The sequence below is a fragment of the Nannocystis sp. RBIL2 genome (assembly GCF_026626745.1).
In the GTDB taxonomy this organism is placed as follows: domain Bacteria; phylum Myxococcota_A; class Polyangia; order Nannocystales; family Nannocystaceae; genus Nannocystis.
Window position 1 is genome coordinate 2,190,586 of sequence record NZ_JAPNJW010000002.1, and the last position, 57,671, is coordinate 2,248,256.

Here is a 57,671-nt window from a genome sequence, read left to right on the forward strand (position 1 = left end):
CGACGATCGTCGGGGTCCAGACGGTGCTCTGGCCCGGGACGCCGACGGCGCCGTGGCCGTTGCTGCCCCAGCACTGCAGCTCCCCGGTCGCCAGCAGGGCGCAGCCCGACAGGGCGGCGAACGAGATGGCCGTCGCCGGCCCGGCGAGCGGGACCAGCGGAGGCGGCATGTCGCCCGGCATCTTGCCGATGTCACCGACGGGTCCGAGGCCGAGCGAACCGCTCTGGCTGTCGCCCCAGCAGAGCACCGCCCCGTCGGTCCGCAGGGCGCACGTGACGTCGAAGTCCGTCGAGATGGCGACCTGCGCGACCGGACCGCCGACGTCGACCGGCGGTGGCGGCATCTCGCCCGGCTCGTCGCCGCGGTTTTCGGTGTCACCGTAGCCGAGCTGACCCGAGTAGTTGCCGCCCCAGCAGCGGAGCGTGCCGTCCTTCAGCACCGCGCACGCGTGGTTGCTGCCGGCCGCGATCTGCGCGACCGGGCCGCCGAGCTCGAGGTCGGGCACCGGCAGCTCGCCGGGCTGATCGCCGAGGTTGTCGGTGTGCCCGTAGCCGAGCTGTCCGCTGAAGTTGTAGCCCCAGCAGCGCACGTCGTCGGCCTCGGTGATCACGCAGGTGAACCCGCTGGCGGCCTCGACGTCGCGGACCGACGCGCCGACGTCGATGACGGGCGGCGGCACCTCGTTCGGGTTGTTGCCGAACGCCCCGCTCCCGGTCCCGTTGCCGAGCCCTCCCCCGAAGGCGTTGCCCCAGCAGCGGACCTCGCCGCCGTCGAGCACCGCGCAGGTGTGCATGCCGCTCGAGCTCGCGCGCAGCACGTCGCCGCCGACCGGCACCGACGGCGTCGGCAGCTCGTCGGGATCGTCGCCGCGATCGAGTCCGTCGCCGTAGCCGAGCTGGCCGGAGGTTCCAGCGCCCCAGCACCGCATCGTCCCGTCCTCGAGCACCACGCAGGTGTGGTAGACCCCGCACGCGAGCTGCACGATCTTCGGGTTGTGCGCGCACGCGGGCGTGCAGGCGTCGCCGCCGAGGTTGTTGCCGTCGTCGCACGCCTCGCCGCGATCGACGAAGCCGTCGCCGCAGATCGCCGGCGCGTCGGTGGTCGAGTCGTCCGTCGTCGACTCGTCCGTCGTCGAATCGCTCGTCGTCGAGTCGCCCGACGTCGAGGTCGTCTCCCCGTCGCTCGTCGTCGAGGTCGTCGTCCCGTCGCTCGTCGATTCGCCCGTCATCACCCCCTCGGTGGTCGAGCCGTCGCTCGTCGAGCTCGTCGTCATTACCGCGGTGGTCGAGTCGTCGCCCGTCGAGACGTCGCTCGTCGAGCTCGTCGACGCCTCGTCTGTCGAGCTCGTCGAGCCGGTCGTCGGCTCGCCGCTCGTCGTCGAGGTCGCCTCGGTCGATTCCATCGTCGCCTCGGTCGTCGAGGACGAGGGGTCGCTCTCGGTCGACGGACCGCCGTCGGCCGGCAAGCCCGGGCACCCGCTCAGGAGCAGCGAACCGCCGATCCAGGCGAACATCTTCTGTTGAGCGTGGCGCATGGATGGCAACTGAACCGTCGTCGACTTCATCGTCTCGTTCCTCGAATTGGCGACGCGCCGGCCGACCTTCTCCCACCCCACGCGGGGACACGGGCCGGCCGACGGCGTCTGCCGGGACAGTGACGGCCGGTGGCGGATCAATTGCGGCGATCGGGCCCGCCACCTCCGCGGTCGACTGCCGGCGGAACCTCCGCGGCGCCACGGCCGACGTCTTTCGACCCGCACGTGAGCCGTCGTCGCCGGCACCGCCCCGCGCCTCTCCGCGCCCCGGGTACACTGCCGCGCATGTCGAACGCACCGCTCGCGCTCATCACCGGGGCCGGCCGCGGGATCGGGCGCGCCGTCGCCGAGGCGCTCGCGCCGGGCCACACCCTCCTGCTCGCCGGCCGCGACCGCGACGCCCTCGAACGCGTGCGGGCCGAGCTCCAGGCCCCGCACGGCGCCCACGTCCTCGCCGTCGACCTCGGCGACCCCGACTCTCGTCGCTCGTTCCTGTCTGAAGTGACAGGTCTCGAAGGCCAGCTCGGGGCCCGCGTCCAGGTCCTGGTCAACAACGCCGGCGCCGCCCTCTCGGCCCCGCTCGCGCGCACCGGCGACGACGCCTGGGCGCGCCTGCTCGAGCTCAACTGCACCGCCCCGTTCGTGCTCACCCGCGCGCTCGTCCCGGGCATGCTCGCGGCCGGCTGGGGCCGCGTCGTCAACGTCGCCTCCACGGCGGCCGTCAAGGGCTACGCGTACACGGCCGCCTACTCGGCCAGCAAGGCCGGCCTGCTCGGCTGGACCCGGGCCCTCGCCGTCGAGCTGGCCAGCAAGGACGTCACCGTCAACGCGGTCTGCCCCGGCTTCACCGACACCGACATCGTCGCCGACGCCGCGCGCAACATCCAGGCGACCACCGGCCGCAGCGAGGACGAGGCCCGCAAGGCCCTGGCCCGCTTCTCGCCGCAGGGCCGGCTGCGCAGCCCGGCCGAGGTCGCCGACCTGGTCGCCTGGCTGGCGCGAAGGGGCGCCGGCGGCGTCACCGGCCAGGCGCTGGCGATCGACGGCGGCGAGACTGCCTGACTTTCAGCGCATAGACGAAGGGGCAGGTCCCGAAGCACCTGCCCCTTGCGTCATGCCTGGAGAAACATGTCCACCAGGACATGCCCTCGCGGTCAGCCGGTCAGCCGACCTTGTCCCAGCCCTTCTTGATGTTCTCGCCGATCATCTCGTCGCCGATCTTCAGCGCCTCGCCGAGCGTCGGCGCCAGCCGGACCTCGCGCTCGAGCGGCGTCTTGCGGCCGGCGGAGAAGTCGGTCCAGTGGACCACGAAGGCCGGGTAGTTGGGGTCGGTCTTCTCCTTGTTGGTGCGCCAGATGACGAGCTTGCGCACCGCCTGCTGGCCCTTGGCGCTCTTGGCGTAGACCTCGCGGCGGATCACCTCGGAGGCCGGCAGGACCAGGCGCTCGGCCTTCTTGTTGAGGCTGTCGATCTGGACCCGCTCGAGCACCTGGGCCACGCGGATGTCGACCGGGTTGACGGTCTTGTCGCTGCGGATCCGCGAGAACACCGGGTGGAGGATCGACACGCCGGGCATCTCCCGGATCGTGCGCCAGCCGGTCTGCGAGTGCTCGAGCACCATGCGCAGGATCGGGTCGCCGCTCGAGTCCTCGCCCTGGATGTCGGTGACCTTGACCTCGATGACCGTCTCCGGCGGGACGAAGCGGTACAGCGCGCCCTTGCTGTTGGCGTAGCGGTAGTTCGACGCCACGCTCTTGCCCGACAGCTGCTGGTAGAACGACTTGCGCTGCTCGGTCGGCATGTTGCCGCAGGCGCCGATGACCTGGAACTGGCCGTCGTCGCGCATCATCGCCAGCAGCAGCGAGCCGACCGCCTCGGGCTCGTCGGAGCTGTCGGTGTAGCCGATGATCGCCGCGTCGATGTCGATCGTCGGCTTGAGCTTGAAGACCAGGTTGTCGGCGGTGCGGACGACCAGGCCCTCGCCCTTGCCGCCCTCGACCCACTCGTTCCAGCGCTGCATCACCTGCTCGGCGCTGCTCGCCGCCTCGGTCTTGATCGCCTGCAGCCGCTTGCCGCCGGCGAGCAGCCGCTGGCACAGCGCCAGGCGGTCGACGTACAGCGGCGGCCGCTGCGGCGTCTCGGCATCGCCGCCGTGGAGCACGTCGAACGCGAAGTAGGCCATGCGCTCGACCTGCGCCTGCGCCTCGCCGCCCATCGCCGACCCGAGGTCGCCGACGCGCGGCCGGCCCTGGCCCGGCGCCTTGGCGGCGAACAGCTCCCCGGCCAGCACCGTGCGGCCCTGCTTGCGCCCGAGCGCCGCCTTGGCCTCGAGCAGCACCGGCACGTCGCCCGAGACCACGCGGCCGGTCGGCGAGCACAGGATCGCCTGCTGCTCGTCGAGCACCAGGAACCACAGCTCGCCGTCGACCTTCGGCGACACCTGCAGCACGCCCGACGGGACCGCCCCGCGGGCCAGGTCCTCGAAGGGCAGCGCGCGGTAGCTGCCGGCCACGGCGCGCTTGTAGTTGCGGAACATGGCCGCCAGCTCGGTATCGAGCAGGCTGCCGGCCGGGCTCTGCTTGCCCTTGCCGAGCGGACGGGCGCTGTCGGTGGAGAACAGGCTCATGACAATCTCCAGTCTGTCCGAAAGGTCAGGTCGCCGCCGCGCCCGGGGCGCGCAGCTCGAGGTTCGAGAGGTGGAGCAGCAGCTTGTACTTCTGGCCGTCGACGCGGCCCTCGAGGAAGCCGCGGTACGGCGAGCCGTTCTCCTGGAAGATCAGCGGGTCGCGGCCCTTGCTGCCGGCGCCGAGCAGCGCCAGCTCGTTCTTGTCGTGCAGCTCCTTCGCCATCTTGAACAAGAAGTCGAACGACAGGCCGTCGACGTGCTTGATCTGGATGGTGCGGCGGAACGCGAACTTGGTCACCACCTCGGCCTTGGGCATGCGCCGCGGGGTGAACCGCACCGGCGACTCCTTCTCGTTGGTGTTGGCCGGGATGTCGGCCGCCGGCTTGCGCTCGCGCTCGGCCCCGTCGGGCCCGAACAGCACGTCGACCAGCTTCGGCGAGGCGTGCAGCACCTCGCCCTTGCTCGACAAGAACACCGTCTGAGTGTCGCCGACCTGCTTGCCGACCTGCTCGATGTCGATCTCGGGGTCGCCGTCGATCAGCGCCTGCGCCAGGTCGCCCGGCTGCGCGCTGAGCTTGGCGTGCGTCCCCGCCTCGGTCGTGGCCAGGTAGCGGCGGAACTCGAGCTTCTTGCCGGGCACGCCGGACACCGGCCCCTGCTTCTCCTTGACCGACTCGAGCGCGAGCGTCGCGTCGCGCTTCTCCTCGTTCATCAGCTGGATCTTGCGCATGGCTGTCTCCCTGACCTGTCCCTCAGAACATCTCGAAGTCGAGCTCGTCGCCGTCGTCGTCGCCGCCCGGATCGTCGGCCACGGTGGTCTGCAGCTCGCACCAGTCGCTGACCGCCGGCGAGCCGACCAGCGCGAAGTAGGCGCCGCCGTTGCACACCAGGTAGGCCAGCTCGGTGTCGTAGCCGCCGCGGTAGCAGAACACGAAGCGGAACACCTTGCCGCCGCGCAGCTCGCCCTCGAGCTTGGGGTCGAGCCCGTTGGGGTCGAGCGTGTAGACCGAGCGCACCGCCAGGTCGAGCAGCTCGCCCGGATCGACCGGACCCTCGAGCTTCTGCGCCTCGCCGAGCGTGCTCGGGATGTGCGGCAGCGGCTTGCCGTCGGCGTCGAGCCCGACCAGCTTGCCGTTCGGGATCCACGCGTTGCCCTCGTCGAAGTAGCCCTGCGCGGTCATGCCGGAGCGGATCAGCAGGGTGCCGTCCCGCGACAGCTCGGCCCGCTCGCAGCGCTGCTCGTGGGGGTCGAGGATCTGCCGCTGCCGTTTGCCGTACAGCTTGGCGCGGTCGAGCTTCTCGTGATCGAAGGTCGACTGCACGCCGCCCCAGGTGACGATGATCGGTTTCGCCATAAGTGCGAGGGCCGCCAAAGGCCGCCAAGCCTTATCCGACCGGCCGCGCAGCCGTGTCAAGCCGAGCCGATTCGCAGCGCGCATTCGCGCTGCGCACTACTGCACATCGACATCGCTACGCAGGCCGCTGCGAAGCGAATCGCCATCCTTGTACGCGCAATCGAGCCATGCCCTATAGCGTGGTGAGGATCTGGATCTCGAGCAGATCAGGCGCGCCCGCGACGATCTCCATCCGACCGTCGCCGTCGACGTCGCCGGCCGCCAGCAGCTCGCGGGGCGCCGGCGCGAGCAGCTCGAAGGTGTTCGAGCACAAGAACCCGCCGTCGGCGTCGCCGCGCAGCACCGAGACCGACGACGCGTCGCTGACGGCCACCAGGTCGAGCACACCGTCGCCGTCGAAGTCGGCCAGCAGCCCGCCGGTGAACACCGCCGGCGCCCGCGTCAGCCGCGGCAGCTCGGCCCAGTCGCCGGGCTGATTGGCGCGCCACACCGCCACCAGCCCGCCCTCGTCGTCCTGCGTCAAGCCGACGATCTCGTGGCCGACCGCGCTGTCGAGCTCTCCCGCGAGCGCCTGCGAGATCGGCGAACCGCCGGCCGGGAGCGCGACCGACTCGGCGAAGCCGCCGCCCGACATCCCGGTGAACACGCGCGCAGTCGTGAACCCGTCGAGGCTCGTCGGTCCGACCAGATCGGAGAGCGCGTCGCCGGACACCTCGAGGACGCTGACTGCGAGCGACACCGGCACGTCGGCCGGCGTGCCCTGGGCGAAGTTGCCGAAGCCGTCGCCGAGCCACGTGCCGATCGTCGGGCTGGTCTCGCTGATCGTCAGCAAGTCGCCGCCGGCGCTGCCGTTGTCGTCGACGTCGCCGAAGTGCACGCGCCGCGTCCCGCTCGTGGCCTCGAGCTTCGGCTTCACCATCCACTGCCCGGCCTGCCCGACCAGCACGTTCACGTCGCTCGCCACCTGCTGCGCCGCCGCGAGGTCGGTGTCGCCGTCGACGTCGAGGTCGCCCGCGGCCAGGTGCAGCGCGCCGGTCGCCGAGATCAGCGCGATCACCTCCCCGGGCAAGAAGTCGCCGGATCCCGAGTTGACCTGCACCTCGATCACCGAGACCTGCGGCGCGCCCGTGGCGATGTCGAGGTCGCCGTCGCCGTCGAGGTCGGCCACCACGAGCGACGTCGGCGCGTGGACCAGCGGGAAGATCGAAGTCACCTCCGAGAACACCCCGCAGCTCGGCAGCTCCTGCACGCCGACGCACGCCCCGGCGACGCACACCAGCTCGGAAGGACAGTCGGCGCTGTCCCTGCAGTCGTCGGCCGACGTCGTCGCGTCGGTGGTGGCCGAGGTCGGCGTCGTCGGCGACGACGTCTCCGTGACGCCGGTGGTCGTCGGTTCGATGTCGGTCGTCACCGCGCCGGTCGTCGGCAGCGGAGCCGTGGTGATCGTCGGGTCGGTGCTCGGCTGCGGAAAGGTCGGTCCGCCGCTCGTCATCGGCGCGCCGGAGGTCGATCCACCGCCGGAGCTGCCCGAGCTGCCGCCCTCGGTGTCGCTCTCCGGCGGCGGGCTCGGGCCACAAGCCACGACACCGACCACGACCCCCACGCCAAACAAACGCATCATTCGCCCAGGCTACCCGCACCGGCCTCCGGCCATCAACTGCGGACGCTCGCCGGGCGCAGCGCGGCTGCGCGCATCGGCGACAACCTCCCGGGCGTCCGCTCCGACATGTCCCTGGAGACATGTCGTTCCCGCGCGCGGGCGGGCGGCCGCGTCGCCGCGTTTGCCAGATCCGCTACGATACGACCATGCTCCGTCGCCTCGCGCTGGTGTGCACCCTCCCCCTCGCGTGTGCGAGCCCCGTCGCGGCGACCGACAGCAGCAGCGAGCCGACCGCCGGCGAGACCGGCGCCTCCACGCACCACGCCTCGAGCACCGGTGTCGGCTCCACCGACGCGCCGACCACCGACACCTCGACCACCGGCACCTCGACCACCGCCGCACCGACCACCGGCGAGTCGCCCGACGGTTTGCACCCCATCCCCGCCGACCCGCAGCGCGACGGCGATCCGGACGCGGGTTATCACGCCCTCGTCAACAATGGCTATGTCAGCTGCGGGATCCCCTGGACCGCCTATTCGCAGGTATTCGCCGACGCTCCCGAGGCGCTGCGCCTGCCCGGGCGCGACGGCAAGAACGCGGCCCTGCCCTACGACAAGACCGCCTTCGTGAGCGCCAGCGGGGTCGAGCTCGTCAGCGCCAACTGCTTACAATGTCACGCTGGCGAGATCGACGGCAAGCTCGTCATCGGCCTCGGCAACGCCAGCGCCGACTTCACGGTCAAGGTCGGGGGCAGCGCGGCGCTGGCCGACCTTTTCCTCGACGACCCGGCCGAGAAGGCCGAGCTGCAGCGCTTCGTCGCCCGCCTGAACGCCGTCGAGCCCTACACGCAGACGCTCACGCTCGGCGCCAACCCGGCCGACAACATCGCCGCGGTGCTGTTCTCGCACCGCGATCCGTGGACCATGGAATGGTTCGACGAGCCGCTGCTCGACCTGCCGCCGGTCGTCGTCACGCCGGTCGACGTCCCGCCGTGGTGGCACATGAAGAAGAAGCACGCGATGTTCTACGTCGGCGCCGGTCGGGGCGACCACGCGCGGACGATGATGGCCGCGTCGACCCTGTGCACCGACGACATCGACGAGGCGCGCGCGATCGACGGGTACTTCCCGGACATCCGCGCCTACCTCCTCACCATCGAGCCGCCCGCGTATCCGTTCGCAGTCGACGCCGCGCTCGCGGCCGCCGGCGAGCAGGTGTTCGCCGCCACCTGCGCCGGCTGCCACGGCACCTACGGCGCCGAAGCCACCTACCCCAACGTGCTCGTCGATCTCGACGTCATCGGCACTGACGCCGCGCTCGCCACCGACGCCTCGCAGTTCGCCGGCCGCTACGTCGACTGGTTTAATAAGGGGTTCTACGGCGAGGTCTCGCGGCTCGAGCCGCAGGTCGGATACGTCGCGCCGCCGCTCGACGGCATCTGGGCGACCGCGCCGTACCTCCACAACGGCTCGGTGCCCACGGTCGCCGCGCTGCTCGACAGCGCCTCGCGCCCGCAGTACTGGACGCGCAGCCACCAGTCGACCGACCTCGATCCCGCCGCGCTCGGCTGGCACCACGAGGCGCTCGACCACGGCCAGGAAGGCGAGCCCTCGGCCGACTTGCGCAAGCGGATCTACGACACCACCCAGCCCGGCTACGGCAACGGCGGCCACACCTTCGGCGACGCCCTCGGCGCGAGCGATCGCGCCGCAGTGATCGAGTACCTGAAGACGCTGTGAGCGCTGGCCCGGGCGAGTCGTCGCGCGTAAGCTCGCCGCATTACTCGGATGCCTCACTCGCTTCATTCTCTCTCGCTCATGGTGTTCGCGCTGCTCGCCTGCGGTCCCGACAAACACAGCAGCACCGACGCCTCCACCGGCGGCTCCAGCACCTCGGGCACGAGCCAGCCCGTCACCTCCGGCAGCACCACGACCTCGGACGCGCCCACCACCTCGTCGTCCACGAGCTCCGATGCTACGACGGACACCGAGGCGACCTCGACCACCGGAACCACCGGCACCACCACCACCGACGACACCACCAGCACCAACACATCCGGAGCGCTGCCCGTCGAGGATTGCGAGGAGCAGCTCGACCAGGTCGACTGCGAGGCCATCCTCAGCCGGGGCGGCCATTCGGACTGCGTATGGCTCGAGACCGTCGCGCAGTGGACCCGGGACGGCGGCTGCGCCGTCTTCGCCGGCCCCTCACGCTGCGTTCAGGGACGCTACGTCGGCGACGGCTGCTTCGGCAGCGACTGCCCCGATCTCGAGCGCGTGTACATCCGCGACCTCGGCGACGGCACCTTCGACATCGTGAACAACCCCGGCGGCACCTGCGGCGTCGAGCCCGACGGCTGGAAGCAATGCAGCACCGAGTTTCCCGAACCGCTGTCGCCGTGCAGCTGCGTCTGCTGATGCGCTCCCGCATCGTGCCGCGATCTTGCGCTAAGCTCGCGGCATGCCCGGCGCCGCTCCCGACATCCACGTGATCCTCATGACCTGTCCTCCCGACCAGGCCGAGAAGATCCTCCTCGCGCTGCTCGAGCGGCGCCTCGTCGGCTGCGGCAACATCATCCCGCTGGTGCGCTCGCGCTACTGGTGGGAGGGCCAGATCTGCAGCGACGACGAGGCCCTCGTCGTCATGGAGACCACCCCCGACCGCCTCGACGCCCTCTACGCCGCGATCCCCGAGGTCCACCCGTACTCGGTCCCCAAGGTCGTCGCCCTCCAGCCGAGCGCCTGCGGCGAGCCCTATTTGCAGTGGCTGCGCGCCGTCACGCGACCGGCTTGAGCGAAGCGTGAACGATGGTGGGCTCGATGCGGAAGGGCGTGCAGGGCTTCGTCGCGCTGCTCCGCGCTCTGTCCGAGCAGGAGGCCAGGTTCATGGTCGTCGGCGCCCATGCCGTCGCTCATCACGGCCATCTGCGCGCGACCGAGGACCTCGACCTGTGGATCGACAACTCTCCGGGCAACGCGTCGCGCGTGTACGAAGCGCTGGCCGAGGCCGGCGCCCTCACCCGCGACATCTCGGTCGACGCTCTGACCGAGCCCGGCGTCGCCTACCCGCTCGGTGAAGAGCCGTTTCGCATCGACATCCTGACCGAGATCCGCGGGGTCGCCTTCGACGACGCCTGGCCGCGACGGGTCACCGGACGGGTGCACGGCGAGCCCTGCCCCGTCCTCGGCCTCGACGATCTGCTCGCCAACAAGCGGGCGACCGGGCGGCTCAAGGACCTCCTCGACGCCGAATCCCTCGAGCGCGTGCACAGGCGACGCGGCTGAGCCTGCCTCGCCTTCGTCACCCGCCTGCGCGCACGAGCTTGCGCGCGCAGGCGACGAGCGCCAGGTAGCAGGCCGCGCCGACGGCCATGGTCGTCGAGATCCCCCACGTCATGGATGTCCCGAGGGCCAGGCCGCTCGCGCACACCCCGAAGGCCCCGTTGATGCCCCACAGCCACGGCGTGACCGCGTGGCCGCCTGCCCTTTCGACCAGGCGGAGGCCGAGCGGGAAGCAGATGCCCATCCCGATCGCGGGCGGGGCGATGAGCGCGATCGACAGCAGCACGCGCACGGTCGTCTCGGCGCCGGCGAAGCTCTCGGTCACCGGGCCGGTCGCCAAACGGACCGCCACCACCATCAACGCCGGGATCAGCGGGAACAGCCACGCGATCGCCCCGCCGCGCTCGACCGCCAGCTTGCCGCTGATCAGGCTGCCCACGCCCGCCGAGAGGATGATGCCGCCGAGCACCACCGCCAGCGACAGCGTCGGGTGGCCGACGAACACCCCGACCTGCGACAGCAGCGCGATCTCGACGAACATGAAGCCGAGGCCGATCAGCGCGAAGTAGGCCAGCGCCGCCGCCAAGGTCGCCGGGGCCAGGCCGCGGCTCGCCGGCTCCGGGCGCGGCGCCTCGGTCGTCGCCGGCGGCCTCGCCACCAGCGGCCCGAGCAGAGCCCCCAGAGTCAGCAGCAGGCTGACCAGGGTCGCATAGACCAGCGTCTGGGTCGCCTGCAGGTTGCCGAGGAAGCCGAGGTCGAGCTGGCTGACGTCCTCCTGGCCTTCGAGCCAGGTGCCGGGCTTCAGCATGTTGAAGAAGAACGGGCGGTCGTCGGTCGGCGGGGTCAGGTCCAGCGTCTGCTGCGACGCCCACTGCCACAGCGCCGCGCGGTCCTCGATCGCGCCGAGCTCGGCGAGCAGCGGCTGGGCCGGCAGGCGGCGCGGCGTGAGCACCATGTTGACGCCGATCCGCACCGCCTCGCGCTGCATCAGGTCGAGGTCCTCCTTGCTGAATGGCGTCGGCGACACCAGCAGTGTCGCCACGCTCTCGATCTGCAGCAGCAGCAGGTGCGCGCGCGGCTGCTCCACTCCGAGCTGCCACAGCGCCTCCATCGCCAGCGCCACCATGCGCGCGGTCTCGCCGGGCGACTCCTTCTTGTACCAGCGCGACACCGTGAACACCCCGGTGGGCGCCAGGCGGCGCAGGAACACCAGCCAGCCCTCGACCGTGTACAGCCCGTTCTCCGACAGGCTGTAGGCCCCGGCCCCGGTCGAGGCCCAGGTGTCGATCAGCGACATCGTGATGACGTCGTAGTGCCGGCGGTCGCGCGAGAAGAAGCTGCGCGCCTCGTCGGTGTGCAGCTCCACGCCCGGGCGCGACGCGATGGTCGAGAAGTCGGCCATCGAGCGCCGGTGCAGGTCGACGATCGCCGCGTTGAGCTCGACACCGACCACCGGCGCGTGGCCGCTGCGCAGCGCCGCCAGCACGTCACGACCGCCGCCCACGCCGATCACCGCAGCCGGCCCGTGCGGGCGCAGCCGGTGGGCGAACGTGCTGAGGTCCCAGTCGAGGTAGGCGTGGTCCGAACCTGACCCTTCGGCCATCATCGTCGCGGCCGCCCCGTCGATCTTCAGCACCCGCTGCTGGATCGGCGCTCGCGCCTCCAGCGGCATGTTGCGCCCGGGCGCCCACAGGTACGGCGGCAGCGCGATCTCGGCGCCGACCGTCACCCGCGAGTGCGTGTTCCAGGCCACGTGCATGAACTCGCGCGGGTCCTCGCGCAGGCCCTTGACCCACGCCGGGCGCAGCGGCGGCGCCTCGGCGGCCGCGTTGAAGCCGGCGAACGCCAGCAGCGCCAGCGCCAGCCCGGCACATGTCCCGAGGGACCTGCGCCTTTCGCCAGGTTCTTCGTCACATGTCGCAAAGGCCAGGGCACCCAGCGCCGCGACCGCCCCGACCACCAGCACCGCGCTGGCGGCGTCGACCGCGTCGAGCAGCGGGATCACCAGGCCGCAGCCGGCCGCCGCGCCGAGCAGGTCACAGCCGTAGGCGCGGCCCGGCGGCAGGCCGGTGCGCGTCAGCGCCAGCGTCAGCGCCACCCCGGCCGCCGCGAACGGGACCGCGAGCGCGGCGCCGAAGCCGAGCAGGGCGAAGAAGCCCATCAGGTCGGTGACCGGCAGGAGCGGCCCGGACATCGTCCACGCGACCGCCAGCGGCGCCAGCGCGGCGAACAGCGCCGAGCTGCGGGCGAGCCGGCGGACCACCACCGACTGGCCGAAGCGACCTGGCCGCATGAACACGTAGATCGAGCCCGCGGTCATGCCGAGCATCGCCAGGGCGATGACGAAGAACGACAGGTGGTACCACGCGATCACGCTGGTGATCCGCGTCAGCAAGATCTCGAGCGCGAGCGTCGAGCCCGCGACGAGGGCGATCCCGGCGTAGAGGAAGAACGCGCGCATCGGCCTCACCCGCCCTCGACCACGGTCTCGTGCAGGTTGGGGTCGGCGGCGATGTCGGCCTCGCGGAACAGCAGCGGGCGCCACTGCTTGCGCGAGAACAGCTCGGTCTGGTCGCGGAAGTGGGGCGAGCGCGGGTCCTCCGACTGCGAGTAGGTCAGGAACGCCTCGCCGCGCGGCCCGTCGGGCCCGAGCTCGACCGCCATCACGAACGACGAGCCGTAGTTGATCACGTAGCCGCGCTCGGTCAGGCCCGCGGTGCCGTCGATCGGCGCCGGCCGGTACACCTTGGGCAGCAGCGTCGAGTTGAGGCCGGCGTTGTAACCGACCACGTTGGCGATGCCCTCCTTGGCGAACCCGCCGTGGACCCCGATCTCGACGCCCCCGCGCGGCGCTCGCTGCAGCTGCTTGAGCGGGGCCGACAGCGGCACCCCGGCGGTCTTCAGGTTGATCACCGCCTCGCCGAGCGCGACCAAGGCCCCGTCGACCTTGCCCTCGGCCGGGGCGATCAGCGTGTGCGGGGTGTGGATCGGGTCGTCGACATTGAACGGCACGCTGAACAGCGAGCCGCGGTCGAGCACCGAGTCGGCCCCGTAGGCCGCGAGGTACTCGCGGAACAGCACCGCGCCGACGCTGTCCGGGTCGAAGCGCCGGTCCCACGCGCCGAGCAGCTGGCAGATCGTGCGCAGGTCGACGACGCTGCCGGCGACCTCGACCAGGTGCTGGGCGTCGCAGCGCGTGAGCAGATCGGCGAGCACCAGCTCGGCGGTCAGCGAGTGGTTACCCTGGATCGCCGCCTGGATCTCCGCCAGCGAGAACGTCCCGTCCTCGCCGGCCGCCACGAACGGCGGCTCGTTCTGCAGCAGCATCGCGTTGACCCGCGTGCGCGGCGACTGCGGCGCGCGCTCCGACCCGTGCAGCGGCGAGAAGCCCTCGAGCGGCGCGGCCGGGTTGGCCAGCCAGTACGAGTCGTTGGCGTTGAACACGAAGTCGCGGCGATCGAGCTGCGGCATGCCCGAGAACGGCACCAGCCCCGGCGCGCGCGCGTCGCCGCTGTCCTGCCATTCATACGTCGAGTCGCTGCCGTCGAGCACCACCAGGCCGCCCTGTTGGTACAGCAGACCGGTGAGGAAGTCGTCCTCGACGGCCGCGCGCCAGCCGGCGATCGCGGCCTCGGAGATCTGGGCGGTCGCGGACGCGTCGGCGTACCAGGCGTTGCCGTGCTTGTCGGCCGCCATCGTGTTGACCCACGGGATGCCCTGCACCGTCTGATAGACCTGCTTGAACTCGTCGAGGCTCTTGGCCTTGTCCATGCCGAGGAACTGCTCGATGATCCGCGGGTTCTCGATGTTGGCGTCGCGGTAGGTCAGGGCGATGTCGGTCGACCAGCCGATCGGGTCGACGTTGAGCATCGGCCCGTAATGGCTGTACCACAGCGTGCGCGACACCTTCTCGCCGCCGGCGACCTCGACCTCGAAGGTCTTCGCGGTCATCGGCCGGGATGTCCCATCGTACAGGTACGCGGTCGGGTCGTCCGGATCGAGCGTCAGCTTGTAGAACGTGAACCGCGTGCCCGCCGAGAACGTGTGAGTCCACCCGAGCTCGTCGTTGAAGCCGATCAGCACCCCGGGCACGCCCATCAGGCCGACGCCGTAGATGTCGATCTCGCCCGGCACCGTCACGTGGCTCTCCCACAGCTTGAGCTCGCCGGTCCACGGGAAGTGCGGGTTGGCCACGACCATGCCGCCGCCGCCGGTGGTCTTGTCGCCGCCGAGGGCCCAGCCGTTGCTGCCGAAGCCGCCGCTCGTCAGCGTGCCGAGGCCTTCGAGCGGCCCGCCCGGCACCGTCAGCGGCGCCCCCGGCGGCTGCGCAGTGCCGATGTAGCCCGCCAATTGATTGCTGCTGCCGAGCAGCCCGAGGTCGACGTAATAGCGGACCAGGTCGAGCGCCTCGATCTCCCGCACCCACGGCGCCCCCGCGCAATCGGGCGGCAGATCGCCGGGCGGCGTGTCGCGCAGGTATTGATTGTACCCGGCCGCGTAGCCCTCGATCGCCTCCTTGACGTCGGCCGGCGCGGCGTCCCACATCCGCTGCGCCCGCAGCCCGACCTCGAGCGAGAGATAGGCGAAGTCGCTGGTCAGGTGAGCGTCGCCGTTGCCGCGGCCGAAGTACTTGGCCCGCTCCGAGCGAACCTTGACGATCTGGTCGGCCAGAGTGCACGCGTGGTCCTGCGCGAACGCGTAGGCCTGACCGAACAGCGCGCTGCCGAGGTCGTCGGCCTGCACGTGCGCGACCCCGAAGCTGGTGCGCCGGATCGTCGCGCGGTAGGCCGGCGCCCCCGTGGTCCCCGCGGTGTCGCTGTCCCCGGTCGAGCTCGCTCCGTCCGTCTCGGTCGTGGTGGTATTGGAGGAACCACAGGCGAACAGCGGGGCCAGCGCGAGGACGGCGAGCTTGCGCATCATCGCCCGTCAGGCTAACGCGCCGCCGCAGAGCCGCGCAAGCGCGCCGCCCTCGCCGGACCTCGCAGCGCCCTCCCTGCGCGACCTCCCGCCCCCGATCGCCGCGAGGCCCCGAGCCCACTGCGCGGGCGATCCCGTGCCTTTGCTCGTGGGCCTCGTCCGATAGCCACGAGCGGGCCGACCCGCGGCCCCGCTTTGCGTCGGTTCCTCACGCGGGGTCTGGCCGGCCGCGACGGCCTCGACGGGCCCCCGTCGACGCCGACTTCGTCGGACCCGCGGCGCCCACTGGCCCGCGCCCATCCTCCGCGAGCTGCGCGGACGCCCAGCGGGACATGTCTCATGAGACATGTACAGCCTTCACCGGCCAACCAATCGGATGGCCCGTGAAACATGTCTCACGAGACATGCCCCATCAAACAGATGACTTGTTCGCGGCCGCGAGCGCCGCGGCGAACAGCTCGGCGAGCGCGGGCTCGCCTGGGAGCTGCTGCTCGATCGCGGCGCGGATCGCCTCGAGGCGCCGGACCAGCCGGGCCCGCGGGACGCCGCGGCGGTCGAGGTAGCCTGCGAGCCAGGCCACGTGACCGGCCAGCGCCTGCGGCGAGGTCAGCGCCAGCGCGTCGGCGCAGTACGACACCAGAGTGGCGAGCTCCGCGACCTGCAGCGGCTCCTCCTCGCCAGCCTCGGCGAGCTCCACCGCGGCGACGAGGACGATGGTATCGGCGCGGCCCTGCACCTCGCCGGCCAGGCCGTTCGGGTACGCCAGCGCCGCCTTGGCCGCTCGCAGCAGGTCGACCGCGGCCTGCCCGTCGGGCCACCGCTCGTCGGCCACGGCCACGGCCAGGCGCTCGAAGTTCTCGGCGAGGTGCAGCGTGCACATGCCGCGGGCGGTCAGCAGCTGCTGCAGCCAGCGCGCGTAGTTCTCCAGCACCGCCGGCTCGTCGTCGGCCAGCGCCTGCTGCAGGTACTGCACGTGGAAGCGGCCGTCCTGGCGGCCGTGCTTGTCGGCGCGCGCGCCGAAGCGCTCGCGCCAGAACGGGTCTGCGTACATCTCGCCGAGCACGCGCTCCGTGAGGCGGTCGCAGGCCGCTCCGAGCTGGCCGATCAGCGCCTCGTGATGGATCACGGCTCCACCCCCACCAGGCGGCGCGCAGACGCCACCAGCTCGCTCGCGCTGTCGCCCGCCTGCGTCACTCCAAGCTCGCCCGCGAGGCTCGGCGACCAGCGCGTCGCGTGCCCGCCGATGAAGATGGGTCGGTCGCTGACCTCGCGCACGCCGGCCACCGCGGACCGCAGCGCCGGCAGGTTGAAGCTCATCGTCACCGACAGGCCAATCAGGTCCGGATGCCCCTCGTGGACCGCCGTGACGAGGTTGTCGGTCGGCACGTTGGCGCCGAGGTAGCACACGTCGAAACCCTCGAGCTCGAGCGCGTCGGCGACCAGGCGCGCCGGCAGCTCGTGCATCTCGCCCTCGACGCACGCCAGCAGCACGGACTTGCCGAGCGGCGCCTTCGGCGTCGCGCGCTCGAACAGCGCTGCCAGCGACAAGTGCGAGATGGCCGTCGCCATGTGCTCCTGGGCGATGCTCACGCGGTTGAGCTGCCACAGCCGGCCGATCTCGTTTTGGGCGGCGCGGATCACATGGACCTGCAGATCGTCGATCCGCACCCCCGCCCCCAGGCCGTCTTCGAGCAGCAAGCGCACGGCCTCGCGGCGGTCGCCCGCCAGCTGGGCCCGCAGGTAACAGTCGCGCAGCTCCGCCAGCGCCGGGGTCATGACGCCTCTCGCAGCGACCCGCCGGCGGCGCGGGTGCGCGGCGCCAGCCAGTCGATGAGGCGGACGAACGTCTCGCGGGCGCCGGCCACTGCCTCGTCCTCGGCGGCCCGGGTGGTCAGCTCGCGCGCCACGATCGCCGCGAAGGCTCGCCAGTGGGACCCCGTCTCGGGGCCGTAGCCGACCAGAAAAGCGGTCGCGTGGCCGCGCAGCCGCTCCAGCGGCGGCGGCAGCTTGGCGAGGATGTAGCGCCCGCCCAGCGTCGAGCCCTCGAGCACGTAGGCGACCCCGAGCGCGCGCGCCAGCGAGGTTACCGGGGGTAACGAAGTACATTGGGGGACACCCCTCGGGTCGTCGCCCAGGGCGAGGAGATCGGTCGCCAGCATGGGCGCCCTGCGCCGGCGTGGGGCGTCGAAGCCGGCGGCGCCGAGCCCGGCGTGCGCTTGCAGCAGATCTTCGAGCGGCGCGTGATAACCGAGCATCGCCGCCAGGTAATGGCGGTAATCGGTCAATGTCGCGTCGGCGTCGAGGATCCGCACGTGGAGCTCCGCCTGTTGGTGGAGGTCCGCAGTGTCGCCCTTGAGCCGGCGAAGCGGTTCGCGGGCCGCAGTCACGATCCCACCGTGCCCCGCTCTCGCCGCCGGGTCAAGCGAGGGGTGACTTAGCTAACATTTTTTTATCACGGGTCGACGCGAGCTTGTGTATGAGCCACACAGGGGAGAGCCTCCGCGCTCAGCCGTATGCAGGTCACCACCGACTCATTCGCAGCCACGATCGAAGCGCTCAGCCGCGAGCTCGCGCTGGTCGTCGCGCCCGACGGCCGGATCGAGTGGGCGGACTCGCGAGCCCAACAGCACGGGCTCCAGGTCGGCGCCGACCTGCGCGCGGCCGTGGTGCCCGGCTGCGAATCCAAGCTCGAGGAGCTGCTGCGCAAGGCGGCCGCGGAGCCGGTGGCCGCGTGGGAGCTCTCGCTGGTGCTCGCGGGCAAGCCGATGACGCTGTCGCTCTCGGCCCGGCCGGCCGACGGGCGCGTCGCCCTGGTCGGCAGCTTCCTGCCGCAGGACTACGCCGACTCGGTCCACGAGGCCGCCCGCGCCGTCACCGAGATCGTCAACCTCAACCGCCAGCTCGCGCGGCAGAAGACCCGGCTGGAGGAGTCGAACAAGGCGATCCGGGCGCTGCACGACGAGCTCGAGCAGCACGCCGACCGCCTGCGCACCGCGGCCGAGATCAAGAGCCGCCTGGTCGCCGGCGTCAGCCACGAGTTCCGCACCCCGCTGCACTCGATCCTCGGCCTCTCGCGCCTGCTGCTGTCGGGCTCCGACGGCCCGCTCAACGACGAGCAGCAGACCCAGGTCGCGTTCATCCGCGACTCGGCCGAGGAGCTGTCGCGGATGATCAACGACATGCTCGACCTGTCGCGGCTCGACGCGGGCAACGTCCCGATCCGGGCCGCCCGCTTCGCCCTGCGCGACTTCTGGGGCGCGCTGCGCGGGACGATGCGCCCGCTGGTCCGCGAGGACCACAGCGTCGAGCTGGTGTTCGAGCCGGCGCCCGAGGTCGAGCTCGAGACCGACCAGGGCAAGCTGGGCCAGATCCTGCGCAACCTGATCGCCAACGCGCTCAAGTTCACCGAGCGCGGCGTGGTCCGCGTGTCCGCCGTCATCATCGACGACGAGCTCCGGGTCGTCGTCGAGGACACCGGCATCGGCATCGCCCCCGAGGACCAGGCGCGGGTGTTCGAGGAGTTCGTGCAGATCGACGGCGCCCTCCAGCGCGCGGCGAACGGCACCGGCCTCGGTCTGCCGCTGGCCAAGAAGCTGACCGAGGCGCTCGGCGGCCGTATCGAGCTCGAGAGCACCCCCGGGACCGGCTCGTGCTTCACGGTCACCGTCCCGCTCGAGCACGCCGAGATCGACGCCTACCGCCAGCTCGAGCAGGCCGCGAAGAAGCCCGACCCGACGCGCGCGCCGGTCCTGGTCGTCGAGGACGATCGCAGCGCCGTGTTCGTCTACGAGCGCTACCTGGCGATGGCCGGCTTCCAGGTCCTGCCCGCGCGCACCACCGAGGACGCGCGCAAGATCCTCAAGCAGGTCCGGCCCTCGGCGATCCTGCTCGACGTCATGCTCGAGCGCGAGGACACCTGGAACTTCCTCGCCGACGTCAAGCGCGACCCGCAGACGAACGACATCCCGGTGCTCGTGTGCACGGTGATGAACCGCGAGTCGCGGGCGCGGGCCCTCGGCGCCGACGAGTTCTGGCTCAAGCCGGTCGACGAGGACAAGCTGATCCGCAAGCTGCAGGCGCTCGCCTCCGGCCGCGGCGCCAAGGTCCTGGTCGTCGACGACGAGCCAGCCGCGCGCTACCTGATCAAGAAGTTCCTCGAGAGCACCCCGTATCAGCTGCTCGAGGCGGCCGACGGCGACAACGGCGTGCGCCTGGCGCGGAGCGAGCGCCCCGACGTCATCCTGCTCGACTTTTTGCTCGAGAACATGACCGCGTTCGACGTGATCGACCAGCTCAAGGCCGACCCGCGCACGCGGCCGATCCCGGTCATCATCGTCACCTCGCACGCGCTCCCGATGGAGGAGCGCCAGCGGCTGGCGGCGAGCACCGAGGCCATCCTATCCAAAGAGCACCTGTCGCGCGAGCTTGCGATCAACCGCATCCGCGACGCGCTCCGGCACGCCGGCATCCGCGAACGGCCGCCGGGCAGCGAACGAGGTGGAGCTTGAGGGAGACCCGCAAACCCCTGATCCTCAACGTCAACGACCACGTGGCCAACCGCTACATGGTCTCGAAGATGCTCAAGAACGCGGGCATGCAAGCCATCGAGGCCTCGACCGGCCACGAGGCGATCGCGCTCGCCCAGGACCCGCGCAACAAGCCCGACCTCGTCGTGCTCGACGTGCGCCTGCCCGACATCGACGGCCTCGAGGTGTGCCGCCGGCTCAAGTCCGACCCGCGGACGAAGGACATCAAGATCCTCCACACCTCGGCCACCTTCGTCACCTCGGACAACCGCGTCGAGGGCGTCGAGGCCGGCGCCGACGGCTACCTCACCCAGCCGTTCGAACCCCAGGACCTGATCGCCACCGTGCGCGCGCTGCTCCGCCTCCACGAGGCCGAGGCCAACCTGGTCGCGCGCAATGGCCAGCTCGTCGAGGCCGACCGCCGCAAGGACGAGTTCTTGGCCATGCTGGCGCACGAGCTGCGCAACCCGCTGGCCGCGCTGCACATGGGCCTGCCGGTGCTCGACCGCTTCCCGCCGCACGACGAGCTCGAGCAGCAGACGCGCGAGATCATGCAGCGCCAGCTCACCCTCCTCACGCGGCTCGTCGACGACCTGCTCGACGTCTCGCGCGTCACTCGCGGCCGCATCGAGCTGCACCGCGAGCCGATGGACCTCGCCGCAGTGGTCGCGCGCGTGGTCGACGTCATGCGCCAGCGGGTCGCCGAGCCGCGCCGGCAGACGATCCGCGTCGAGCTGCCCGCCGGGCCGGTGCCGGTGTCCGCCGACAGCGGGCGCATCGAGCAGGTGCTGACGAACCTGCTCGACAACGCCAGCAAGTACTCCGACTCCGGCACCACGATCGACGTCCGCCTCGCAGTCGCCGGCGGCCAGGCCGAGTTGGTCGTGCGCGACCACGGCATCGGCATCGACGCCGCCACCCTGCCCGCGATCTTCGACCTGTTCGCCCAGGCGACCCGCTCGCTCGACCGCTCGCACGGCGGGCTCGGGATCGGGCTGACGCTGGCGAAGGGCCTCGTCGACCTCCACGGCGGCACCATCGCCGCCGCCTCCGACGGCCTCGGCCTCGGCACCGAGCTCAAGATCCGCCTGCCGCTGCACGCCGGGGTGCAGCTCGTCGCCGCCCCCGCGAGCGAGCCTCCGCCGGCCCCGAGCCGCCGCCGGATCCTCGTCGTCGACGACAACGAGGACGGCCGCAAGATGCTGCGCAAGCTGTGCGAGCTGCAGGGGCACGAGGTCTCCGAGGCCGCCGACGGCCTCGAGGGGGTCCGCACCGCCCTCGCCGAGCGGCCCGACGTCGCCTTCGTCGACATCGGCCTGCCGGGCATCGACGGCTACGAGGTCGCCCGCCGCGTCCGCGCCCAGCTCGACGGCCACTCCCCGGTGCTGATCGCCCTGTCCGGCTACGGCTCGCCCGAGCACCGCGAGCGCGCCCACGAGGCCGGCTTCGACGAGCACGTCGTCAAGCCGATCAAGCTCGCCAACCTGCGCAGGATCGTCGCCGGCGTCCAGCCCAAGGCGTGAGCCCTTCGGGGCAGGTCCGTTCGGACATGCCCCACCGAACATGTCCCAAGGGGCATGTCCCCGGGGCCCTGTCCCTCAGCCTCGCAGCGCCTGGTCGAGGTCGGCGATCAGGTCCTCGACGTCCTCGACGCCCACGGCCAGGCGGATCAGGTTGTCGCGGATCCCGACTGCCTCGCGCTCGGCCGTCGACAGCTCGTAGAACGACATCAGCGCCGGCTGCTCGATCAGGCTCTCGACCCCGCCGAGCGACGGGGCGATCCGCGGCACCCGGCAGCGGTCGATGAAGCGCGAGGTGCGGTCGAGGTCGCCGCGCACGAGGAAGCTGACCACCCCGCCGAAGCCTCGCATCTGCGCCTGCGCGACCGCGTGGTCGGGGTGCGACGCGAGGCCGGGGTAGAACACGCGCTCGACCTCCGGGTGGGCCTCGAGGAAGCCGGCGATCCGCAGCGCGCTGGCGTTCTGGCGCTCGACGCGGAGCGAGAGGGTCTTGAGCCCGCGGTGCAGCAGGTAGGCGCTGTGGCCGTCGAGCACCCCGCCGAGCATGCCGCGGAGGTCCCGGACCGCACCGACCAGCCCGGCGTCGCCGCACACGGCCCCGGCCAGCAGGTCGTTGTGGCCGCCGAGGTACTTGGTGCCGGCGTGGAGCACCAGGTCGGCGCCGCGCCGCAGCGGCTGCAGGTTGACCGGCGTGGCGAAGGTCGCGTCGATCACGATCTTCAGGCCCGAGCCGCGGTGCTGGGCCTTGATCGCCGCCAGGCGGTCGAGGTCGGCCACCCGCAAGTACGGGTTGGTCGGCGACTCCCCGAGCAGCACCCGCGTCTTGCCGGGCACGATCGCCGCCGCCAGCGCCTCGTAGTCGCCGGGCTCGACCAGAGTCGACTCGACCCCGAACTTGCGCAGGAACCCGGTCACGAATTGCCGCGTGCGCCGGTAGCCGTCGGCCGTCAGCACCACGTGCTGCCCGCTGCGCACCAGGGCGAACAGCGTCGTCGAGATGGCCGCCATCCCGCTGCCGAACAGCGCGCAGTCCTCGGCCCCTTCGAGCGCCGCCAGCTTGCGCTCGACCGCCGCCACCGACGGGTTGCCGTAACGCCCGTACTCCTCACGCTGGACCCGGCCCTCGAAGTGATCCCGCACCTCCGCGGTGTCGCGGAACGTGTAGGTCGCTGTGCACGCGATCGGTGGCACGATCGCGTCGTCGGGGTTCGGGTGGCGCTCCCCGGCGTGGACGGCGAGCGTGGACAGACGAGACGGCCCGGTCACGAGCGCACCGTCGCGCATCAGGCCGCCCCTTGCAACGCGCGGAACCGCGCCGCTCGGGCGAAATTAACCGAGCCGGACACGGTGGATCCATGGGAGCCTGGGCACCGGGAACTTCCCGAGGTCTCATGGCCCCAAGCTCCTTCGATCGCGTCTCCACCGCCACCCCAGCCCTCGATGCCGCCCTGGCGCAAGTCTTCACCGGCCTCACCCGAGCCGGCAGCGAAGCCGAACTGCTGACCGCGTGCGGCCCCATCTTCCACGCCCTCGCGTCGCGCGGCGTCGAGTTGCTCGACGACGGCGGCGGTCGTCTGGCCCGCTGGGCTCCCGAGGGGCCCGCCCCCCTGGAGCCGAGGGCGGCGATCGACACGCAGGAACTGCGCTGGCGCCAGGGCCCCGTGTTCGTCGCCGACGTCGCTACCGACCCGCGCTGCGGCGCCACCCGGGTCGCGCTGCAGGCCGCCGGGGTCGCGGCCACCGCGATCCTGCCGCTGCACTGTGACGCCCTCGACGTCGTCGGCGCGGTGCGCCTCGACTTCGCCGAGCCGCGCGAGCTCGTCGCCGACGAGCGCGACATCCTCGGCGTCCTCGCCCACGGCCTCGCCGCCTTCCTGGTCGCCCGGCGCCACCTCTTGCGCCAGCGCGAGGCCCTCCGCGCCCTCGAGCGCGAGCGCAGCACCCTCAACACCATCCTCGATCACTTGCCGGTCGGCGTCTTCCTCGCCGAGGCCGGCACCGGCAAGGTCCTGCTGGTCAACAACCTCGGCGCCGAGATGCTCGGCCGCGGCGTCGACCCCAACGCGCACCAGGACAACTACCAGGACGTGTATCAGTGCATGCGCGTCGGCCTCGACGAGGTCATGCCGGCCGAGGACCTGCCGCTGGTGCAGACGCTCACCACCGGTCAGCCGCGCCAGGGCGCGATGGACATCGTGCGCCCCAGCGGCGATCGGATCACCATCGAGGTCAACGCGGCGCCGATCCACGACGGCGACGGATCCATGTTCGCGGCCGTCGTCGCCTTCAGCGACGTCACCGAGCGCAACCGTCTCGAGACCGAGCGGGCCACTTACCGCGACGAGCTGATCCGGGCCCAGGCGCAGGCCCTGGCCGAGCGCTCCACCCCGCTCGTGCCGCTCGGCGACGGCGTCGTCGCCATGCCGATCGTCGGCACCCTCGACCGCGAGCGCGCCGACCAGATCGTCCAGACCCTGCTGGACGGCTGCGCCGCGCGCAAGGCCCGGGTCGCGATCCTCGACGTCACCGGCGTCCCGCACGCCGACACCGCCGTCGCCGCCGCCCTCCTGCGCGCTGCCGCGGCCGTGCGGCTCCTCGGCGTCGAGCCGATCCTCACCGGCATCCGCCCCGACGTCGCCCGCGCCCTGGTCGGCCTCGACGTCGACCTCAAGGGCCTCGTCACCCTCTCGACCTTGCAAGACGGCATCCTCCACGCCGCCCGCGGTCGCCGCCACTGAGCGCCGGCAGAGCCGCTGCGAGCGGCCTCGCGGGTCCTCCGCCGCCGACCACCTCGCACCCAGGTCGCTCGTCGCCGTGACGACACGCCGAGGCGGCACCGCGCGCACGCGCGCAAAGTGTACGCGCGTGGACCTGTGAACGCCGTTGCGAGCCGGGCTACCCTCGCCGCCGAGCTCGTATGTCCCACGCCGAAGCCGCCCCGGTCGAGCTGTCCGCCTCGACCGCGCAGATCCTCGCCACAGTCTTCACCGGCCTCGCCGAGGCACGCAGCGAGGTCGACCTGCTCGAGGCGGCGCTCGTCTACCTGCGCCCGCTCGGCCCGTTCGCCATCAACCTCCACCTCACCACCGTGTTCGAGGACGGCGTCCCGATCCAGGCCCGCCCGGTCGGCCAGTGGTTCGAGGGCACCGGCCCCGCCACCGCTCCCGCGGACGCCGACATCGACCTCCGCTCGCACCTCTCGATCTCGCAGCTCTGGTACGACCAGAACGCGCCGGTGCTGCTCGAGGACATCGCCACCGACCCGCGCTGCGACGCCGTCTACCGCGACTTCATCATCAGCCACGGCATCCACGCCCAGGCCATGCTGCCGCTGCACAGCGAGGCCGTCGGCCGGGTGATCGGCGTCGTCGTGCTCCACTTCCGCGCCCCGCGGGTGTTCACCGGCGAGGAACGATCTGTCCTCAAGACCCTGTCCTACGGGCTAGCCTCGTTCCTCGCCAGCCGCCGCCTGCTGGCCGAGCGCGAGGAGTCGCTGCGGCAGGCCGAGCGCCAGCGGCGGATGCTGACCGCCGTGCTCGAGAACCTGCCGATCGGCGTCTACCTGGCCGAGGCCGGCACCCACAAGCCGCTGCTGGCCAACCAGATCGGCGTCGATACCATGGGCAAGCAGCGGATCGAGGACGACGGCCGGGTCTACTACGAGGCCTTCACCATCTACCGGCCCGGCACGCGCGACCCGATCCCGTATCAGGAGCTGCCGCTCTTCCGCACCCTCGCCACCGGGGAGCCGCACGCCGGCGTCGTCGACGTCATCAGCCAGGGCGAGGGCGGCGGCATCGTCACCCTCGAGCTGCAAGCCGCCCCGGTGCGCGACGACGGCGGCCAGATGTTCGCCGCGGTGGTCGTCTACCTCGACATCACCGAGCGCAACCGGGCCGAGGCCGAGCGCGCGCAGATCCGCGACGAGCTGATCCGGACGCAGGCGCAGGCGCTGGCCGAGCGCTCGACCCCGCTGATCCCCCTCGGCGCCGACGTGGTCGCCATGCCGATCGTCGGCAGCCTCGACGGCGCCCGCGCCGACCAGGTCATCGAGGTCCTGCTGGAGGGCTGCACCGCCCGCAAGGCTCGCCACGCCATCCTCGACGTCACCGGCGTCCCACACGCCGACACGACCGTCGCCGCCGCCCTCCTGCGCGCCGCAGCGGCCGTCCGCCTCCTCGGCGTCGAACCAATCCTCACCGGCATCCGCCCCGAAGTCGCCCGCACCCTCGTCGACCTCGACATCGACCTCCGCGGCGTCGTCACGCTGCCCACCTTGCAAGAAGGCATCGCCCACGCGACCCGCAAGGCGCAACGCCGCTGATCCTCGCGCTCAAGCCCGAGAATCGCGCGCGGCCTCGAAGATCGCCATCGCCTCGAGGCGCACTGCCTCGAGCGTCTCCAGGTACCGCATGAGAGCGGGGTAAGCCCCGGCGTGGGCGTCGCAGAACTCGCGGAGGATGGGGTCCTCGAAGACGGCCATCCGGCGCAAGTGCTCGAGCGCCGCCACGATCGATTCGAACTGCCCCCCGCGGAGGATCTTGCTGACGTAGCCGCCGATGTCGGCGGTGAGCACCTCGACGACGTCGAGCGGATGAGGGTCGTCTCGTTCGCGCCAGATCTGCGAGATGCGCCCCTGCTCTGCCGTGCTCGCCCGGTACGCGGCCCCGGCCGCCGCATCGAGCGCCGCCAAGGACCTCCGCCGCTCTTCGTCGCTCATATCGATCTCCCGCTGACGCTCAGGCTCGAGAGGCCCGCGCGACCACGAGGATCGCCAGCGCCTCGAGGCGGACCGCCTCCAACATCTGCAAGTAAGCCATGATGTCCGGGTATTCGCCGGCGTGCTCCCGGCTGAATCGCTGGAGCGTGGGGTCGTCGAGGACGACCATCCGTCGCAAGTGCGGGATCGCCTCCTCGAGATCGTCGAACTCCAGGCGGTCGACGATCCTCGACACATAGCCGCCAATGTCCGTGGCGAGAAGCTCCATCACTCCCAGCGGATCGTCGTCGTCGTCCCTCCGCTCCCACCAGACCGCGTGAGCCCGGCCACGATCGGGCCCGCTGGCCCGGTAAAGCTTGAACGAGACCTCGTAGAGCACTTCCAGAAGCTTGCGCTTGTCCTCGGGGATCATGTCGAGCGTTCCTCGAGGAGGACGATGACGGTCCGCACGGTCGACACGAGCCTGAGCATGTTGTCCTTCTGGTCAGGCTCGTGAGGCCCGCGCAGCCTCGAGGATGGCGATGGCCTCGCAGCGGATCGTCTCCAGGATCTGCAGGTAACGCATGAGGTCCGGATATTCGCCGGCGTGCTCCCGGCCGAATCGCTGAAGCGTGGGGTCGTCGAGCACGACCATCCGTCGCAAGTGCGGGATCGCCTCCTCGAGATCGTCGAACTTTCGGCGGTCGACGAGCCTCGACACATAGCCGCCGATATCCGTGGCGAGAAGCTCCATCACTCCCAGCGGATCGTCGTCGTCGTCTCGCTCCCACCAGATCGCGTGAACCCGGCCACGATCGGGCCCGCTGGCCTGGTAGAGCGCAAACGAAGTCTCATAGAGTTCTTCCAGTTGCTTCCGCTTGTCCTCGGGGACCATGTCTAGCCTCTCTGCCGTACTTTGGCGCAGTCGCGGGCCGTTCTCAAGCGCTCGCCCTCAGCGCGGATTGAATCCGTACGTGACGATCTTGCCCGTCGAGGCCTCGACCTCCAGGAACTCGCCATCGGGCCTTTCGTATTTGACCACATCCCCGCCCTCCTTGGGCCCCGTCTTATGAGCGCCCTTGCGCTTGAACTCGGCGGCCTTGCGGAGGTATTTGAGCGGGTCGAACCGCTTTCGGCCGGCGTGGTCCCGCACGCTATGGGCTGGGGAGTCGTAGGTCCGTTTGGCCCACGTGCCGATCAGCCTCACCATCTCCTCGATTTCTCGGACCTTCCGTCCCTTGAAGAGCGCGGCCTCGTCAGCGTCCGGCGCACGCCTGAGGATACGCTCGATGTCCGCGCTCTCGGCGACCTTGTTCGCAGCGGCCTCCGCCTCTGCTCGCTTCTTGGCCGCCGCCGCCTCCGCCTCCGCCTTCGCGCTCGACTTGCCGCCGCCGCTCCCGATCGCCGACATGAGCGTCGGGCGCGTCATCACGGGACCGGTCGTCGTGAGGCTGCCGGGGATGAGCACCGGTCCTCCGAGGCCGATCGTGCCACCCGCGCTCACGCTCTCGGCCATCGCCAGCCGGGGCAGCCGCACCGTGATCGCACTGTCGATCTTCGCCGCGCGGCCGAGGTTGCCGCGGACACCGGTGACCGCGAGCGCCGCCATGGCGATCGTCACCAGCATCTTGAGGAATTCCTTGCTGGCCGCCTCGATCTGCTTCGCGTCGCCGCCGGCAGTCCACGCCGTGGTCAGCCATTTCTCCGCGTGCTGCAGGGCCTGCACACCGGCCTCCACGGCTGCCGCCGCGCCCAACGTGGCCAAGATCAGCTGGATGAGGAGCGCTGCCAACTGGCCGACGCCGGTCGGAGTCGCGGCCAGGAACGCCGAGGCCGCCTCGGCGAAGATGAATGCGGCTGTGACGCCGATGATCTCGGGCAAGTGGGCCGTGATCGCCTCGGCGTATTCGCCGGCGACGACGCCCAGGTACCGCGGCGAATCAGTGACGCTCTGCAGGATGTCCTGCATGTGGCCGAGGGCACGCCGACCCTTGGCGACCAGACCGTTCGTCAGCGAGCCGTCGGGCACCTCCGACTTGAGGGCCAGCGCGTGCGCCGGACTGACGAGCCAGATCCGCCGGCCTGCTTCGAGCTGGATGTTGTTCGCGCCCCCGCCGAGGATGTTCGGCGCTTGAAAGCTGCCTCGCAGACCGGCGCGGTTCTTGTCGCGGTTGACCGCCAGCAGGACGTTCTCGTAGTAGCGAAGATCGTGCCCGTCGGTGACGTGAGCGGAGAACTCGCGCCGGGCCAGACCCTCCACGGTGTCTCCCTCCGCGATCTGGTACAGCCTGGCACCGGGCTCCGGCACGTCGGTATTGATGCGGAAATCTTGCACGTACCCGCGCAGGAACGTCGACGCGAGCCTGGTGGTGACGTACCACCACTCCGGCGCCTCCGGGTGCCGCCCGCTGACGAATACACGGGTGGCCGGAGGGAGCGGAGTCCTCGTCAGCTTGGTGCCTCCGAGCTCCGCCGGACGCGAACGAATGTTGGCACCGTCGTCGTTGTCGATGAACCCGGGCTTGTTGATTCCCGGGAGCGGCGGGTCCACTTCGGCCGCGGGATCGAGCACCGCAGGATCGGGCGTTCGCTGAATCGGCGCACTCGGCGATACCCTGGCCGCGAACGGGCGGAGGACCGGAACCCACGGAGACGCAGGCGTGGGCGGCATGGCAGCCAGGGCCCGCGCTGCGCGCTCTCCCATGGCGTCCGCCTCGCGCTCGAGCCGCGGCTCGTCGTTGAGTCCGAACCCCAGGCGCGAAGAATTGCAGCGCACCCGCCCCTCGCGCTGTTGCATCACGTGCCCGAGCTCGTGCCCGAGCAACCGCCGTCCGCTCGCCGTATGCGGCGTCCACCGACCCGGAGCGACGTGGATGTCGTGCCCCTGAGTGAATGCGAGCGCGCCGAACTCGGTAGCCCGCGGTGAACCGACGTGAATTTGTACGGCGGAGAAATCGGCCCCCAGCGCCCGCTCCAGGGCCTCTCGCAGGGGCGGCACCGAGCCTGCGCCGTGGGACCCCCCGCGCGCCGGGAACCAGCGCGACGAGCCGCCATCACCGAGCTTAGGCAGCATCGGCGACGCAGACGCGAAATCGTACGAGCCGCCGGACGACTCGGAAAAAGGCTCGCTCAGGACCGCCCCCCCGGAGAGCGGAGACGACCGCGGGGAACGGAGCGCTCCTTCGCGGCCCAGCCGGCCGTCCGGCGGCCCCGGCAGCGTCGGCGTTCGTTCCGGTGAGAGTCCGACCAATGCATCGAGCGCCTGGGTCGTCTCCCGATTGTGCAACGAGGCCGAAGGGTCCGCGGACCGCTCTGACCCTGGCGGCTCCGCGCTGGCCTTCAGAGGGCTTGGGATACGCAGGGCCGACGGCCTCGAACGGGAGGTCGCAGCAGCCGGGCGACGGCTGAGCGGGGACATATGAGACATCGAGCAGCTCCTCGATCACCTCGCAGCATGCCCTGCGAGACGCCTCGAGAGCGTGCGAAGGCAACACCGCATTGTAGCGCCCTCGACGCCTCGGATCCCGCGACGAAGGCGCACGGTTCGTGTACGATCCATTTTCAGGCTATCTGCGCCGAGGTACCCGGTCAAGGCCCGTGTTCGCGCGTCAAACAGGCCCGCCGGCCTTCTCGGGCGAGAGTGGAGCACTCTTACCACCGCACTGACTCGCTGCTCCGCCCCCCAGAGAATACGCTGACCCAATGCCCACAGAATGCTCCTCGTGACTCGCTCGATTCACCGGAGCGAGCCCCGAGCTGCTGTCCCTGCACCACGGCCTGACCGGGCGCGACACACAGCGGTCGCCCCGGCCGACATGACAATGGCTGCGAATCAGGTCTCGTACCACGCCTCGCAGCTGAGGGCGCCCAGCGACCCGGGGTGCGACAACGGGATCGCTCGAGTCATCCCAACGGGATCGGCGCAGTCACCCCGGTGAACGGCGCCGGGCTGCCCTGCCCCGTCGATTCACCGCACCGTACTATCATCATTCACATCCGCGCGCGAAATCGACTGAGGCTTCACGACCTCGGCGTCCGCACACGCGCTGAGGGACTCGCCGAGCGCCCTCAAACCCTCCCGCTTTGCTTGCGTAGATCGCCGATATGGCCCGCCGGTCGTCCACGGGCGACAGCTCCGGCGTTTTGTGTTTGGATCGGCCCATGCGACGTTCAGCATGGCTTTGGGGGGCGCCGGTGGCTTGCATGCTCGCGTGCAACGGCGGCGGCGGCGGCGACGACACTGACACGACCGACGGCACCGGCTCGGCGAACACGATGAGCAGCGCGCCGTCGACCGGCAACACGCCGGGCACCACCACCGACGAGCCGCCGACCACCGGCGGACCGACGACGCCGACCGGCACCGACGGCACCAGCGAGTCGAGCGACACCACCCCGCCGGTGACCACCACCGACGGCACCACCGGCGACCCGCCCGACCCGAACGAGCTCGGCGGCCCGTTCCGCCGCGGGATCAACATCGGCGTGCGCAACCCCAGCTTCCCCGATCCGGACGGCGCCTGGCTCGCGGGACAGGTCGGCTGCAACAGCATCCGCGTCTCGCTGCCGGAGCGGCACCTCGTCACCTGGGGCTACGACATCGAGGTCTCCGACATCGCCGCCTACGCCGAGATGGGCCTCGACCATCACATCGCCTTCTTGACCTCGCCGATCGCCGAGCACTCGACCGCGCCGAACGGCACCCCCGAGTGGGAGCTCGCGCATTACATCCCCGCCAACCTGTACGAGCCGGCGGTCGTGAACGGCGCGATCAACCCCGACAACTACTGGGCCGAATACGTGTACAAGACCGTCAGCACGTACAAGGACCACGTCGATATGTGGGAGATCTGGAACGAGCCCGACTGGGTCGCCGACTGGAATTACACCGAGACGTGGGACACCGATCCGCCGACCAAGGAGCAGCTCGTGCGCTTCGGCGGCTCGATCTTCGACTACGTGCGCATGCTGCGGGTCAGCAAGGAGGCGGCGCTGCTCGCCGATCCGGACGCCAAGATCGCCCTCGGCGGGATCGGTTACCCCAACTTCCTCGACGCCCTCTTGCGCTACACCGACAACCCCGACGGCGGCGCGGTCTCGGCCGACTTCCCCGAGACCGGCGCGGCCTACTTCGACATCCTCAACTACCACTATTACCCGCTGTGGACCCCCGGCAATTCGGACGCCGGCGCCGACGGCTTCTTCGCCTCGCGCGACGCCTTCGCCGCCAAGATGGCGGCCGCCGGCGTGCCCGAGCGGCCCTACAACGTCACCGAGGTCGGCGCGCCGAAGACCGCCCTGAACGGGCAGCCCGGCGGCGTCGAGTACGCGCGCAACTTCTACGTCAAGGTGTTCGCGCGCGCCCAGGCCGAGAAGTTCATCGGCGCCGACTGGTTCATCCTCAGCGACGGCGACCCCGGCGAGCCGTTCGGCGAGATGGGCCTTTATCAGGACATCAAGGACCTCGGCGCCAAGGAGGACGCCGTGCCCTCAGTCACCGGCGTCGCCGCCAGGACGCTCAACACCTTGCTGGCCGACTCGCGCGCCGACCCGCCCGCGACCGCCGCCCTGGGCGCCCCCGCCGACGTGCGCGCCTACGCGTTCCGCCTGCCCGACGACCGCCAGGCGATCGTCGCCTGGGCCTACGCGCTGGGCACCGACGAGTCGGCGCAGGCCCACTTCGACCTGCCGACCGACAAGAGCTTCGACCTGCACGCGTGGGACTCCAGCCAGACCGGCACCTCTACCCCGCTGGCCCCCGAGGGCGGCCTCCTCGGCCTCGACCTCACCGCCTCGCCGGTGATCCTCGTCGAGCAGTGACGGCATGGCTCTCGGGACATGCACTGATGGGCATGTCCCGACGAGCATGTCCCGGGGTACACAGCCACGCCGACGACCCGGATGGACATGCACCGAAGAGCATGTCCCTTCGGGCATGTCATCCAGCGCGATCGCCGACGGCCGCCGCGGTTCGAGCAGGGGCAGCGCTCCAGCCTATCGTGTTGCGCCGCTCGCCAAGGCCGGTCGCGGGCCGACGGCGGCATCCTCGTTGACAGGCCTGGCGGGCGTGTTACTGGAAGCCGCCCCCATGCCCGACCTGACGCTGCACGCTCACCCCCTCTCCTCCTACTGCTGGAAGGTCCTGACCGCCCTCTACGAGGCCGGCATCGCTTTCACCTACCAGCACCTCGACCTCGCCGACCCGCGGGCGCGCGCCGAATTCTACGCGCTGTGGCCGATGGGCAAGATGCCCGTCCTCGTCGACGCCACGGCGGGCCGCAGCGTCCCCGAGACCAGCGTCATCATCGAATACCTCGACCGCTACGCCGCGCCGGCGCACCGCATGCTCCCGGGCGACGCCGAGGCCGCGCTCGAGGTCCGCGCCTGGGACCGCTTCTTCGACCTCTACGCCATGGCGCCGATGCAGAAGATCGTGGGCGACCGGATCCGCCCCGCCGACGGCCGTGACCCGTTCGGCGTGGCCGAGGCCCGGCGCACCCTGGACGCCGCCTACGGCGTGCTGGAGGCCCGCATGCAGGCCCGCGAGTGGGCGGCCGGCGACTTCGGCCTGGCCGACTGCGCCGCCGCCCCGGCCCTCTACTACGCCGACAAGGTGACCCCCCTGCGCGGCCGCCTCCCCGCGCTGACCGCCTACCTCGAGCGGCTCGAGGCGCGCCCGTCGTTCGCCCGCGTGCTGGTCGAGGCGCAGCCGTACGCGCACTTCTTCCCGCGCGAGAACGTGGGCTGAAGCGAGACCGACGCGACGCGCCTCCGCGCGCATGACCTATCGGACATGCCCCATTCGGCATGTCCGTTTCGACATGTCCGCGGGTACGCAGCCGCACCGCGCCCGCGCCGCCCAGCGGCGAGCTCGACTTGAGCGCCACACCTTCCGAGCCGCGGAACCGCTCGGAGCGGCCCCCAGCGCGCGACCCGATCACCTCGTTCGACGTCGGCCGCAACCCTGCGCGTGCGTGTCGGTCGGAGCCCCCACCGTTCGACCGCCAGGATGGTTCCGCCGGCGGATGGGACGGTGTAGCGTCGAAGGTCGCGGCAGGACGCGAATCATGCGAACTTCACAGAGCTCCCTCTCATCCCTGGGTTTCACGCTCGCGCTCGCGGCGGCACCGGCCTGCGGCGGCCCGGCCGGGCAGACCGACTCCGACGGCTCGGCCGGCACGACGTCGACGAGCGACGCGACGACGACGAGCGAACCCGGGTCGACCACGACCGTCGAGCCAACCGGCCCGACGAGCACGGGCACCACCGCGGAGACGAGCACGGGCACCACCGCGGAGGCGAGCACGGGCACCACCGCGGAGGTGACTACAGGCACCACCACGGAGACGAGCACGAGCACCACGACCGCGGGTACGACCACGGAGACGAGCACGACGAGCACGCAGGGGACGAGCACCGGGGACACCGAATCGGGGCTGTGCGAGCCGACCTGGGTCGTGCCCGACGTCGCTGCTGACGCGCTCGCCGAGCACGACCTGCTCTGGATCGAGTGCGAGCTGCTGAGCTGCGGCGCCGACGAGCAGCCGGGTCCGGGCGAGACGAGCCTCCTGTGCGACGAGTTCACGCTCGACGGCGTCCCGCTCGAGTACCTCGGCTATCTGCACCCGAACGCCACCGGGGCGTTCACCACCGACGACGTGATCACGCCGTCGAACATCGCCTGGCTCGACGGCGAGCGGCACGTCTACCGCTATGGCGAATCGATCTACGTCATGACCGAGCAGGACGAGGCGCGCGATCAGCTCGAGGTCTTTTTCACGGTGCGCGCGCTCGAGCTGCTGCGCGTCGATCACCCTGCGACCTACCAGGCGCTGCTCGTCGACACGGCGGAATTCCCGGCGGAGTCGCCGATCGACGGCCTCGGGTGGAAGAACCGGAGACGCAGCGTGGTGATCTCGTTCGACACCACGCCGCTCTACATCGCCGCGGGCATCACCGTGCTCGACGCGGCGCCGACCCAGGACCAGGGCCTCGACCTCTACAGCAACGTGCCTGCGATCTCGATCGACCGCGAGACGATCCTCGGCTCGTCGGACCAGATCGGCAGCCGGCCGATCTACCAAAAGCCCGGCGACGACGAGAACTTCCTCCGCTACATGCGCGAGGGTGTGGCCGAGACTCTGGTGCACGAGCTGCTGCACCGCTACGTCGACCGGCTCAACAGCGTCGACGCGGCGATGAACGACCTGTACTTCCGCCGCGGCGACATGCAGGCGTGCGCGCGCTTCGAGCTCGAGGAGGCGCTGGTCGCCGCGGCGTCGCTGCTGCACTTCCGCGCCGCCGGCGGGGTCGGCCAGACCTACCTCGACTACTACGACGTCGTGCTCGACGCGAACCTCGAGGTGGTGATGCAGTGCCCCGAATTCGCGACGTGGGAGGCGCAGTTCTCGGCGCCCTCGGGCGTCGACCCGCGCTACGACCTACGCCTCCTCGACCTCGAGTGACGCAGAGGGCATGTCCCTTGGAACATGTCCAATGAGCAAGCTCACCCGTGCCGCGCCCGCAGCGCGTGGGCGACGCCCGCCTTGAGGTCCGCGAGCGCGACGACCCCCTCGAGCGGGATCCCGAGCGCCGCGATCGCCTGGGCCACGGCCGGACGGATCCCGGTGATCACGGCCTCGGCCCCGAGCAGGCGGACCCCGCGGGCCGCGCGGACGATGCCCTCGATCACGTGGGTGTCGATCTCGCGCACCCCGGTGACGTCGAGGATCGCGGTGTGGGCGCGGTGCTCGGCCACGCCGGCCAGCAGGATCTGGGTCGCCTGCGTGCCGCGGGTTTCGTCGAGGGTGCCCACCAGCGGCATCACCACCACCCCGTCGGCGACCGGCAGGAGCGGCGTGGCGAGCTCCTGCAGGGCCTCCTGGTGGGCGCGCGCGGCCACCTCGTCGGCCAGCTTGCGCGCGGTGACGTCGTGGAACCACCCGACCACGCCGAGCAGCGTCCCCGCGCGGTCGCGCAGCGGGAGCTTGTGCGTCTCGACCCACCGGTCCTCGCCGTCGACGCGCAGCACCTCGAGGATGTTGAGCTTGGCGCTCCCGGTGGTGAGCACCTCGTGGTCGTCGTCGCGGAACTTCTCCGCCTGCGCGCGCGGCCACGGCATGTCGAAGTCGTCGCGCCCGGCGATCTCGGCCGGCGTCGCCAGCCCCGCCAGCGCCGCGAACGAGGCGTTGCAGCCGTAGTAACGCAGCGACGAGTCCTTCCAGAACATGCTGTACGGCAAGGCGTCCATGGCCGCCTGCAGGACCACGAACGCGCGTCCGAGCGCCTCCGCCGAAGGGTCGATCATCGGGGCCTCAGCGTACGCGACCCCGACCGTCGGCGCCCGCGGCTGCGCAATCATTGCATCACGAATTCGTCGTGACGCTGTTCGCCCGGAGGACGTCCTTCGGGGCGAATCCTAGGACCGTGAATGCGCCGATGGCCCGACCGCGGCGACTGCGTGCACTGCCATGATTGCCGGCGTCGTCGGTGGGATGCCGGCGACGAACCGCGTGAGGTACCAGACCGCGTCGTCGACTGCACCACCACTCGTACGTGGGCCTGCTCGAACGGTCGGGTTTCCATCACCCGGGCCAGCACCGGGTTGATGCCGACGCCTTGCCATGGATCGACGGGGAACAGCCGCGCGAGCGAACTATCGGGCCCGACGACGATCACGTCGCTGGGCCGCCCCAGGCCGTCCGCGCAGAAGTCGCGGGCGGCCGCCGCTCACCGCCAGCAGCCCGCGCACGAGGTGCGACCTTCGCTCCGACGACCGACATTTCATGCGCCTCGGCGATGACGCGCGAGAGCCGCTCGATTCGCACCATCCCGCGCCGGCTCCAATGTTCGCAGGGGACGGTCACGGCATGCCAGCCGATGTGTTGCCCGCCTGACAAGAAAGCGGGCTTGCGGCCGCGGACGATTCTCACGAGGAGGCGCTTGCATCCCGAGCGCGCGACGGCGCGACTGCCCACGGCCTCGCGCCCTCCCGAGAGCGCGCGACCCCGGATCGACGCGCGGCCTTCACGGCTGTCCGCGGCTGGACGCCGCCCAGCGACGGCGGACGAGCATGCCTCGAAGAACATGTTTTTAATGACATGCCCTTTATAACATGTCCTTTTCGACGCTTTTTAAATTGAGCCTCGGCGGCGCTCGACCGCCCCGTCGCTTGCGACGCGGGGGGCCGGGGCCATGGTTTCGCGGCCATGCCCGAAGTCCTGACCCGGCACCCCGACACGGTCATTCAAGTCCTCGAGAGCGCCGGCGCCAGGTGCGGCGAGGGAGCGCCACCGAAGATCTTGAAGAGCTGCCCCGCCGAGTCGTTCTGCGCCCTTCCGGGCGGCGAGACCTGCGTCTACGACGTCGCCGACGTCGCCGACATGACCCAGGTCTCCGCCGCCGACCTGGCCCCGTACGTGTGCGCTCAGGAGCGCGGGTGTTCGGCCGTTCACCAGCCCGGCGACGGCCTCTTGCTGGTCGGGTTGCTCGCCGGCCTCGCGCTCGGCCGCTGGTCGCGGCGCGGGCCCGCGAGCTCGCAGGCGCCGCGGTGACGAAGGCGGGCCGCGGCGCCCGGAGGCGGCGACACCTCGCCTGTAGTGATGCGCGCGCGTCCGTACTACTCGCCGTAGCACGAATCGACGTAGTCGAGGTTGTACCGGTGGCAGTACTTCTTCGCCTTGCTGCGACACCAGCCGTCCGGCTTGTCGACCGGATCGACCGGATACCGCCACGCCTTGCGGTAGTCGTAGAAGCCCTCGCAGTAGGCCAGGCAGTAGATATTGACCTCGCCGCCGCTCGGCCAATAGGATCCGCCGATCTCGTCGGGGACCACGCATTCATAGGTGGCCGACGGGTGGGTCTCCTCGGTGAACTCGTCGCCGGGCGCGGCCGATTCGTCGGGCTGCGCGGCGAACTCGTGGTCGCCGGGCGCGGGAAGCGCGGTCAAGAACGCACTCACGAGCATCTCGAACATCATGGTCGTCTCATCCTCGCCGCCGCCTCCATGGCGTCGGCCCCGGGAATATGTCCGGGCGGCGATCGCCGTCCAGCGGGCGGCCACGAGATTTCGTCGCCGTCCGCCGCGGCCTCGCGGGGCTGCACCTCTCCGTTGTGGAGGCCGCCGAGACGCGCGGCTGCACGGTCGCAGGGCCCGCTCGCGCGCCGGCCAAGCCGGCGGCCTCGAGCCCGACGTCCGCTCCCTCGATGGCACGTGGTCGCGCTTGACACGACAGCGACGCCGGCGCTGCGACGCTGCGGCGACGCCACCAGTTCGTTGTACGTGACGCTGGCGAATGCCACCGGCTCCGCCGGGGCGTTGCGCCGACCGACCGGCATCGCGGACTTCGGCTTCGATCGATGTCCGAAAAAACATGTCCAATCGAACAGGTCTCCCTGGATCTTCTCGTCCGCACCCTCGCAGGCCTTGATGCACCGCGACCGGCGCCTCGCGCCTATGCTCTTGAGAGCATGTCCGATCGAACATGTCTCTCGGGCTTTATCGTCTGCACCGTCGCGGCCTGCGACGCCTCGCGGCTGGGCGCTCGCGCGTCCGCGCGCGGCGTCCGCCTTTGCGGCTGCAGGTCGGGGCGGCGGGTTCTGCCGGCGGTCGGCAGAAATCGCCGCTCCGCGGGCCGGCGAGCTCTGCCGGCGATCGGCGGCCTTCGCCGGCACGCGGACCCGCGCCGCGACACCACACGACAATTCCTCGCCGCCCGGCCGAGCCCGGCGCTTGCGAGAGGGGTCCGCGTGACCGTGGAGAACCCGTCGATGCACCCCGTCTCGTCCCGTCTGCGCTCGTGGCTTCCCGTGTTCGCGCTCGCCCTCGCCGCTCCCGCCGGCTGCGACGACCCGGCGGACTTCACCGACGACGAGACCGTGGCTCTGCGCCCCGGCGGCGGCGGCGGCTGCATCGGCTGTTCGCTCAACTCGCCGACCGTCAACGACGCCCTGATCACGGAGCTCAACCTCGACGGCGTCGCCAACGCCGGCGGCGTCACCTTCGTCGACATCTTCAACCCGCAGAACGGCAACCACTACAAGCCCGACATGAACCTGGGCCGCGACGAGCTGGTCGCGCGCAACATGAACACCGGCCAGATCACGTATACCGGCCCGCAGCTGGTCGGCAAGGTCTTGGGCCTGATGACCCCGACCGGCCCGGTCCAGCTGCGGATCGTCGGCTTCGACAGCGCCATGCCCTCGTGGTCGCAGGGCGGCGCCATGGTCAGCGTCTATCGCATGCAGTACAACGATCAGGACAACGTGACGCAGCCCGTCTGTCCCAACACCAGCGACGACAATAAGGACATGGTCACGCTGATCTACGGCGAGACCTACGATCGTGAGACCAACGCCATCAGCCCCGGGCAAGGCCGGTGGTTCACGATCGCCTGCGTCGCCGAGGGCGCCTTCAAGATGAAGATGATGGACTACGCGCCGAGCGGGGCCCGGCACGCCGACCTCGAGCAGCGCAAGGCGACCCTGCGCATGGTCACCGCCGATTACTGCGGCGACGGCACCCCCTACACCGTCGACGGCACCCCCGTCGCGTGGCGCAACGCCAGCGGCAGCGTCGTCCCCGGCGTCGCCGAGAACTCGCTCGAGGCCAAGTGGGGCCCCGACGGCGCGCTCTGCCTCGACGACCCGCGCTACGCCGATCCTGCCAGCATTCACTGCGCGGTCCCGGCGTGCAGCGGCAACGGCTCGTTCGGCCCTGGCATCGAGTGGCGGACCATGCTGCCCTGAGCGGAGACCGGCGTGGCCCTCGATCGCTCCACCCTGCTGTCCGGCCCGGCGCCCGCGCCCGCGCTCGACCTCGCCGAGACCGCGGTCAGCGGCATGCGAGCGATGGTCCGCGACGCGGCGCCTGCCCTCAATCCGGCGACCGATCCGGCGGTGCGCGAGCGGATCGGCCGCTTCGTCCTCCTGCGTGAGCTCGGCGCCGGCGGCATGGGGGTCGTGCACGCCGCCTTCGACCCCAAGCTCGATCGCAGGATCGCGGTCAAGCTGCTGCGCCGCGACCTCGCGCCCGATTACAACGAGGCCCGGTTCCTCCGCGAGGCCCAGGCGATGGCCCGCCTGTCGCACCCCAACGTGGTCCAGATCCACGACGCCGGGGTGGAAGGCGGCCAGTTCTTCATCGCCATGGAGTTCGTCGAGGGCCGCACCGCCGGCGAGTGGGCCGCCGAGCGGCCGCGCAAGTGGCGGGAGCTCCTCGCCGTGTATCTGCAAGCGGGCCGCGGCCTGGCGGCGGCCCACGCCGCCAGCGTGGTGCACCGCGACTTCAAGCCCGACAACGTGCTGATCGGCAGCGACGGGCGGGCCCGTGTCGCCGACTTCGGGCTCGCCCGCGGTGACGACGAGGGCGGCGAGCGCCCCGAGCTGCGCAACCGCCCCGAGCTGCGCAACCGCCCCGAGCTGCGCACCGAGGGCCTGGTCGGCGCGCGGCTCACCGCCCACGGCGCGGTGATGGGCACGCCGGCGTACATGTCGCCCGAGCAGCACCTGGGCAAGCCGGCCGGGCCGGCCAGCGATCAGTTCAGCTTCTGCGTGGCCGTGTATGAGGCGCTGTGCGGCGCGCGGCCGTTCGCGGGCGACACCCTGCTCGGCCTCACCGACAACATCCTCGCCGGCCGCGTCAGCGAGCCGCCGCCCGGGGCGCGCGCGCCGGCGTGGTTGCTCGCACGATTGCGTCGGGGCCTACGGCCCGACCCCGCCGATCGCTACCCCGACATGGACGCGCTGCTGCGGGCGCTCGAGCGCGATCCGGCGGCGCAGCGGCGCAAGTGGTTCGGGGCCGCCGCGCTCGGGGGTCTGGCGATGACTCTCGGCTGGGCCCTCGCGCCGGCAAGGGCGGTCTCGCCGTGCGACGCCGGCGAGGCGCAGGCCGCCGAGGTGTGGGGCGATCCGCAGCGCCAGGCAGTGACCGCGGCGCTGCCGGCCGAGGTCGCGCCGAAGGTGATCGCCGCGCTCGACGACTACGGGGCGCGCTGGGCCGCGGTGCACCGCGAGGTCTGCCTCGGCCATCAGCGCGGCGAGCGATCGAGCCGGCTGCTCGACGCCGGCATGCGCTGCCTCGGCGAGCGACGGGCGGCGCTGGCGGGAGCGGCCGAGATCCTGGCGAGCGGCGGTCCCGGGGTCGCGCGCGAGGCCACCGCGGTGGTCGCCAAGTTGCCGTCGCCGGCGCTGTGCGGCGATCCGGTGGCGATGGCCGCCGAAGTCGCGCCGCCCGGAGATCCGGCAGTCGCCGCCGCGGTCGACGAGCTGCGGGCCCGCCTGGCCCGCGCGCGGGTGCTGGCCGACGCCGGCGAGCTCGGTCCGGCCGCCGGCGAGCTCGCGGCCGTGCGCGCCGAGGCCGAACGGCTCGCCTACCGCCCGCTGGTCGCCGAGACTGCGCTGGCCGCCGGACGCACCGCGCAGCTCGCCTACGACCTGGCCGCCGCGCGCACCAGCCTCGACGACGCCTACGTGCTCGCCCTCGCCGCCCGGGTCGACGCGGTCGCGGCCGAGGCGCTGGCGCGCCTGGTGTGGGTCGATGGCGTCGGCCTGGGCCAGCCCGACGCCGCGCTGGCGCAGCGACGTGTCGCAGAGGCCATGGTCGAAAGGACAGGTCATCGCGCCGACCTGGCGGCGCTGCTGGCCAACAACCTCGGCGCGGTCCACGGGGCACGCGGCGAGCCGGCGCTGGCGCTGGCCAGCTATCAAGCCGCGGTCGCGGCCGGGGACGCGGCCGCCTACGCCGACCCGATCGAGCGCTGGAGCTACCACGCCAACCTGGCGCTGGTGACCGCCGACCCGGGCGCGCGCGCCGAGGGCTTCGCGGCCGCGCTGACCGGGCTCACCGGCCTTTTGGGCGAGCGCCACCCGTACGTGCGCCAGCTGCGGCGCATGGCCGCCGACCACACCCTCGACCCCGCGGCCGCGCAGGCGGTGTTCGCCGAGGTGTGCCCGCAGTTCCGCGGGCCCGGCGAGCCGTACGAGGTGTGCGCGGTGTGCTGGCTCGGCCTCGGCCACGCCGAGGACGACCTCGATCACGCCGAGGCCGCGGCGGCGGCGATGGAGCAGGCGGCGGCCTGCCTCGCCGGCCCGCTGCACCCCGACGACGTGGCGCCGATGACCGCCCTCTCCGAGCTCGCCCGCGGCTCCGCGGCCCTGCTGCGCGACCGGCCCGAGGCCGCCCTGAAGCCGCTGGAGGCCGCGATCGCCGGCGCCTCGCCGCAGCGCGAGCGCTGGTGGGTGGCCCTGCGGATCGCCGACGCCCAGGTCGCCCTCGGCCGCGCCCTGCTGGCCCTCGGCCGCCCAGGCGAGGCGATCGCCGCGCTCGAGCCCGCGATCGCCACGCTCTCGGCCCGCGCCGCCGACGACTTCGCCAGCGCCCCGCACCTGCTGCTCGCGCGCGCGAGGGTCACCCTCGCCGAGGCGCTGAGCCGCACCGACGCCGCCGCCACTGCCCGGGTCGAGGAGCTGCGGGCCGCCGCCCGCGAGCTGTACCGCCGCGCCGGAGCCGGCGGCGCGACCCGCCTGGCAGCCTTGCCGGGGGCGCGGCCCTGAGCGCCTGGAGTTCAGGACATGTCCTTCGAGACACCCGCGATCAGTGACCTGTCCTCCGAGACAGACCTCGATGCGACGAGGGCCGTCCGCTGCGACATGTCCCCCGAGACAGGCCGCCAGCTCGACGCGCGCGCCCCGGCGGAGCGCTCGCCGCCTGCGCGATCGGACATGTCCTCCGAGACATCCGCCCTGCGAAGCCGTCCGCGCGCCGCTCCGCTGCAGTTCGTCGCCGCGGCCGCGTCCGTGCGCGCTGCGTCTCCGGCGGGCGACTCCGATCCGTCGGCCTCCTCCTCGCTACGCGCCGTCGCCGATCTCGCCGCGCGCGGCCTCGCCGGGAGCAGCGTCCCCGCGGAAACCGCGTCCCACGGGCAGCAGCCGCCGGCCCTGGCCGTCGGGCGCGATTTCGCCCCACCCGCCGCAGCCGGCGCCAGGCCGCCCGCGGACCGCAGATCCGCTACCCTCGGCCCGCGGATGCCCGATCTCGGCAAGGCTGGGGCGTGGGGTCTGCTCGCGGTCGCCGGGGTGCTCGCGGGCCTGCTCGCGCTGTCGTCGGTGGCCTCGTTCGTCAACGCCTACCGGATCGGCGAGGCGGTGGTGCGCGGCGAGGGCGAGGTGCTCCACCGCCTGGTCGAGCGCGACTTCCCGCGCGGCCGCTGGGCCACCGCCGCCGACCTCGAGGCCATCCTCGGCGACGCCCGCGACGAGGGCCTGCGCTACCTGGCGATCCTCGCGCCCGACGACGCCGTGGTGGTCGAGGCGGGCGTGAGCGTCGAGCGGCCGCTGCGGCCCGACGACCACCGCGGCGTGCTGGCGTGGATCGACGACAACCTGGCCGGCGACGGCAACGTGGCCCGCTTCGAGCGGCTGCTCGGCCCACCGCCGCGCTCCGGGGAGAAGCCGCCGCCCGGCGTCGAGCCCGGCGTGCGTCCCCCGCCGCCGCGGGTCGTGATCGAGTTCGAGCCGCGCCTGGCGGCCGCGTTCTTTCGCCAGGCCCTGCGCGACCTCGTGGTCGGCCTCGCGGTCGCAGTCGCTCTGGTCGTCACCGCCTGGGTGTCGCATCGCCAGCGGCAGCGGGCCCAGGCCGCCGAGGCGGGCCACGCCGAGCGGCGCCACCTGGCCGCGCTCGGCGAGATGTCTGCCGTCCTGGCCCACGAGATCCGCAACCCGCTCGCCAGCCTCAAGGGCCACGCCCAGCTGCTCGAGGAGCAGCTCGCCGACAACGAGCGCCGGCGCGCCAAGGCCAGCCGGATCGTCGAGGAGGCGGTGCGACTCGAGGCGCTGACGACCAGCCTCCTCGACTTCGTGCGCGCCGGCAAGCTCAAGGCCGCGACCGGCGACCCGCGGGCGATCGCGCGGCGAGCCGTCGAGCTCACCGACGCTGCGCGGGTCGTGCTCGACGACGCGGACGCGCCCGCCGGCTGGTACCTCGACGCGCAGCGGGTCGAGCAGGCGCTGGTCAACCTGGTGCGCAACGCCCTGCAGGCGAGCCCGCCGGGCGCCACGGTCGAGCTGGCGATCCGCCGCGAGGACGGCGGCCTGGCCTTCCGCGTGGCCGACCGCGGCCCCGGCGTGCCGGCCGAGCTGCGCGCGCGGATCTTCGATCCGTTCGTCACCGGCCGCACCCAGGGCACCGGCCTGGGGCTCGCCGTGGTCTCGCGGGTGTGCGAGCGCCACGGCGGCAAGGCCAGCGTCGAGGAGCGGCCCGGCGGCGGCTCCGTGTTCCGCGTGTGGCTGCCGCCGGCCGAAAGAGAGGGTGACTGAATGGCGCACGTGCTGGTCGTCGACGACGAGCCGGGGATCCGCGAGTTCGTGGCCGAGGCGCTGGCCGACGACGACCACGAGGTCGCGCAGGCGGCCTCCGGCGAGGCCGCGTGGGCGCTGCTCGAGCGCGAGGGCTTCGACGTGGTGCTGTCGGACCTGCGCATGCCCGGCATGGACGGCATGGCGCTGCTCCGCCGCCTGCGCGAGCGCCAGCCCGACGTCGAGTTCATCATCCTCACCGCGCACGGCGACGTCGACACCGCGGTCGAGGCGATGCGCCTCGGGGCGTTCGACTACCTGCAGAAGCCGCTCGGCTCGCTCGCCGAGCTGCGCCTGCTCATCCGCCGCGCGGCCGAGCGCCGGGCCCTGCGCAACTTCCAGGAGGCCCACCAGGGCAGCAGCGACGCCGCGCCCGAGCTGAGCTTCGGCGCGCCGGCGATGCAGCCTGTCGTCGCCGCGCTGCGCAAGGTCGCGGTCACCGACGCGACGGTCCTGCTGATCGGCGAGAGCGGCACCGGCAAGGAGATCGCGGCGCGGGCGGTGCACGGGTGGAGCCGGCGCAAGGCCGGCCCGTTCGTGGCCGTCAACTGCGCCGCGCTGGCCGAGCAGCTGCTGGAGAGCGAGCTGTTCGGCCACGAGAAGGGCGCCTTCACCGGCGCGCACGCGCGTCGCCGCGGCCGCATCGAGGTCGCCCAGGGCGGTACCTTCTTCCTCGACGAGGTCGGCGAGCTGGCCCTGCCGCTGCAGGCCAAGCTGCTGCGCCTGCTGCAGGAGCGGACCTTCGAGCGGCTCGGCGGCGGCCCGACCCTGCGCGCCGACGTGCGCTGGATCGCCGCCACCAACCGCGACCTCCCGGCGATGATCGCCGAGGGCCGCTTCCGCGAGGACCTGTTCCACCGCCTCGCAGTGTTCCCGGTGGTCCTGCCGCCGCTCCGCGACCGCCGCGAGGACATCGAGCCGCTGGCCGAGCGCCTGCTCGCCCAGGCCTGCGCCAACCTCGGGCGCAAGCCGCTGAAGCTCGACCCCTCGGCGCGGGCCCTGCTGCGCCGCGCTCGCTGGTCGGGCAACGTCCGCGAGCTCGCCAACACGCTCGAGCGCGCCGCGATCCTGGCCGACGGCGACATCCTGCACGAGAGCGAGCTGGCGATCCCCGGCCTCGGCTTCGCGCCCGCGCCCTCCGCCGCCCCGCCGCCGGCCCCTGCCCCGCCCGCCGCGCCGGTCGCCGGCGAGCCCGGGCACGACGGCCCGCCGCGCCCGCTGCAGGACCTCGAGCGCGACGCGATCGAGGCCGCCCTGCGCCACTTCGAGGGCAACCGGATCCGCACCGCCGAGGCCCTCGGGATCGGCGTGCGCACGCTCTACGACAAGATCAAGCGCTACGGCCTCGGCGAGTGAGCTGTCCGCGGGGGCACGCCCTCGGTCGCCGCGGCGCGACGGGTGACATGTCCCGATGGACATGTCCTTTCATTTGCGGGCACCCCGCCCCGCCCGCAGTCGGGTGCGCGGCGGGATGTTCAAAGGGACATGTCCGAAATGCTCGGACATGTCCCTTTGGACATACGCTCACCAGGCGCGGGCGCGCCTGGCGGGGCGGGTCAGGCGGCCTCGTCGGGGCGCAGCCGCTCGAGGAACTTCAGGTCGAAGTCGAACCAGCGGTTCAGCGGCCACTTCGCCTCGGTCTTGCCCCACTCGATCATCTGCTTCAGCTTCTCGGGCAGCACGTCGGTGTGATGGGCAGCAGGGTCACCCCACGGGTGGATCGGCGGCAGCGGGGCGCGTCCGAGCAGCTCGAACACCAGGGTCGCGGCCTGCTCCGCGTCGATCTCGCCGGCTTCCCAGCGGTCGAACGTCGTGTCGGTGAAGCGGCGCATGTCTTCCAGCGGATCCTCGCCGGGCGCGGGCTCCAGCGGCAGCGGGTCGGCGTCGAGGAGGGCGAAGTCCGCCTTGTCGCCGCTCTCCAGGTACTTGAGGCAGACCCGGAACATGCGCAGATCGCCGAACAGGATGTTGATCAGCCACACGCGCAGGAACGCGTTCCAGGTCTCGAAGTTGGCGAACGAGCGGAACGAGTTGTGGACCATGCGATCGTTGTCGAGGAGCATCGCGTCCTGCAGCCGCCGCGGGTACTCGAAGCGGGCCGGGTCGAAGTCGTCGTCCTTCAGCGCCTGGATCAGCCGCGGCGCGAGCGCGTGGATCGTCTCGAACGTGTTGATCATGCCGCGCGAGTACAGCGCGTCGATGAAGCCGTGGGCGTGCGACAGGAGGAAGAAGCGCTTGCCCACGCTGTCGGTCGCGGTGAACTGCAGGCGGCCCGTGCCGACCCACGGCCGCGTGATCTCGGCGCCCTGCAGGTGGCGGGCGATGCTCGGGTAGCGGTTCACGACCTCCCAGAACTCCTGCTCCGGCGGGATGCCGCGCTGCGGGTACTTGCGCATGTCGAGCGTCAGGCCGACGCTGGTCAGGTCGCTCTCCGAGCCGGGCACGTTGTCGAAGCGGATGATCCAGAACCACCCGCCGTCGATCACGTGGTGCAGCGTGCCCTCGTAGTAGCCGCGCGTCAGGCCGGGCCGCTCGTGCGGGGCCATGATATCGTCGTAGCGTTGAAAGCCGCGCATGTGGGTGAAGATCGTGCGCGACTGGGTGCGCAGCGGCGGCACCTCCGGACGTAGCCCCATCCGCTCGGCCACCAGCGACTTGTGGCCGGTGCCGTCGCACAGGTAGCGGGCGTTGAACACCTCGCCCGTGGCGGTGCGCAGGACCACGCCGTCGTCGTTGAGCTCGAAGTCGACGACGTCGGTGCGCTCGCGATAATCCGTGCCGTACTTGATCGCTGCCTTCACCACGTAGTGGTCGATGTCGGCGCGGAACAGGTGGCTCTCGGAGGCCAGCGGCGTCGGCGGCGGCACCAGCAGGTGGCCCTTGTTCGGGTCCTGCGGCTGCCCCTCGTCGTGATAGAGGAACCCGAAGGTCTTCTTCACGCCGACGTTGCGGGTCACGTGGCGCAAGATCTTCTGCGTGCAGCTCAGGTGCTGGAGCTCCGGCACGTCGAACCGCTCGCCGAGGATCCACAGCAGCATCGAGCTCTGCGGCTGCATCGCCTCGCCGACGGCGAAGCGCGGGTGGGCGCCCTTCTCGAGCAGCAACACGCGAAAGCCCTGACGGGACAGGATCGCCGCCAGAGTCGAGCCGGCGATCCCGGCGCCGAGGATGGCGACATCGTAGGTTTGTGAATTCACGAGAGCCTCTCCAAGGTTTAGCGAATCGGCGAATCGTGGCAGATCGTCCGCGCGCTCGACTCGCCTCGTTGGGTCATGCAGAACGCGGAATCTTCCGAGATGCGCCGCGCGCAGTCAACGTCCCGCGGCCCCGACCCGGCCGGCAGGGTCGCCTTTCGCCCATCGTTCGCCTCCGAACCGCGGAACCGCGGCCGGTGGAACGCGGACCGGATCGCCAGGCCGAGACCTATCGCCGTCGCACCCACCCGGCCTTACGATGGCCCATTCACCGCGACCTCCCGATTCGTGGCACTCGAGCCGCAGCGGTCGAATGTCCGGCGAATCAGTCGATCTGCAGCTCCGGCGCGACCGCGCTCAATTCGCGCGGCGCCGGCTCCATCCGCTCGTGCGCGCCGCCCGGGCCGAGGACGAGCCGCCGCAGCGAACTCGACCAGGGCGCACGAACGAGCGGGCCAATCGCTTCGGACGGGAGCGCCCCACCGCTCAGGTGCAGCCGCTCGAGCCGGCGGAGGTGCGGCGCCCCCGCGAGCGGCGCGATACCGAGGGCATCAATGGGGTTACCGCGGAGCCACGACTCTCTCGGCGCCCCCAGGCGCGCTTCCGCCAGCGCGCGCAATCCCACGTCGCCGATCTTGTCGTCGCCGAGATCGAGCCCGGTGAGACCGGCGAGCAGCGGATGGGCGGCCAGCACGCACGCCCCCTCGTCGCCGATCCCCGCAGCGGCGGACCCGTACATCAGAGGATCTGCAGATCTGGCGCGACCGCCTGCAATTCGCGCAGCGCCGGGGCCTCCTCGGGCGTGCTCCACGCTCCGCAACGGAGCTGCTGGAGCGAGCCAAGCCACGGCGCGTGGACCAGCGGGCCGAGCTCGAACTCGATCTCCGGGCAGGTCAGGTGCAGGCGCGCCAGCCGGCGGAGGCGCGGCGCTGCTGCGAGCGCGGCCACGCCAGCGGCGCTGAGCTTGTTGTAGTTGCACCACAGCTCCCGCAAGCAGTCGAGGCGCCCCGCAGCGAGCGCGCACAGGGCCGCGTCGCCGAGCTTGTTGCCGCTGAGATCGAGCCCGGCGAGCCCGGCGAGCAGCGGCGCGCCGGCCAGGTGACGCACCCCCTCGTCGCCGATCCCCGCGGAAGCGAGGACGAGCTTCTGCAGCCGGGGCCACGGAGCCGACACGAGCGCGGCGACACCGTCGTCCCCGATCGCGTTCCAATCGAGAAGCAGCTCGCGCAGGCCGGCGAGGTGCGGCGCGGTCGCGAGGTGCATCGCTCCCTCCGGCCCGAAGCCCGTGTGCCGGAGGCTCAGCTTCTTCAGCCGGGTCACGTGCGTCGCCTTCGCCAGCGCCTCCGCGGCGTCGTCGCCCAGCGGGTTGTTGTCGAGCAGCAGGTGCTCGAGCCGGGCGAGCCATGGCTCCTCGAGCAGGCTCTCCGCGCCCCACCATTCGATGCCGTTGTCGCGCAGGTCGAGAATGGCGAGCTGCGTCAGGTGTTCCGACAGGGACAGCTCCTCGACCCCGTCGTCCTTCAGGTCGTTGTAAGCGAGCCGGAGCTCGCGCAGACCGGCGAGAGACTCGGCGAGACGGATCTCGTTTGCGCCGTCGATACCGATGGCGTTGTGGCTGAGGTCGAGCGTCCGCAGGTGCTGCAGCCCCTCGACGATCGCGCGAACACCCTCGGGCCCGATCTGGTTGTCGTACAGATCGAGCAAGGTCAAGTTCGGCAGGCCGCTCGCCACCGCCTCCGCGCCGCGCGGCCCGAGGTGGCTGGCGCCGAGCCACAGCTCGCGCAGACCCGCGAACTGCGGCGCCGCTGCCAGGGCGCGCGCCCGCCAGCCTGACCTCGTTCCACTGCAGGTCCAGCACGTGGAGGCGATTCAAGTGGCTCGCCGCCGCCAGCGCGAACACACCTTCGTCGCGGCAGGGGTTGCTGCTGCGGTCGAAGAACGAGCCGCCGAGCCACAGCTCGCGCAGACCGGCGAGGTGCGTCGCCGCAGCCAGCGCGCGCACCCCCTCGGTGCCGACCTGGCAGCTGCGCAGATCGAGCTTCGTCAGCCCGGCGAACTGGGTCGCTCCGGCCAGAGCGTGCCCGCCTTCCTCGAAGATCTCGTTGTCCCGCAGGCTCAGCTCGCGGAGGTGCGTCAGGTGGCTCGCCTCGGCCAGCGCGCGCGCGCCGGCGGGGCCGACGTCGTTCTTGTCGGCGCACAGGTCGAGCGCCGTGACCACGGCGAGCAGCGGCTCGCGCAGCACCGACGCGAGCGCCTGGGCGTCCTTCCCGAGCCCGCGCAGGTGCAGCGCCCGGACCGGCGCGCCGCGGACGAGCCGCTCACCGACCGCCGCCACTCGACCCGGCGCGAGCGATACGGCGTCGACGAACCCGCGCGCCCAGGTCGCCTCGCCGATGCGCAAGCCCAGCTCGTCGCACCACTCGTCCTCGTGAGCGGCGAGCAGCGCGTCGGCCCGCACCGTGAGCTCGTCGTCGTCGCCGCGGACCGCGGCACACTGCAGCTCGATGAACTCGCCGCGCGGGTCGCCGCGCTCGCGCAGTCGCCGGGCCAGAGCCAGTCGCGGCCCGTCGTCCTCGCTCGGGACCCGAAGCGCCATCAATTCATCTTCGGAGAGTCGCATCGACATCGCCGAAGTCAGGCAGGAGCCGCCGCAATTCGCCGCGGCCCACCACGCGCGGTCGGATCGCATGTCGCCGCGCGAGCGCGGATGCCGTCCAAGTATCGTGGCGCTCGCGGGTACGGGCAGCGGATCATGCGATGACCAGATCCGGCGCGACCGCCCGCAAGTCGCTCACAGTCGGCTCGTATCGCTCGTCGAGGGCGAACATCGCTCCGACGCGGAGGTAGTGAAGCGAGTGAAGCCACGGAGCACCGACCAGCGAGCAAAGATCCGCCGGCTGGAGCTCCCGATTGTCCAGGTGCAGGCGAAGCAGGCGGCGGAGGTGGGGCGCCGCCGCGAGCGCAGCGACCCCGGCCGCGGTGATGGGGTTCCTGCCGTCGAACCATAGCTCGCTCAGGGCATTCATGTGCGCCGCCGCGAGCGCGCGCAGGCCATCGTCGCCGATCTGGTTGCTGCTGAGATCGAGCCCGGTGAGCCCGGCGAGCAGCGCCGCGCCGGCCAGAGTACGCGCCCCCTCGTCACCGATCTCGGTGCCGGCGAGGACGAGCTTGCGAAGCCGGGTCCAGGGCCCCGACGCGAGCGCCGCGATTCCCTCGTCCTGCAGCGCGTTCCGATGGAGGAAGAGCTCCCGCAAGCAGGCGAGGTGTGGCGCCGAGGCGAGCGCCCGCGCTCCCGCCGGCCCGAGACCGCAGTGCGTGAGGCACAGCTGCTTCAGCCGGGTGATGTGCGTCGCCCTGGCCAGCGCCTCCGCTGCTTCATCGAACAGCAAATTGTCGTCGAGGATCAGGTGCTCGAGCCGGGACAGCCACTCCTCCGCGAGCAGCGCCTCGATGCCCTCCTGACCGATGCCGTTGTCGCGGAGGTCGAGGAGCTCGAGCCGGGTCAGGTGGCGGGCGGTCGACAGCACCGTCGCCCCCTCGTCGCCCAGCTTGTTGTAGGGCAGCCGGAGCTCGCGCAGGCCGGCGAGGGACTCGCCGTCGGCGATGATCTCCACGCCCTCGATGCCGATGCCGTTGTGGCTCAGGTCGAGGATCTGCAGGTGCTTCAGCCGGTTGACGATCGACCACACGCCTTTCGGCCCGATCTCGTTGTCGTACAGATCGAGCAACGTCAGGTTCGGCATGCCGATCGCCACCGCCTTGGCGCCGAGGGGGCCGAGGAAGCTGGCGCCGAGCCACAGCTCGCGCAGGCCGGCGAACTGCGGCGCCGCTGCCAGCGCGCGCCCACCCGGCAGATTGATGTCGTTCCACTGCAGGTCGAGGGTGACGAGGCGATTCAGGTGGCTCGCCGCGGCCAGCGCGAACGCCCCCTCGTCGCCGCAGGGTTCGCGGCCGCTGTCGAAGAACGTGCAGCCGAGCCACAGCTCGCGCAAATTGGCCAGGTGCGTCGCCGCTGCCAGCGCCCGCACGCCCTCGGTGCCGACCTGGCAACTTCGCAGGTCGAGCTTCGTCAGCCCGGCGAGGTGCGTCGCCCCGGCCAGAGCGAGCCCGCCCTCCTCGCAGATCGAGTTCTCGCGCAGCCGCAGCTCGCGGAGCTGCGTCAGGTGGGTCGCCTCGGCCAGGGCGTACGCGCCATCGGGACCGATGTCGTTGTGGTCGGAGCACAGGTCGAGCGCCGTGACCACCGCGAGCAACGGGTCGCGCAGCAACGCCTCGAACGCGTCGTCGTCGTCGCCGAGCCCGCGCAGGTGCAGCGCGCGGACCGGCGCGCCGCGAGCGAGCCGCTCGCCGATCGCCTCGACCCGACCCGGGACGAGCGACACGGTATCGACGAAGCCGCGCACCCAGGTCGCCTCGCCGACCCGCAAGCCGAGCTCGTCGTGCCACTCGTCCTCGTGGGCGGCGAACAGCGCGTCGGCCCGCGCGGCGAGCTCGTCGCGGGCGCCCTCGTCTTCGCTGCGGGCCGCGGCGCACTGCAGCTCGATGAACTCCCCGCGCGGGTCACCGCGCTGCTGCAGCTGCTGCGCGAGCGCCAGCCGCGGGCCATCGTCTTCGGGGCGAGCGCGGATGGCAGCCACTTGATCGTCGGAGAGCCGTGTCAACGTCGCCGAGTCTAGGCGCGAGCCGACGCGACCCGTCAAGCTCGAAAGCATGCGCGACCGAACCCGCGCGCCTCGAACCTCCGGGGCGCTCCGAGGCTCGAGGCGTGCTCGCTGCGGAACGACTGTGAAGGCCATGGACGGACCCCGAGGCCGTCGCGTCGTGCTGGCCGGAGAAGCAGTCGGACCTGACGTGAACCACTTCGTGCCGGGCGATGAGATCGAAGCTCGCGCGCGAGGCAGCCGCGACTCCTATGGCTTCGGCGCGAGCGACCGGCACGATTCGACGTGTCCCAGCGCGCATGCCCGCTCGCGCTGAGCGACTTCCGCCCCCACGCCCAGCGCGCTCGCCTCCAGGCACAGCTCCGCGTGGCCGGCGTCGCAGCCGATCCTCGCCAGCGTCCGCCGGGCCGCGAGCGACTCGGGCGTGGGCATGCCAGCCTGTGCGTCGGCGATCTCCAGCATCAGCAGCGCCGGCGCGCAGCAGCTCGCCTCGCCGGCCTCGCACGCGGTCGCCTGCGCGTCGCTGCCTGCGGCCGTGCAGCTGCGGATCGGCGAACATCCCTCGGGACCTTCGTTGCGCAGCCCCGCCGGGCAGCCGCTCGGCAGCGGCATCGGCTGGCAGAACTGCTGCTGCACGCAGGCGATCGCGCGTGACTGCAGTTGCGACAGCGCCGGGGTCTTCTGCGTCTTCCGCAGCAGCTTGCACATCTCGAGGTCGCCGGCGCGGGCGAACAGGGTCATCACCTCGATCTTGATGTCGGTGTGCTCGGGGCTGCCGATCCGGAACGTCTTGCCGCGAGCCACCAGCGCGCGCGCGGCCGCGGTCAACGCGTCCTTGCCGTCCAGGAACGGGGGCAGCGGTTCGCATCGCGTCTGCACCGCGGCGACAGCGGAGGCGGGAGCGGGCGATGCCTCGCCTCGGGCCAGGGTGGGCATCGCCGCGACCGTCGCCGCCGCGACCACCCACGGCCGCAGCCTCCGCGGCGGCCTAGTGGTCTCGGAAGCGCCGCGCGTGGGCCGGCGCGACGACAGCATCCTCAGAACAGGGGCAAGCAGGGACATCATGGTGATCCTCCAGCGATCGCCGGGCGCCTCGCCCGACGGCTCGCACCCGGGAGGTCCGGCGAGGTCGCCGGATCAATTGGATTTTTTTGGGCCCGCCCGGGCGCCGAAGCATCAGGCGCGAAAATAATCCAATTGTTCGGCCGCCTCGACGGACGCAGCAGTGCGAGCCCCGGTATCGTCCCCTCGCCCCTCGAGATGCTCCCCGCCGACACGAACACCGAGCTCGCCGATCGGCTGCTGCAGCGGCGGGTCAAGGCGCGGCTGTTCGGCGACCTCGACGTCTCGCCGCCGCCGCACGTCGGCCATTACCGGCTCGACCGCCGGCTCGGCAGCGGCGGGATGGGCATCGTCTACCGCGCGTACGATCCGGCGCTCGAGCGCCCGGTGGCGATCAAGCTGATGCACGCCGGCCTGCTGGGCGCGAGCGAACGGATCCGCCGCGAAGCGCGGGCGCTGGCGCGGCTCGCCCACCCCAACGTCGTCTCGATCCACGAGATCGGCGAGCACGACGGCCAGCTCTTCGTCGCCATGGAGTACGTCGACGGCGAGACCCTGACCGACTGGCTCGCGCGCCACCCCGTGCGCCCGCCTCCGGCGTGGCACCGCGCGCTGCCGCGGCTCACCGCCGTCGAACGCGGCGGCCCCGACCTGCGCCCCGTGCTGGAGCGCTTCATCGAGGCCGCGCGCGGGCTCGGGGCCGCCCACGCCGCAGGTCTCGTCCACCGCGACTTCAAGCCCGACAACGTGCTCGTCGGCCGCGATGGCCGGGTCCGCGTCGCCGACTTTGGCATCGCCAGCACGCAGGGCGCCGCCGTCGATCTCGCGATCACGGACGACATCGAGTCGCCGCTGTGCACCCGGACCGGCGAGCTCGCCGGCACCCCCGCGTACATGGCCCCCGAACAACTCGCCGGAGCGCCGGTCGACGCCCGCGCCGATCAGTTCGCCCTGTGTGTCGCGCTGTACGAGGCGGTCTGCGGCGCGCGGCCGTTCGCGGGCGCCGACCTGGCGAGCCTGCGCAGCTCGGTCCTCACGCGCGAGGCTCGCCCCGCGCCGCGCTGGGTGCCCGCGCCGCTGCGCGCAGTGCTCGCGCGCGGCCTGCAGCGCGACCCCGCAGGCCGCTTCCCCGACATGGCCGCCCTGATCGCCGCGCTCGAGCGTCTCCTGCGGCCACGCACCGCCCCGTGGGCGATCGCGGGGGTGCTCGTCGCCGCCGCCGTCGCCGCGAAGCTCGCCGCCACGACGACCGGACCCGCGCCGGAGGACACGGCCAACTCACCCGACGGGCCGACGCTCGTCGAGCGGCTGTGGGCCGCCGCCCCGGCGCTGTGCCTCCCGCGGCTGCCGTTCACGGGCGAGCCGAAGGCCGCCCTCGCGGCCGCCCGCGCGCGGATGAAGGCGCACCCGACCGACAGCGCGCCCTACCTCGCGGCCAAGATCGAGGCGATCGAGCTGCTGCTGCGCAGCGGCGAGACCGCGGCGTGCAAGCTGGCCGCGGCGACCCGCGAGGCCCCGCTCGACGCCGGTCAGGTCCACGCGCTCGCCTGCCTCGAGCGACGCTACTGCGCCGCGATCGCGACGGCCGCGCCGTGCCCCGAGGGCACCCGCAACGGCGGCCCGGACGGCTGCGAACCGATCGCGCGCTGCGACGCCCTGAGCACCGAGGCGCAGGCCCGGGCCTGCCTCGCCGGCGAGCCCGACTGCTGCAAGCACGCGCTGATCGTCGGCGAGTACATGGACCTCGAGGCCGGGATCGCCGGGACCGCGGAGTCGAAGGCGCGGCGACGGGAGCTCGCCGAGGCCGGCTGTGCGCACGGCTACGCCTGGCTGTGCGACCAGGCGGCGGCGCTCGACCCTGCTGGCCCGAAGGCCATGCGCGATCGAGCATGTTCTTTGGGCTACGCGGAGGCGTGCGCAAAGGCGGCCCTGTGAGCGACCGCGTCGACGGCGAGCTGCTGGTGGCCTGGCAGGCCGGCGATCGCAGGGCCGGCGCCGCGCTGTTCGACCGCCACTTCCGGGCGGTCGCGCGGTTCGTCCGCGCCAAGGTGTGGTCCGAGGACGAGGTCGACGACCTGGTCCAGACGACCTTCGTGGCCTGCCTCGAGGCGCCCGCGCGCTTCCGCGGCGAGGGCAGCCTGCGCGGCTATCTGCTCGGGATCGCCTATCACAAGCTGCAGAAGCTGTACGCCGAGCGGGCGCGGCGGCCGATCGACGTCGAGCAGGTCAGCGTGCACGACCTCGGCCCGGGGCCGAGCACCGCGCTGGCGCGCCGCGCCGAGCACCGGCTCCTGCTCGCGGGGCTGCGGCGGCTGCCGCTCCAGTTCCAGGTCGTGCTCGAGCTGTCGTTCTGGGAGGAGATGACCGCCGGGGCGATCGGCGCGGTGCTCGGGGAGCCGGAAGGCACCGTGCGCACCCGCCTGCGCCGGGCGAAGGAGCTGCTCGCCGTCCAGCTGCGACGGCTCCGCGCCGCGCCGGCGTTGCTCGAGAGCACCCTCGAGGACCTCGAAGGTTGGGCCCGCTCCCTGCGGGCCGAGCTGTGATTCGCCGGACACGGGGCGGCGCTCACTGCGGGACGACGGTGAACTTCTCCCAAGGGCCGACGTACGTCTGCTGCCGGACCTGCCAGCTCGTGTTCGCGTCGTTGGCCTGCAGGTAGCGGTTGTGATGCGTCAGGAAGGCCCAGGTGCCGTCCTCCTGCTCGACCGGCGTGAACGTCTCCCACGGGCCGATGAACGTCTGCTGCTTGGCGATCCACGAGCTGGCCTCGTCGTTGGCCTGCACGTAGCGGCTGTGCCAGGTCTTGAACGCGACCTCCTCGCCGTCGCAGTCGACCACGAACCGCTCCCAGTTGCTGAGGTTGGCCGACTGATCGACGACGTAGCTGTCGTTGGGGCCGCCGGCGCGGACGTAGCGGCCGTGGTGAGTCTTGAGCGCGATCGTGTCGCCGTCGTACTGGCCGCAGAAGCCGTTCGGCATCACGAAGCCGACCCAGTCGGTGCCGCCGAAGCGGCCGTTCGTGTCGGCGTAGTCGAGCCACTTCTTGCCGGTGCTGTCGTGGCAGTGGAGGTCGTCGCGGCCGTCCTTGTCGTAGTCGCCGGCCTCGATCTCCGCCCCGCCGTGGACGCACCAGGAGAGGGTGTACGACCAGTCGGCGCCCATGAACTGCGCGTTGCTGTCGGCGTAGTCGATCACCTTGTTGGCGTAGTTGTGGCACATCAGGTCGTCGCGGCCGTCGCCGTTGAAGTCGCCGATCAGCAGCTTGCCGCCGATGCACCAGCTCGCGGAGCGCGACCAGTCGGTGCCGCCAAAGCTGCCGTCGTAGTCGATCCACAGCCGGCCGTCCGCGGTGTCGTGGCACAGGTAGTCGGCCGCGCCGTCGCCGTCGAAGTCGCCCGAGTGCAGCTTCGCCCCGGTGTGCGTACACCAGTACGCGCTCGCCTGCTGGGTGCCGGCGCGCACGGTCTGCGACAGGTCGAAGAACTCGATGCTGGTGCTGAGGCCGTCCCACGAGGCGATCGTGTGCGAGTGGCTCTTGGTGCAGTTGGCCCAGCAGATCGGCCACGGGATCTTGTACTTGATGTCGAACGAGATGTCGCCCGAGAGGGTGGTCAGGACCGCCTCGGCGTACTCGCTGAACACCAGCTTGACGGCGTCGAGCGGGGCGAAGTCGACGTACTCGACCGAGACTGTGAACGGCACGTGGAGGTCGAGCAGGTCGAGCGTCGCAGTGATGCCGCCGCTGAGGTACTCGCTGTAGTGGACCGAAGTCCCGGCCTTGGCCGCCAGGTTGAAGAACGGCGTGACCGTGCCCGAGACCTCGACGCCCTCCTCGGTGGTGCCGGCGGTGATCGTGGTCTCCTCGGTGTCGATGCCGATCGTCGCGTCGATCCACAGGCCGGCGCTGACCGAGCCGCAGCCGTCGTCGAAGTTGACGCCGACCAGCGTCACGCTCTGCGTCAGCGTCGGGTCGATGTCGAGGCCGGCGGCGTCGAACATCTCCTGCAGCGACACCGGCACCCCGTCGGCCAGCTGGATCTCGAACTCGGGGATGAAGTCGGTCAAGAACACCGAGGCGCCCATCGCCACCCCGCCGCCGCCGAAGTCGTAGCCGATGAAGGTCGCGTAGATGTCGATCAAATTGACGTTGTTGTTGAAGACCGTCGCGTGCGCGTCGACGCCCGCCTCGAACCAGCTGCCCGCGCTGTGGACGTCGATGCCCTTGTAGGTCGTGGTCGGGCCGTCCGAGCCGTTGACGTCGAGCCAGGTCATGAAGCTGACGCCCGAGTAGCCGAACCCGTAGCTGCTGTTCGCGCCCCAGCTGTCGCCCCACGTCTCGGCGCTGCGCACCTTGCCGGCCGTGCGCGCCTGCACCGGCGGGCCCTCGGGGTCGACGACCTGGCGCACCACGGTGATCGGCAGCGTCCCGCAGTCGTCGGCGCGCGGCTCGGTCTCGCCGCGGTAGACCGCCTGGGCGAAGTCGGTCGCCAGACAGGTCACGAGCTCGAACTCCTGCACGCCCGCCCACTCGCCGGCGGCGATCGCCTGGCGGGTCGCGTCGTCGAGGTAGAGGGCGAGTCCGGTGGTCACGTCGCCGTAGCCGGGGACCTTGACCGGGGCGCGCTCGCCCGACTCGCCGCCCTTGCGCTGGATCAGCGCCCGCCCCGGCTCGCTCGACCCGCGCGGGCGGATCCGGCTGCCGATCTGCACGCGGCCGCGCTCCAGCCCCTTGCCCGCCGGCAAGCCCACGACCCGCGACAGCGCGCTGACGTTGAGGTCGGGCCGGTCGGCGGCGGGCTCCAGCGCGTGGCCCTCGGGGTCGACCGGCAGCATCACCACCACCGACGACAGGTTGAGCTCGCGCAGCTGCGCGTCCATGCCGGGGCTGTCCAGCAGCGCGTGGCGGGCCGTGCAATCGTCGCACGCGCGCTCGCCGAGCGCGGCGCCGGCGACCATCTCGTACTCGCTCCGGTAGCCGCCGACCTCTTCCACGTCGATCTCGCGGTCGCCGATCCGGTTCCACGGATCGAAGGCGACGAACAGCGCCAGGTCATCGCGGCCGGCCAATTCGTGGCAGGTCGCCGGGACCACGAACACGGCCTCGTGGGCGTAGCTCGCCGCGCCCTCGCCGGCGTGCGTCACCGGCATGGCCCCGAGAGTGCAACCGACGCTGCCGTCCTCGGCCCACAGGCCGACCACCAGCTCGGTGTCGAACGCGGCGCCGGTCAGCTCGCCGGCGACCGCCACGCGCATCGGATGCAGGAGATAGTTGCCGCCGTCGCTGGAGAGCTTCAGCGATGTGAGCGTCATGTGCTCGTTGCGGGCCTCGGCCGCCGCGGCCGGA

General features: G+C 71.8%; 43 protein-coding genes (2 of these 43 only partly in view). 20 read left to right on the plus strand and 23 right to left on the minus strand.

Annotation, left to right across the window (positions count from 1 at the left end):
* Positions 1-1,534, minus strand: the 5' portion of a protein-coding gene (locus OV090_RS33800; protein ID WP_267708803.1) for a hypothetical protein. Its footprint begins 176 nt before the window's first position; 1,534 of the gene's 1,710 nt are visible here — the first part of the coding sequence; its start codon is at positions 1,532-1,534; the stop codon falls past the left edge of the window.
* A 285-nt stretch (positions 1,535-1,819) separates the two neighbouring features.
* Between OV090_RS33800 and OV090_RS33805 the strand changes: the two genes are divergently transcribed.
* On the plus strand, positions 1,820-2,596 hold the full coding sequence (locus OV090_RS33805; protein WP_267708804.1) for an SDR family NAD(P)-dependent oxidoreductase: 777 nt from the start codon (positions 1,820-1,822) through the stop codon (positions 2,594-2,596).
* Positions 2,597-2,696: 100 nt separating this feature from the next.
* On the opposite strand, the gene OV090_RS33810 is transcribed toward OV090_RS33805, so the two are convergent.
* The 4 genes from OV090_RS33810 to OV090_RS33825 all read right to left on the minus strand — a co-directional run bounded on the left by OV090_RS33810 (position 2,697) and on the right by OV090_RS33825 (position 7,136).
* Positions 2,697-4,160 (minus strand): hypothetical protein, encoded by a 1,464-nt coding sequence (locus OV090_RS33810; RefSeq protein ID WP_267708805.1) that lies wholly within the window; start codon positions 4,158-4,160, stop codon positions 2,697-2,699.
* Between the two features lie 25 nt (positions 4,161-4,185).
* On the minus strand, positions 4,186-4,890 hold the full coding sequence (locus tag OV090_RS33815) for a hypothetical protein (RefSeq protein WP_267708806.1): 705 nt from the start codon (positions 4,888-4,890) through the stop codon (positions 4,186-4,188).
* Positions 4,891-4,912: 22 nt separating this feature from the next.
* Positions 4,913-5,515 carry a hypothetical protein gene (locus OV090_RS33820; protein ID WP_267708807.1) on the minus strand — a complete coding sequence of 201 codons (603 nt, stop codon included), beginning with the start codon at positions 5,513-5,515 and terminating at the stop codon, positions 4,913-4,915.
* Between the two features lie 172 nt (positions 5,516-5,687).
* On the minus strand, positions 5,688-7,136 hold the full coding sequence (locus OV090_RS33825; protein WP_267708808.1) for a VCBS repeat-containing protein: 1,449 nt from the start codon (positions 7,134-7,136) through the stop codon (positions 5,688-5,690).
* 185 nt (positions 7,137-7,321) lie between these two features.
* Here OV090_RS33825 and OV090_RS33830 point away from each other — a divergent pair, with 185 nt between their 5' ends.
* The 4 genes from OV090_RS33830 (at position 7,322) to OV090_RS33845 (ending at position 10,399) form a co-directional block, all read left to right on the plus strand.
* A complete protein-coding gene (locus tag OV090_RS33830; protein ID WP_267708809.1) occupies positions 7,322-8,854 on the plus strand; it encodes a c-type cytochrome in 1,533 nt (510 codons plus the stop codon).
* 78 nt (positions 8,855-8,932) lie between these two features.
* Entirely contained in the window at positions 8,933-9,532 is a 600-nt protein-coding gene (locus OV090_RS33835; RefSeq protein ID WP_267708810.1) for a hypothetical protein, read from the plus strand.
* 43 nt (positions 9,533-9,575) lie between these two features.
* Entirely contained in the window at positions 9,576-9,908 is a 333-nt protein-coding gene (gene cutA / locus OV090_RS33840) for a divalent-cation tolerance protein CutA (protein ID WP_267708811.1), read from the plus strand.
* A 26-nt stretch (positions 9,909-9,934) separates the two neighbouring features.
* Complete coding sequence (locus OV090_RS33845; protein ID WP_267708812.1) at positions 9,935-10,399, plus strand: nucleotidyltransferase; 465 nt, start codon at positions 9,935-9,937, stop codon at positions 10,397-10,399.
* 16 nt (positions 10,400-10,415) lie between these two features.
* Here the strand turns inward: OV090_RS33845 and OV090_RS33850 are convergent, their stop codons facing one another.
* From OV090_RS33850 to OV090_RS33870, 5 genes are all read right to left on the minus strand, one after another.
* Positions 10,416-12,857 carry a hypothetical protein gene (locus OV090_RS33850; protein ID WP_267708813.1) on the minus strand — a complete coding sequence of 814 codons (2,442 nt, stop codon included), beginning with the start codon at positions 12,855-12,857 and terminating at the stop codon, positions 10,416-10,418.
* 5 nt (positions 12,858-12,862) lie between these two features.
* Positions 12,863-15,316 carry a penicillin acylase family protein gene (locus OV090_RS33855; RefSeq protein WP_267708814.1) on the minus strand — a complete coding sequence of 818 codons (2,454 nt, stop codon included), beginning with the start codon at positions 15,314-15,316 and terminating at the stop codon, positions 12,863-12,865.
* A gap of 409 nt (positions 15,317-15,725) precedes the next feature.
* Complete coding sequence (locus OV090_RS33860; RefSeq protein WP_267708815.1) at positions 15,726-16,439, minus strand: hypothetical protein; 714 nt, start codon at positions 16,437-16,439, stop codon at positions 15,726-15,728.
* Positions 16,436-17,089 carry a cobalamin-dependent protein gene (locus OV090_RS33865; protein WP_267708816.1) on the minus strand — a complete coding sequence of 218 codons (654 nt, stop codon included), beginning with the start codon at positions 17,087-17,089 and terminating at the stop codon, positions 16,436-16,438. The genes OV090_RS33860 and OV090_RS33865 overlap by 4 nt, the downstream gene beginning before the upstream one ends.
* Positions 17,086-17,700, minus strand: a complete 615-nt coding sequence (locus OV090_RS33870; protein WP_267708817.1) for a biliverdin-producing heme oxygenase — start codon at positions 17,698-17,700, stop codon at positions 17,086-17,088. The genes OV090_RS33865 and OV090_RS33870 overlap by 4 nt, the downstream gene beginning before the upstream one ends.
* A gap of 126 nt (positions 17,701-17,826) precedes the next feature.
* Between OV090_RS33870 and OV090_RS33875 the strand changes: the two genes are divergently transcribed.
* Together OV090_RS33875 and OV090_RS33880 are read left to right on the plus strand one after the other, a co-directional pair.
* The gene (locus OV090_RS33875; protein WP_267708818.1) at positions 17,827-19,821 is read left to right on the plus strand and encodes a response regulator; all 1,995 of its coding nucleotides are present in this window, start codon (positions 17,827-17,829) and stop codon (positions 19,819-19,821) included.
* A complete protein-coding gene (locus OV090_RS33880) occupies positions 19,818-21,362 on the plus strand; it encodes a response regulator (RefSeq protein WP_267708819.1) in 1,545 nt (514 codons plus the stop codon). The genes OV090_RS33875 and OV090_RS33880 overlap by 4 nt, the downstream gene beginning before the upstream one ends.
* A 75-nt stretch (positions 21,363-21,437) precedes the next feature.
* On the opposite strand, the gene OV090_RS33885 is transcribed toward OV090_RS33880, so the two are convergent.
* Positions 21,438-22,625, minus strand: a complete 1,188-nt coding sequence (locus OV090_RS33885; protein ID WP_267708820.1) for an aminotransferase class I/II-fold pyridoxal phosphate-dependent enzyme — start codon at positions 22,623-22,625, stop codon at positions 21,438-21,440.
* 125 nt (positions 22,626-22,750) lie between these two features.
* Between OV090_RS33885 and OV090_RS33890 the strand changes: the two genes are divergently transcribed.
* Together OV090_RS33890 and OV090_RS33895 are read left to right on the plus strand one after the other, a co-directional pair.
* Entirely contained in the window at positions 22,751-24,097 is a 1,347-nt protein-coding gene (locus OV090_RS33890) for an STAS domain-containing protein (protein WP_267708822.1), read from the plus strand.
* Between the two features lie 179 nt (positions 24,098-24,276).
* Positions 24,277-25,683, plus strand: coding sequence for an STAS domain-containing protein (locus tag OV090_RS33895; protein WP_267708823.1), 1,407 nt, complete (start codon positions 24,277-24,279; stop codon positions 25,681-25,683).
* A 9-nt stretch (positions 25,684-25,692) separates the two neighbouring features.
* Here OV090_RS33895 and OV090_RS33900 read toward each other — a convergent pair whose 3' ends face one another.
* From OV090_RS33900 to OV090_RS33915, 4 genes are all read right to left on the minus strand, one after another.
* A complete protein-coding gene (locus OV090_RS33900) occupies positions 25,693-26,079 on the minus strand; it encodes a hypothetical protein (protein ID WP_267708824.1) in 387 nt (128 codons plus the stop codon).
* 19 nt (positions 26,080-26,098) lie between these two features.
* Positions 26,099-26,491 carry a hypothetical protein gene (locus tag OV090_RS33905; RefSeq protein WP_267708825.1) on the minus strand — a complete coding sequence of 131 codons (393 nt, stop codon included), beginning with the start codon at positions 26,489-26,491 and terminating at the stop codon, positions 26,099-26,101.
* A gap of 72 nt (positions 26,492-26,563) precedes the next feature.
* Positions 26,564-26,953: a hypothetical protein gene (locus tag OV090_RS33910; RefSeq protein ID WP_267708826.1), complete on the minus strand. Its 390-nt coding sequence runs from the start codon at positions 26,951-26,953 to the stop codon at positions 26,564-26,566.
* 57 nt (positions 26,954-27,010) lie between these two features.
* Positions 27,011-29,131, minus strand: coding sequence for a DUF4157 domain-containing protein (locus tag OV090_RS33915; protein WP_267708827.1), 2,121 nt, complete (start codon positions 29,129-29,131; stop codon positions 27,011-27,013).
* Between the two features lie 1,088 nt (positions 29,132-30,219).
* Here OV090_RS33915 and OV090_RS33920 point away from each other — a divergent pair.
* The 3 genes from OV090_RS33920 (at position 30,220) to OV090_RS33930 (ending at position 34,523) form a co-directional block, all read left to right on the plus strand.
* On the plus strand, positions 30,220-31,878 hold the full coding sequence (locus OV090_RS33920) for a hypothetical protein (RefSeq protein ID WP_267708828.1): 1,659 nt from the start codon (positions 30,220-30,222) through the stop codon (positions 31,876-31,878).
* A 268-nt stretch (positions 31,879-32,146) separates the two neighbouring features.
* Positions 32,147-32,806: a glutathione S-transferase family protein gene (locus tag OV090_RS33925; RefSeq protein WP_267708829.1), complete on the plus strand. Its 660-nt coding sequence runs from the start codon at positions 32,147-32,149 to the stop codon at positions 32,804-32,806.
* Between the two features lie 319 nt (positions 32,807-33,125).
* Complete coding sequence (locus OV090_RS33930) at positions 33,126-34,523, plus strand: hypothetical protein (protein WP_267708830.1); 1,398 nt, start codon at positions 33,126-33,128, stop codon at positions 34,521-34,523.
* Positions 34,524-34,564: 41 nt separating this feature from the next.
* Here OV090_RS33930 and OV090_RS33935 read toward each other — a convergent pair whose 3' ends face one another.
* Positions 34,565-35,365: a PAS domain-containing protein gene (locus tag OV090_RS33935; RefSeq protein ID WP_267708831.1), complete on the minus strand. Its 801-nt coding sequence runs from the start codon at positions 35,363-35,365 to the stop codon at positions 34,565-34,567.
* Between the two features lie 901 nt (positions 35,366-36,266).
* On the opposite strand from OV090_RS33935, the gene OV090_RS33940 reads away from it, so the two are divergent.
* Complete coding sequence (locus OV090_RS33940) at positions 36,267-36,611, plus strand: hypothetical protein (RefSeq protein ID WP_267708832.1); 345 nt, start codon at positions 36,267-36,269, stop codon at positions 36,609-36,611.
* Between the two features lie 65 nt (positions 36,612-36,676).
* Here OV090_RS33940 and OV090_RS33945 read toward each other — a convergent pair whose 3' ends face one another.
* Entirely contained in the window at positions 36,677-37,006 is a 330-nt protein-coding gene (locus OV090_RS33945) for a hypothetical protein (protein ID WP_267708833.1), read from the minus strand.
* 800 nt (positions 37,007-37,806) lie between these two features.
* Here OV090_RS33945 and OV090_RS33950 point away from each other — a divergent pair.
* From OV090_RS33950 to OV090_RS33965, 4 genes are all read left to right on the plus strand, one after another.
* Positions 37,807-38,805, plus strand: coding sequence for an ADYC domain-containing protein (locus tag OV090_RS33950; protein WP_267708834.1), 999 nt, complete (start codon positions 37,807-37,809; stop codon positions 38,803-38,805).
* A gap of 12 nt (positions 38,806-38,817) precedes the next feature.
* A complete protein-coding gene (locus OV090_RS33955; RefSeq protein WP_267708835.1) occupies positions 38,818-41,610 on the plus strand; it encodes a protein kinase in 2,793 nt (930 codons plus the stop codon).
* Between the two features lie 471 nt (positions 41,611-42,081).
* On the plus strand, positions 42,082-43,371 hold the full coding sequence (locus OV090_RS33960; protein ID WP_267708836.1) for an ATP-binding protein: 1,290 nt from the start codon (positions 42,082-42,084) through the stop codon (positions 43,369-43,371).
* A complete protein-coding gene (locus tag OV090_RS33965) occupies positions 43,372-44,766 on the plus strand; it encodes a sigma-54 dependent transcriptional regulator (protein WP_267708837.1) in 1,395 nt (464 codons plus the stop codon).
* Between the two features lie 200 nt (positions 44,767-44,966).
* On the opposite strand, the gene OV090_RS33970 is transcribed toward OV090_RS33965, so the two are convergent.
* The 3 genes from OV090_RS33970 to OV090_RS33980 all read right to left on the minus strand — a co-directional run bounded on the left by OV090_RS33970 (position 44,967) and on the right by OV090_RS33980 (position 48,314).
* On the minus strand, positions 44,967-46,607 hold the full coding sequence (locus OV090_RS33970) for an NAD(P)/FAD-dependent oxidoreductase (protein ID WP_267708838.1): 1,641 nt from the start codon (positions 46,605-46,607) through the stop codon (positions 44,967-44,969).
* Positions 46,608-46,929: 322 nt separating this feature from the next.
* Positions 46,930-47,343: a hypothetical protein gene (locus OV090_RS33975; protein ID WP_267708839.1), complete on the minus strand. Its 414-nt coding sequence runs from the start codon at positions 47,341-47,343 to the stop codon at positions 46,930-46,932.
* Entirely contained in the window at positions 47,343-48,314 is a 972-nt protein-coding gene (locus tag OV090_RS33980; RefSeq protein WP_267708840.1) for a hypothetical protein, read from the minus strand. Before OV090_RS33980 ends, OV090_RS33975 begins: the two co-directional genes overlap by 1 nt.
* 148 nt (positions 48,315-48,462) lie before the next feature.
* Here OV090_RS33980 and OV090_RS33985 point away from each other — a divergent pair, with 148 nt between their 5' ends.
* Positions 48,463-49,365 (plus strand): hypothetical protein, encoded by a 903-nt coding sequence (locus tag OV090_RS33985; protein WP_267708841.1) that lies wholly within the window; start codon positions 48,463-48,465, stop codon positions 49,363-49,365.
* Here the strand turns inward: OV090_RS33985 and OV090_RS33990 are convergent.
* Together OV090_RS33990 and OV090_RS33995 are read right to left on the minus strand one after the other, a co-directional pair.
* Positions 49,355-51,265: a TIGR02996 domain-containing protein gene (locus OV090_RS33990; RefSeq protein WP_267708842.1), complete on the minus strand. Its 1,911-nt coding sequence runs from the start codon at positions 51,263-51,265 to the stop codon at positions 49,355-49,357. The genes OV090_RS33985 and OV090_RS33990 overlap by 11 nt on opposite strands.
* Positions 51,266-51,514: 249 nt before the next feature.
* Positions 51,515-52,330 (minus strand): hypothetical protein, encoded by an 816-nt coding sequence (locus OV090_RS33995; protein ID WP_267708843.1) that lies wholly within the window; start codon positions 52,328-52,330, stop codon positions 51,515-51,517.
* A gap of 132 nt (positions 52,331-52,462) precedes the next feature.
* Between OV090_RS33995 and OV090_RS34000 the strand changes: the two genes are divergently transcribed.
* Positions 52,463-54,262: a serine/threonine-protein kinase gene (locus OV090_RS34000; RefSeq protein ID WP_267708844.1), complete on the plus strand. Its 1,800-nt coding sequence runs from the start codon at positions 52,463-52,465 to the stop codon at positions 54,260-54,262.
* Positions 54,259-54,870 carry an RNA polymerase sigma factor gene (locus OV090_RS34005; protein ID WP_267708845.1) on the plus strand — a complete coding sequence of 204 codons (612 nt, stop codon included), beginning with the start codon at positions 54,259-54,261 and terminating at the stop codon, positions 54,868-54,870. Before OV090_RS34000 ends, OV090_RS34005 begins: the two co-directional genes overlap by 4 nt.
* 22 nt (positions 54,871-54,892) lie before the next feature.
* On the opposite strand, the gene OV090_RS34010 is transcribed toward OV090_RS34005, so the two are convergent.
* Positions 54,893-57,671, minus strand: partial view of an esterase gene (locus OV090_RS34010; RefSeq protein ID WP_267708846.1) — the 3' portion only. 80 nt of this gene lie beyond the right edge of the window; the window shows 2,779 of its 2,859 coding nt (coding positions 81-2,859); its start codon lies beyond the right edge, outside the window; its stop codon occupies positions 54,893-54,895.

Bases quoted from the DNA above. Each gene is read 5' to 3' on its own strand.
- OV090_RS33805 (WP_267708804.1), top strand. From the start codon at position 1,820: ATGTCGAACGCACCGCTCGCGCTCATCACCGGGGCCGGCCGCGGGATC.
- OV090_RS33810 (WP_267708805.1), bottom strand. From the start codon at position 4,160: ATGAGCCTGTTCTCCACCGACAGCGCCCGTCCGCTCGGCAAGGGCAAG.
- OV090_RS33815 (WP_267708806.1), bottom strand. From the start codon at position 4,890: ATGCGCAAGATCCAGCTGATGAACGAGGAGAAGCGCGACGCGACGCTC.
- OV090_RS33820 (WP_267708807.1), bottom strand. From the start codon at position 5,515: ATGGCGAAACCGATCATCGTCACCTGGGGCGGCGTGCAGTCGACCTTC.
- OV090_RS33825 (WP_267708808.1), bottom strand. From the start codon at position 7,136: ATGATGCGTTTGTTTGGCGTGGGGGTCGTGGTCGGTGTCGTGGCTTGT.
- OV090_RS33830 (WP_267708809.1), top strand. From the start codon at position 7,322: ATGCTCCGTCGCCTCGCGCTGGTGTGCACCCTCCCCCTCGCGTGTGCG.
- OV090_RS33835 (WP_267708810.1), top strand. From the start codon at position 8,933: ATGGTGTTCGCGCTGCTCGCCTGCGGTCCCGACAAACACAGCAGCACC.
- cutA (WP_267708811.1), top strand. From the start codon at position 9,576: ATGCCCGGCGCCGCTCCCGACATCCACGTGATCCTCATGACCTGTCCT.
- OV090_RS33845 (WP_267708812.1), top strand. From the start codon at position 9,935: ATGCGGAAGGGCGTGCAGGGCTTCGTCGCGCTGCTCCGCGCTCTGTCC.
- OV090_RS33850 (WP_267708813.1), bottom strand. From the start codon at position 12,857: ATGCGCGCGTTCTTCCTCTACGCCGGGATCGCCCTCGTCGCGGGCTCG.
- OV090_RS33855 (WP_267708814.1), bottom strand. From the start codon at position 15,316: ATGATGCGCAAGCTCGCCGTCCTCGCGCTGGCCCCGCTGTTCGCCTGT.
- OV090_RS33865 (WP_267708816.1), bottom strand. From the start codon at position 17,089: ATGACCCCGGCGCTGGCGGAGCTGCGCGACTGTTACCTGCGGGCCCAG.
- OV090_RS33875 (WP_267708818.1), top strand. From the start codon at position 17,827: ATGCAGGTCACCACCGACTCATTCGCAGCCACGATCGAAGCGCTCAGC.
- OV090_RS33890 (WP_267708822.1), top strand. From the start codon at position 22,751: ATGGCCCCAAGCTCCTTCGATCGCGTCTCCACCGCCACCCCAGCCCTC.
- OV090_RS33895 (WP_267708823.1), top strand. From the start codon at position 24,277: ATGTCCCACGCCGAAGCCGCCCCGGTCGAGCTGTCCGCCTCGACCGCG.
- OV090_RS33900 (WP_267708824.1), bottom strand. From the start codon at position 26,079: ATGAGCGACGAAGAGCGGCGGAGGTCCTTGGCGGCGCTCGATGCGGCG.
- OV090_RS33905 (WP_267708825.1), bottom strand. From the start codon at position 26,491: ATGATCCCCGAGGACAAGCGCAAGCTTCTGGAAGTGCTCTACGAGGTC.
- OV090_RS33910 (WP_267708826.1), bottom strand. From the start codon at position 26,953: ATGGTCCCCGAGGACAAGCGGAAGCAACTGGAAGAACTCTATGAGACT.
- OV090_RS33915 (WP_267708827.1), bottom strand. From the start codon at position 29,131: ATGCTGCCTAAGCTCGGTGATGGCGGCTCGTCGCGCTGGTTCCCGGCG.
- OV090_RS33920 (WP_267708828.1), top strand. From the start codon at position 30,220: ATGCGACGTTCAGCATGGCTTTGGGGGGCGCCGGTGGCTTGCATGCTC.
- OV090_RS33925 (WP_267708829.1), top strand. From the start codon at position 32,147: ATGCCCGACCTGACGCTGCACGCTCACCCCCTCTCCTCCTACTGCTGG.
- OV090_RS33930 (WP_267708830.1), top strand. From the start codon at position 33,126: ATGCGAACTTCACAGAGCTCCCTCTCATCCCTGGGTTTCACGCTCGCG.
- OV090_RS33935 (WP_267708831.1), bottom strand. From the start codon at position 35,365: ATGATCGACCCTTCGGCGGAGGCGCTCGGACGCGCGTTCGTGGTCCTG.
- OV090_RS33940 (WP_267708832.1), top strand. From the start codon at position 36,267: ATGCCCGAAGTCCTGACCCGGCACCCCGACACGGTCATTCAAGTCCTC.
- OV090_RS33960 (WP_267708836.1), top strand. From the start codon at position 42,082: ATGCCCGATCTCGGCAAGGCTGGGGCGTGGGGTCTGCTCGCGGTCGCC.
- OV090_RS33965 (WP_267708837.1), top strand. From the start codon at position 43,372: ATGGCGCACGTGCTGGTCGTCGACGACGAGCCGGGGATCCGCGAGTTC.
- OV090_RS33975 (WP_267708839.1), bottom strand. From the start codon at position 47,343: ATGTACGGGTCCGCCGCTGCGGGGATCGGCGACGAGGGGGCGTGCGTG.
- OV090_RS33995 (WP_267708843.1), bottom strand. From the start codon at position 52,330: ATGATGTCCCTGCTTGCCCCTGTTCTGAGGATGCTGTCGTCGCGCCGG.